54 protein-coding genes, 2 tRNA genes, 1 other RNA gene and 4 pseudogenes (1 of these 61 only partly in view) are annotated in these 56337 nt (G+C 72.3%); 31 read left to right on the forward strand and 30 right to left on the reverse strand.

Annotated features, from left to right (window positions below; genetic code table 11):
* The 7 genes from BM237_RS23870 to BM237_RS23900 form a co-directional block, all read right to left on the reverse strand.
* The coding region (locus BM237_RS23870; RefSeq protein WP_425443736.1) for a hypothetical protein at positions 1-317 on the reverse strand (317 nt) is incomplete at its 3' end.
* 93 nt (positions 318-410) lie between these two features.
* A complete protein-coding gene (locus BM237_RS23875; RefSeq protein ID WP_093851799.1) occupies positions 411-1274 on the reverse strand; it encodes an SURF1 family protein in 864 nt (287 codons plus the stop codon).
* An 80-nt stretch (positions 1275-1354) separates the two neighbouring features.
* A complete protein-coding gene (locus BM237_RS23880; protein WP_093851800.1) occupies positions 1355-2686 on the reverse strand; it encodes a hypothetical protein in 1332 nt (443 codons plus the stop codon).
* Complete coding sequence (locus BM237_RS23885; RefSeq protein ID WP_093851801.1) at positions 2683-3288, reverse strand: SigE family RNA polymerase sigma factor; 606 nt, start codon at positions 3286-3288, stop codon at positions 2683-2685. The genes BM237_RS23880 and BM237_RS23885 overlap by 4 nt, the downstream gene beginning before the upstream one ends.
* Positions 3289-3701: 413 nt before the next feature.
* Positions 3702-4796 (reverse strand): aspartate-semialdehyde dehydrogenase, encoded by a 1095-nt coding sequence (locus BM237_RS23890; RefSeq protein WP_093851802.1) that lies wholly within the window; start codon positions 4794-4796, stop codon positions 3702-3704.
* Positions 4793-6064: an aspartate kinase gene (locus tag BM237_RS23895; RefSeq protein WP_093851803.1), complete on the reverse strand. Its 1272-nt coding sequence runs from the start codon at positions 6062-6064 to the stop codon at positions 4793-4795. Before BM237_RS23895 ends, BM237_RS23890 begins: the two co-directional genes overlap by 4 nt.
* Before the next feature lie 205 nt (positions 6065-6269).
* Positions 6270-6866, reverse strand: a complete 597-nt coding sequence (locus tag BM237_RS23900; protein ID WP_245793988.1) for a Uma2 family endonuclease — start codon at positions 6864-6866, stop codon at positions 6270-6272.
* A gap of 218 nt (positions 6867-7084) precedes the next feature.
* Here BM237_RS23900 and BM237_RS23905 point away from each other — a divergent pair, with 218 nt between their 5' ends.
* Together BM237_RS23905 and BM237_RS23910 are read left to right on the forward strand one after the other, a co-directional pair.
* On the forward strand, positions 7085-7561 hold the full coding sequence (locus tag BM237_RS23905; RefSeq protein ID WP_093851868.1) for a hypothetical protein: 477 nt from the start codon (positions 7085-7087) through the stop codon (positions 7559-7561).
* A complete protein-coding gene (locus BM237_RS23910; RefSeq protein ID WP_093851805.1) occupies positions 7558-8727 on the forward strand; it encodes a zinc-dependent alcohol dehydrogenase in 1170 nt (389 codons plus the stop codon). Before BM237_RS23905 ends, BM237_RS23910 begins: the two co-directional genes overlap by 4 nt.
* A gap of 26 nt (positions 8728-8753) precedes the next feature.
* Here BM237_RS23910 and BM237_RS23915 read toward each other — a convergent pair whose 3' ends face one another.
* The 6 genes from BM237_RS23915 to BM237_RS23940 all read right to left on the reverse strand — a co-directional run bounded on the left by BM237_RS23915 (position 8754) and on the right by BM237_RS23940 (position 13240).
* Complete coding sequence (locus tag BM237_RS23915; RefSeq protein ID WP_245793990.1) at positions 8754-9044, reverse strand: hypothetical protein; 291 nt, start codon at positions 9042-9044, stop codon at positions 8754-8756.
* Between the two features lies 1 nt (position 9045).
* On the reverse strand, positions 9046-9960 hold the full coding sequence (locus BM237_RS23920; RefSeq protein ID WP_245793992.1) for a hypothetical protein: 915 nt from the start codon (positions 9958-9960) through the stop codon (positions 9046-9048).
* Positions 9961-10309: 349 nt separating this feature from the next.
* The gene (locus tag BM237_RS23925; protein WP_093851871.1) at positions 10310-11572 is read right to left on the reverse strand and encodes an RNA polymerase sigma factor; all 1263 of its coding nucleotides are present in this window, start codon (positions 11570-11572) and stop codon (positions 10310-10312) included.
* Between the two features lie 70 nt (positions 11573-11642).
* A complete protein-coding gene (locus tag BM237_RS23930) occupies positions 11643-12029 on the reverse strand; it encodes a YciI family protein (protein WP_093851806.1) in 387 nt (128 codons plus the stop codon).
* Positions 12030-12195: 166 nt separating this feature from the next.
* Positions 12196-12393 (reverse strand): DUF397 domain-containing protein, encoded by a 198-nt coding sequence (locus BM237_RS23935; protein WP_093851807.1) that lies wholly within the window; start codon positions 12391-12393, stop codon positions 12196-12198.
* Positions 12386-13240, reverse strand: a complete 855-nt coding sequence (locus BM237_RS23940) for a helix-turn-helix domain-containing protein (protein WP_093851808.1) — start codon at positions 13238-13240, stop codon at positions 12386-12388. The genes BM237_RS23935 and BM237_RS23940 overlap by 8 nt, the downstream gene beginning before the upstream one ends.
* A gap of 120 nt (positions 13241-13360) precedes the next feature.
* Between BM237_RS23940 and BM237_RS23945 the strand changes: the two genes are divergently transcribed.
* The 4 genes from BM237_RS23945 (at position 13361) to BM237_RS23960 (ending at position 17363) form a co-directional block, all read left to right on the forward strand.
* A complete protein-coding gene (locus BM237_RS23945; RefSeq protein WP_093851872.1) occupies positions 13361-13600 on the forward strand; it encodes a hypothetical protein in 240 nt (79 codons plus the stop codon).
* Positions 13597-13812 (forward strand): hypothetical protein, encoded by a 216-nt coding sequence (locus tag BM237_RS23950; RefSeq protein ID WP_093851809.1) that lies wholly within the window; start codon positions 13597-13599, stop codon positions 13810-13812. The genes BM237_RS23945 and BM237_RS23950 overlap by 4 nt, the downstream gene beginning before the upstream one ends.
* Before the next feature lie 2 nt (positions 13813-13814).
* Entirely contained in the window at positions 13815-14042 is a 228-nt protein-coding gene (locus tag BM237_RS23955; protein WP_093851810.1) for a DUF7848 domain-containing protein, read from the forward strand.
* A 225-nt stretch (positions 14043-14267) separates the two neighbouring features.
* Positions 14268-17363, forward strand: coding sequence for an FG-GAP repeat domain-containing protein (locus tag BM237_RS23960; RefSeq protein WP_093851811.1), 3096 nt, complete (start codon positions 14268-14270; stop codon positions 17361-17363).
* A 99-nt stretch (positions 17364-17462) separates the two neighbouring features.
* Here BM237_RS23960 and BM237_RS23965 read toward each other — a convergent pair whose 3' ends face one another.
* The 5 genes from BM237_RS23965 to ffs form a co-directional block, all read right to left on the reverse strand.
* Positions 17463-18188 (reverse strand): DUF5063 domain-containing protein, encoded by a 726-nt coding sequence (locus BM237_RS23965; RefSeq protein ID WP_093851812.1) that lies wholly within the window; start codon positions 18186-18188, stop codon positions 17463-17465.
* Complete coding sequence (recR, locus tag BM237_RS23970) at positions 18181-18780, reverse strand: recombination mediator RecR (RefSeq protein WP_093657343.1); 600 nt, start codon at positions 18778-18780, stop codon at positions 18181-18183. Before recR ends, BM237_RS23965 begins: the two co-directional genes overlap by 8 nt.
* Positions 18781-18905: 125 nt before the next feature.
* A complete protein-coding gene (locus tag BM237_RS23975; RefSeq protein WP_093851813.1) occupies positions 18906-19241 on the reverse strand; it encodes a YbaB/EbfC family nucleoid-associated protein in 336 nt (111 codons plus the stop codon).
* A gap of 173 nt (positions 19242-19414) precedes the next feature.
* On the reverse strand, positions 19415-21721 hold the full coding sequence (locus BM237_RS23980) for a DNA polymerase III subunit gamma and tau (protein ID WP_093851814.1): 2307 nt from the start codon (positions 21719-21721) through the stop codon (positions 19415-19417).
* A gap of 77 nt (positions 21722-21798) precedes the next feature.
* An RNA gene (ffs, locus tag BM237_RS23985) (signal recognition particle sRNA small type) lies at positions 21799-21895 on the reverse strand.
* Positions 21896-22001: 106 nt separating this feature from the next.
* Between ffs and BM237_RS23990 the strand changes: the two genes are divergently transcribed.
* The 3 genes from BM237_RS23990 to BM237_RS29030 all read left to right on the forward strand — a co-directional run bounded on the left by BM237_RS23990 (position 22002) and on the right by BM237_RS29030 (position 24207).
* Positions 22002-22089, forward strand: a tRNA-Ser gene (locus BM237_RS23990).
* A 233-nt stretch (positions 22090-22322) separates the two neighbouring features.
* Positions 22323-23795, forward strand: coding sequence for an AAA family ATPase (locus BM237_RS23995; RefSeq protein ID WP_093851815.1), 1473 nt, complete (start codon positions 22323-22325; stop codon positions 23793-23795).
* Between the two features lie 214 nt (positions 23796-24009).
* Complete coding sequence (locus BM237_RS29030) at positions 24010-24207, forward strand: hypothetical protein (RefSeq protein WP_139238162.1); 198 nt, start codon at positions 24010-24012, stop codon at positions 24205-24207.
* Between the two features lie 268 nt (positions 24208-24475).
* Here BM237_RS29030 and BM237_RS30110 read toward each other — a convergent pair.
* The 4 genes and pseudogenes from BM237_RS30110 to BM237_RS24015 all read right to left on the reverse strand — a co-directional run.
* Positions 24476-24666: pseudogene (locus BM237_RS30110) on the reverse strand (site-specific integrase); the annotation flags it as partial.
* A 59-nt stretch (positions 24667-24725) separates the two neighbouring features.
* A complete protein-coding gene (locus BM237_RS24005; RefSeq protein ID WP_093851816.1) occupies positions 24726-25070 on the reverse strand; it encodes a hypothetical protein in 345 nt (114 codons plus the stop codon).
* Positions 25067-26404 carry a lysozyme family protein gene (locus BM237_RS24010; RefSeq protein ID WP_093851817.1) on the reverse strand — a complete coding sequence of 446 codons (1338 nt, stop codon included), beginning with the start codon at positions 26402-26404 and terminating at the stop codon, positions 25067-25069. The genes BM237_RS24005 and BM237_RS24010 overlap by 4 nt, the downstream gene beginning before the upstream one ends.
* Positions 26405-26411: 7 nt before the next feature.
* A complete protein-coding gene (locus tag BM237_RS24015; RefSeq protein WP_093851818.1) occupies positions 26412-26858 on the reverse strand; it encodes a hypothetical protein in 447 nt (148 codons plus the stop codon).
* A gap of 296 nt (positions 26859-27154) precedes the next feature.
* Between BM237_RS24015 and BM237_RS30580 the strand changes: the two genes are divergently transcribed.
* The 3 genes from BM237_RS30580 to BM237_RS24030 all read left to right on the forward strand — a co-directional run bounded on the left by BM237_RS30580 (position 27155) and on the right by BM237_RS24030 (position 30047).
* Positions 27155-27526, forward strand: coding sequence for an NUDIX domain-containing protein (locus BM237_RS30580; RefSeq protein WP_093851819.1), 372 nt, complete (start codon positions 27155-27157; stop codon positions 27524-27526).
* A gap of 827 nt (positions 27527-28353) precedes the next feature.
* Positions 28354-29496 (forward strand): helix-turn-helix domain-containing protein, encoded by a 1143-nt coding sequence (locus BM237_RS24025; RefSeq protein WP_093851820.1) that lies wholly within the window; start codon positions 28354-28356, stop codon positions 29494-29496.
* The gene (locus BM237_RS24030; protein ID WP_093851821.1) at positions 29493-30047 is read left to right on the forward strand and encodes a PIN domain-containing protein; all 555 of its coding nucleotides are present in this window, start codon (positions 29493-29495) and stop codon (positions 30045-30047) included. The genes BM237_RS24025 and BM237_RS24030 overlap by 4 nt, the downstream gene beginning before the upstream one ends.
* Positions 30048-30629: 582 nt before the next feature.
* Here the strand turns inward: BM237_RS24030 and BM237_RS24035 are convergent.
* Both BM237_RS24035 and BM237_RS24040 read right to left on the reverse strand, forming a co-directional pair.
* On the reverse strand, positions 30630-31586 hold the full coding sequence (locus BM237_RS24035; protein WP_093851822.1) for an FAD-dependent oxidoreductase: 957 nt from the start codon (positions 31584-31586) through the stop codon (positions 30630-30632).
* 167 nt (positions 31587-31753) lie between these two features.
* Positions 31754-32527, reverse strand: a complete 774-nt coding sequence (locus tag BM237_RS24040; RefSeq protein WP_093851823.1) for an aminotransferase class IV family protein — start codon at positions 32525-32527, stop codon at positions 31754-31756.
* A gap of 494 nt (positions 32528-33021) precedes the next feature.
* On the opposite strand from BM237_RS24040, the gene BM237_RS24045 reads away from it, so the two are divergent.
* The 4 genes from BM237_RS24045 to BM237_RS24060 all read left to right on the forward strand — a co-directional run bounded on the left by BM237_RS24045 (position 33022) and on the right by BM237_RS24060 (position 36173).
* Entirely contained in the window at positions 33022-33225 is a 204-nt protein-coding gene (locus BM237_RS24045; RefSeq protein ID WP_093851824.1) for a cold-shock protein, read from the forward strand.
* A gap of 229 nt (positions 33226-33454) precedes the next feature.
* On the forward strand, positions 33455-34993 hold the full coding sequence (locus BM237_RS24050; RefSeq protein WP_093851825.1) for a DEAD/DEAH box helicase: 1539 nt from the start codon (positions 33455-33457) through the stop codon (positions 34991-34993).
* Positions 34994-35186: 193 nt separating this feature from the next.
* Entirely contained in the window at positions 35187-35417 is a 231-nt protein-coding gene (locus BM237_RS24055) for a CBS domain-containing protein (RefSeq protein ID WP_412718670.1), read from the forward strand.
* 405 nt (positions 35418-35822) lie between these two features.
* Positions 35823-36173 carry a helix-turn-helix domain-containing protein gene (locus tag BM237_RS24060; RefSeq protein ID WP_093851827.1) on the forward strand — a complete coding sequence of 117 codons (351 nt, stop codon included), beginning with the start codon at positions 35823-35825 and terminating at the stop codon, positions 36171-36173.
* Positions 36174-36340: 167 nt separating this feature from the next.
* On the opposite strand, the pseudogene BM237_RS24065 reads toward BM237_RS24060, so the two are convergent.
* From BM237_RS24065 to BM237_RS24075, 3 genes and pseudogenes are all read right to left on the reverse strand, one after another.
* Positions 36341-36845: pseudogene (locus BM237_RS24065) on the reverse strand (AraC family transcriptional regulator); the annotation flags it as partial.
* A 120-nt stretch (positions 36846-36965) separates the two neighbouring features.
* Positions 36966-38600 (reverse strand): cation:proton antiporter, encoded by a 1635-nt coding sequence (locus tag BM237_RS24070; protein ID WP_093851828.1) that lies wholly within the window; start codon positions 38598-38600, stop codon positions 36966-36968.
* A 41-nt stretch (positions 38601-38641) separates the two neighbouring features.
* Positions 38642-39502 carry a universal stress protein gene (locus tag BM237_RS24075; protein WP_217655926.1) on the reverse strand — a complete coding sequence of 287 codons (861 nt, stop codon included), beginning with the start codon at positions 39500-39502 and terminating at the stop codon, positions 38642-38644.
* A 273-nt stretch (positions 39503-39775) separates the two neighbouring features.
* Between BM237_RS24075 and BM237_RS24080 the strand changes: the two genes are divergently transcribed.
* Complete coding sequence (locus BM237_RS24080) at positions 39776-40945, forward strand: glutathione-independent formaldehyde dehydrogenase (protein WP_093851830.1); 1170 nt, start codon at positions 39776-39778, stop codon at positions 40943-40945.
* 277 nt (positions 40946-41222) lie between these two features.
* A complete protein-coding gene (locus BM237_RS24085; RefSeq protein WP_093851873.1) occupies positions 41223-43580 on the forward strand; it encodes a rhamnogalacturonan lyase in 2358 nt (785 codons plus the stop codon).
* A 52-nt stretch (positions 43581-43632) separates the two neighbouring features.
* Here BM237_RS24085 and BM237_RS24090 read toward each other — a convergent pair whose 3' ends face one another.
* Positions 43633-44493 carry a patatin-like phospholipase family protein gene (locus tag BM237_RS24090; protein ID WP_093851831.1) on the reverse strand — a complete coding sequence of 287 codons (861 nt, stop codon included), beginning with the start codon at positions 44491-44493 and terminating at the stop codon, positions 43633-43635.
* Positions 44494-44610: 117 nt separating this feature from the next.
* Here BM237_RS24090 and BM237_RS24095 point away from each other — a divergent pair, with 117 nt between their 5' ends.
* From BM237_RS24095 to BM237_RS24110, 4 genes are all read left to right on the forward strand, one after another.
* Positions 44611-45879, forward strand: coding sequence for an FAD-binding protein (locus BM237_RS24095; protein ID WP_093851832.1), 1269 nt, complete (start codon positions 44611-44613; stop codon positions 45877-45879).
* 400 nt (positions 45880-46279) lie between these two features.
* Complete coding sequence (locus BM237_RS24100; RefSeq protein ID WP_175541118.1) at positions 46280-47773, forward strand: M28 family metallopeptidase; 1494 nt, start codon at positions 46280-46282, stop codon at positions 47771-47773.
* 230 nt (positions 47774-48003) lie between these two features.
* A complete protein-coding gene (locus tag BM237_RS24105; RefSeq protein ID WP_031508611.1) occupies positions 48004-48300 on the forward strand; it encodes a type II toxin-antitoxin system VapB family antitoxin in 297 nt (98 codons plus the stop codon).
* Positions 48301-48436: 136 nt separating this feature from the next.
* Positions 48437-49216 (forward strand): LytR C-terminal domain-containing protein, encoded by a 780-nt coding sequence (locus BM237_RS24110; protein WP_093851833.1) that lies wholly within the window; start codon positions 48437-48439, stop codon positions 49214-49216.
* A gap of 43 nt (positions 49217-49259) precedes the next feature.
* Here the strand turns inward: BM237_RS24110 and upp are convergent, their stop codons facing one another.
* Positions 49260-49895 carry a uracil phosphoribosyltransferase gene (upp, locus tag BM237_RS24115; protein ID WP_093851834.1) on the reverse strand — a complete coding sequence of 212 codons (636 nt, stop codon included), beginning with the start codon at positions 49893-49895 and terminating at the stop codon, positions 49260-49262.
* Positions 49896-50044: 149 nt separating this feature from the next.
* Here upp and BM237_RS24120 point away from each other — a divergent pair, with 149 nt between their 5' ends.
* The 7 genes and pseudogenes from BM237_RS24120 to BM237_RS24145 all read left to right on the forward strand — a co-directional run bounded on the left by BM237_RS24120 (position 50045) and on the right by BM237_RS24145 (position 54372).
* The gene (locus BM237_RS24120) at positions 50045-50332 is read left to right on the forward strand and encodes a hypothetical protein (RefSeq protein ID WP_093851875.1); all 288 of its coding nucleotides are present in this window, start codon (positions 50045-50047) and stop codon (positions 50330-50332) included.
* Positions 50333-50461: 129 nt separating this feature from the next.
* Positions 50462-51013, forward strand: a complete 552-nt coding sequence (locus BM237_RS24125) for a tRNA adenosine deaminase-associated protein (protein WP_093851835.1) — start codon at positions 50462-50464, stop codon at positions 51011-51013.
* Between the two features lie 154 nt (positions 51014-51167).
* A pseudogene (tadA, locus tag BM237_RS24130) lies at positions 51168-51710 on the forward strand (tRNA adenosine(34) deaminase TadA); the annotation flags it as partial.
* 136 nt (positions 51711-51846) lie between these two features.
* A tRNA-Ser gene (locus BM237_RS24135) sits at positions 51847-51933 on the forward strand.
* A 213-nt stretch (positions 51934-52146) separates the two neighbouring features.
* Positions 52147-52308, forward strand: a complete 162-nt coding sequence (locus BM237_RS29425; RefSeq protein ID WP_175541113.1) for a hypothetical protein — start codon at positions 52147-52149, stop codon at positions 52306-52308.
* Positions 52309-52451: 143 nt separating this feature from the next.
* Positions 52452-53318, forward strand: a complete 867-nt coding sequence (locus BM237_RS24140; protein ID WP_093851837.1) for an RNA polymerase sigma factor SigF — start codon at positions 52452-52454, stop codon at positions 53316-53318.
* Between the two features lie 202 nt (positions 53319-53520).
* Positions 53521-54372 (forward strand): RNA polymerase sigma factor SigF, encoded by an 852-nt coding sequence (locus BM237_RS24145; RefSeq protein ID WP_093851838.1) that lies wholly within the window; start codon positions 53521-53523, stop codon positions 54370-54372.
* Between the two features lie 138 nt (positions 54373-54510).
* Here BM237_RS24145 and BM237_RS24150 read toward each other — a convergent pair whose 3' ends face one another.
* On the reverse strand, positions 54511-54717 hold the full coding sequence (locus BM237_RS24150) for a hypothetical protein (protein WP_093851839.1): 207 nt from the start codon (positions 54715-54717) through the stop codon (positions 54511-54513).
* A gap of 224 nt (positions 54718-54941) precedes the next feature.
* Here BM237_RS24150 and BM237_RS24155 point away from each other — a divergent pair, with 224 nt between their 5' ends.
* Together BM237_RS24155 and BM237_RS24160 are read left to right on the forward strand one after the other, a co-directional pair.
* Positions 54942-55442 carry a MarR family winged helix-turn-helix transcriptional regulator gene (locus tag BM237_RS24155; protein WP_093851840.1) on the forward strand — a complete coding sequence of 167 codons (501 nt, stop codon included), beginning with the start codon at positions 54942-54944 and terminating at the stop codon, positions 55440-55442.
* A 255-nt stretch (positions 55443-55697) separates the two neighbouring features.
* Positions 55698-56337 (forward strand): annotated as a pseudogene (locus BM237_RS24160) (MDR family MFS transporter); its annotated part runs 920 nt beyond the window's last position; the annotation flags it as partial.

Here is a 56337-nt window from a genome sequence, read left to right on the forward strand (position 1 = left end):
CAGGACACCACGTAGTTCTGCCTGCCCTCCGGCAGCAGGCCCATCAGCGCGCCCTGACCGATCTCCACCGGCTCGTACGGCCGCACCACCCGCACCACCGAGGACGCCCGCGGGCCGGTGGTCTCCGTGCCGGCCGGACGTTCAGGGGCGGCGGCGGGACGCGCCGCTCCCCGGTCCCCGCCCAGTCCCTGGCTCTGGCCCAGTCCCTGGCTCTGGCCCAGTCCCTGGCTCTGGCCCTGGAGGGCGAAGGCGGTGCCGCCCAGGCCCGCCAGTGCGACGGCGGTGACCCCGGCCGCGACGAACCGCTGCTTGCTCATGTTTCCTCCACGTCATGGGCGTACGCGTCCACGGAGGGCGTACGCCGTTCCTCGTCGTCATGACTCAGACGTGGAGGGAGGGCCGAATCTATGTCAGGGAGCGGATTTCTCCGCGGCCGGGGCGCCGGAGCCCGCCGCGGCGGGCTCCTCCCGCACCGGGGACGGTTCCGCGATGGGCTCGGACGGCTCGGCGGGCGCCTCGATGCCGAGGGCGAGATCGCGGGCGGTCTCCGCCTCGCGGCGGAACAGCCGGTACCACATGAAGACCACGAAGCCCGCGAAGACGAACCACTGCGCGGTGTAGCCCAGGTTCTGGAACGCCTTCAGGTCCAGTCCGGTGCCCGCCGCCGCGACCGGCGGCACCGCCTCCATCGGCTCCTGCGCGCGCTGGACGGTGATCCACACGTCGTACACCTCGTAGGGCACCAGGTTGACCAGCGTGGCCGCGCTGATGATGCCGACCTGGCCCTTCGGCAGGGCGCCGCCGACAGCGCCCGGCGAGCTCTGGCTCTCCGGCGCCTGGAGCACTCCGGTGACGCTCACCTCGCCGGCCGGCGGCGCGGGCACCCGCGCGGGGTCGGCCTCGCCCGGCAGCCAGCCGCGTACGACGGGCAGGGCCCGGCCGTCGCCGGTGCGCAGCGGAGTCAGCACGTAGAAGCCCTCGCGGTCGCCGAGGTGGCGGCCGGGCACCAGGAACTCGTGGCCCGCGTCGTAGCTGCCGGTGGTCCGGGCGGGCTGCCCGGCGGTCTCCTGGGTGAGGGGCAGCAGATCGTCCAGCGGCCTGGCGTCGGCATCGGCGATCCCCTCCGCCGAGCGCTCCTGCCGGGCCTGGTGGGAGTCCACACGGTCCTCGAACCGGCTGAGCTGCCAGCTCCCCATGAACAGGCAGACGGGGATCGACAGCAGCACGAAGAGGTTGATCACCCACCAGCGCGGGGTCAGCAGGAACCGGTACACGCCCTCAACGGTACGGGGGCGGGCCGGGGACGGCCCACCCGCCCCCGCCCCGCGCGCCGCCCCCTGCGCCCGCCGGGTGTTCAGCCCACCGGGACGGGGCCGGTGCGGTACACCGTCCCGGCGCAGGCCCCGGCGATCTCGATCTTGCCGATGCGCGGCTCGCCCGCCGCCGGCACATAGCGCAGGACGACCGAGGCCGCCGTGGCGCCCGGGCCGGAGCCCGAGCCGCCGGTGTCGTACGCGAGCTGAGGGCTGACGCCGCTGCCGCTGCTCTCGGTGGGCTCGTCGACGGTGTCGCCGCCCTCGCCGCCCTGGCCGCCGTCGGGGGGTGCCGTGCCGCCGGAGGTACCGCTGCCGCCGGAGGAGTCCGTGCCGCCGCTCGTGCCGCCTCCGCCGGTGCCGCCGCCTCCGTCGCCGCCGCTGCCTCCGCCGGAGTCCGTGCCGCCGGAGGAGTCGCCGGGGGCCGTCTGGTCGGGGCCGGGGCTCACCGGGCAGCCGGTGGTGCCGCCGCCCTCGCTGGGCACCCAGGCGAACCGCACCGTGTACGACTTGCCCGGTTCCAGGACGAACGAGCCGGGTTCGAGCTGCGGGTCGGGCAGCTTGGCGGCCCTGCCGCCGGAGGTGTGGGCGACGACGCTGAAGCCGGTCGGGTCGGCGGCGCCCACCGGGGTGGCGGTGACGGTGTCGGATCCGTCCACCAGGCAGGAGGCGTCCGAGATGTTCTTGATCTTGAAGGCCCCGTACACATGGCCGGCCGCGTCGGCGGGGCTCACGGTGGAGCCGCCGTCGCCGATCTGGGAGCGCAGACAGCTCGGGGAGGTGGGGCCGAGGGTGTCGTCGGTCTCGGGGGACGACGCGGTGCCGCCCCTGCCGGAGCCCTCGCGCGACCCCGCCGTGTCCTGCCGTCCGCCGCCCGCGGAGTACTGGTCGGCGTCCTGGTTCGCGGCGTCGCCGCTCCGGCCGTCCGTCCCGGCGCCCTCCTGCCGGTCCTGGGCGCTGGCGGCGTTGGTGGTGTCACCGTCCAGGACCCGGGTGATGACGCCGCTCTGCACCAGGGCGGGAGTGGCCACACCGATGACGAGGGCGGCGGCGGCCGCCCCGACCGTCAGCTGCCTGCGGCGGGCACGGCGGGCGGGTACGGCGTGGTGGAGGCGTTCGAGGGCGTCCGGGGCCGGCGCGACGTCCTCGACGGCGCCGTGCAGCATCAGCCGCAGCGACCGCTCGTCCAGGCCGGCCGGATCCGCCGGAGCGTCCGGACCCGCCGGAGCGCCCGGATCCGCCGGGGTGTCCCTCGGGCCCGCCGGGCCGCCCGCCTCCGGCTCCCGTCCCTCCCGCCCGCCGCCCCCGTCGTGTCCGGCTCCGGGTTCCCCCCGCGGGTCGCGCTGTTCCTCGTGCCGTCCGTCGCCGCTCATGCGGGCGCCTCCATCGCGACCCGCAGGGCGGCGATGCCCCGGGAGCCGTAGGCCTTCACCGAACCGAGCGAGATGCCGAGCGTCTCGGCGACCTGCGCCTCGGTCATGTCCGCGAAGTACCGCAGGACCAGCACCTCCCGCTGGCGGCGCTGGAGCTTGCGCAGCGCCTTCTTCAACTCGTCCTGCTCGATGCGCGCGTACGCGCCCTCCTCCGCGCTGGCCATGTCCGGCATCGGCTTGGAGAGCAGCTTCAGCCCCAGGATGCGGCGGCGCAGCGTGGAGCGGGAGAGGTTGACGACGGTCTGGCGCAGATACGCCAGGGTCTTCTCCGGCTCCCGTACCCGCCTGCGCGCCGAGTGCACGCGGATGAACGCCTCCTGCACCACGTCCTCGCAGGACGCGGTGTCGTCGAGCAGCAGGGCGGCGAGCCCGAGCAGGGAGCGGTAGTGGGCCTGGTAGGTCTCGGTGAGGTGGTCGACGGTGGTGCCCGCCGCTGTGGTGCCCGCTGCCATCGTGCCGTCAGCGTCCCTCGCCTGCGAGGGGAGCCGTGCGGGACGGGAAGCCGACCAGGGAGCGATCACGGGCATGCCCCCGCCGGACATGCCGCCGCCCGCGGGCGCCCGTACGGGCGCCGTTGCGATTCCGAGTGCCTCTGCCACGCCTGTTGGACACGCTTCCCCCCGTCAGGGTTGTACGCGCGGAGCGTCGTTCTTTCCGGCGAACCGGACGACCGCATGCGTACCACCTCTTCCTCTCCGCCGCCGAACAGGCGCCCTCGGCTTCCGGCAGTGGAACGGGAGACGCCCGCGCCCGGATCGCGGTTCCGGGCATGCGAAGGAAAATCCTCTTCCAGAAGACTGGTCTGGATCAAGCGGTTACCAGGTATGGCTTCATTACAAGTCCTTCACAACCGGCGCTGCCCTGTCCGGATCCGACCGGATCCGGACACCGGTGCGGGTCCGCGGCGGATTCGCCGCGGATCACTGCGCACCGACGGCGGTTTCCGGTCATCCGGTCATTCCGCGGCCCGCTCGGCCGCGACCAGCTCCCCGATCTGCGCCATGTTGAGCGCGGCGCCCTTGCGGAGGTTGTCGCCGCACACGAACAGCTCCAGCGCCCGCGGGTCGTCCGGCGAGCGCCGCACCCGCCCCACCCAGGCGGGATCGGTGCCGACCGCGTCGGCGGGGGTGGGGAACTCGCCCGTCGCCGGATCGTCGCAGACCACCACGCCCGGCGCGTTCGCCAGGATCTCGTGCGCCTCCCCCACCGAGACCTCGTTCTCGAAGCGTGCGTGCACCGACGCCGAGTGGGTGGTGACCACGGGTACGCGCACACAGGTGGCGGTGGCGCGCAGCCCCGGCAGGCCCAGGACCCTGCGGGTCTCCTCGCGGACCGCCAGCTCCTCGCTCGTCCAGCCGTCCTCGGCCGGCGCCCCGGAGAAGGGCACCACGTTCAGCGCGACCGGCGCCGCGTACGGGCCGGTGTCGCCCACCGCGCGCCGCACGTCGCCGGGGTGGACGCCCAGCTCGGTGCCGGCCACGGCCGCGAGCTGCTCGCGCAGGGTCTCCACGCCCCGCCGCCCGGACTCGGAGACGGCCTGGTAGGTGGAGACGACCAGCTCCTCCAGGCCCCACTCCGCGTGCAGGGCGCCCAGCGCCACGATCATCGTCAGGGTGGCGCAGCCGGGATTGGCGACGATGCCGCGGGGCCTGGTCCGCACCGCGTGGGCGTTGACCTCGGGGACGACCATCGGTACGTCCGGGTCCGCCCGGAACACGCCGGAGTTGTCCACCACCACCGCGCCCCGGGCCGCCGCCACCGGCGCCCAGTGGGCCGCGACACCGGCGGGCACGTCGAACATCGCGACGTCCACACCGTCGAAGACCTCCTCGCCCAGGGCGAGGACCTCGATCTCCTCACCGCGCACCGCCAGCTTGCGGCCGGCCGAGTGCTCCGAGGCGACCAGGCGGATCTCCCCCCAGACGTCCGCGCGCTCGGACAGCAGTCCCAGCAGCACGGTGCCGACGGCCCCGGTCGCGCCGACCACGGCCAGGGTTGGCCGGTCGGCGCGACCGATCGGGGCTCGGGGGAACCCCCCGGCGGGGGTCATCGCCCGGTGCCCCCGTAGACGACCGCCTCGTCGCTCTCGCTGTCCAGGCCGAACGCGGTGTGCACCGCGCGGACGGCCTCGTTGACGTCGTCCTTGCGGGTGACGACCGAGATGCGGATCTCGGAGGTCGAGATCAGCTCGATGTTGACCCCGGCGCCCGACAGCGCCTCGAAGAAGGTGGCGGTGACGCCCGGGTTGGTCTTCATGCCCGCGCCGACCAGGGAGATCTTGGCGATCTGGTCGTCGTAGCGCAGGGAGTCGAAACCGATGGAGGCCTTCGCCCGCTCCAGCGCCTCGATGGCCCGGCGGCCGTCGGTCTTGGGCAGGGTGAAGGAGATGTCGGTCAGACCGGTGGACGCGGCGGAGACGTTCTGCACCACCATGTCGATGTTCAGCTCGCCGTCCGCGATGGCGCGGAAGATCTTCGCGGCCTCGCCCGGCTTGTCCGGCACTCCGACGACCGTGATCTTCGCCTCGGAGGTGTCGTGTGCGACACCGGAGATGAGCGCCTGCTCCATCGGCTGGTCCCCTTGCGGCTGGTTGCTGACCCACGTGCCCCGCAGTCCGGAGAAGGAGGAGCGGACGTGGATCGGGATGTTGTAACGGCGTGCGTACTCCACGCACCGGTGCAGCAGCACCTTGGAGCCGGAGCTGGCCAGCTCCAGCATGTCCTCGAACGAGATCCAGTCGATCTTGCGGGCCTTCTTCACGACCCGCGGGTCGGCGGTGAAGACGCCGTCGACGTCGGTGTAGATCTCGCAGACCTCGGCGTCCAGCGCGGCGGCCAGCGCCACCGCGGTGGTGTCCGAGCCGCCCCGGCCCAGGGTGGTGATGTCCTTCTTGTCCTGGGACACGCCCTGGAAACCGGCGACGATGGCGATGTTGCCCTCGTCCAGCGCGGTCTTGATACGGCCCGGCGTGACGTCGATGATGCGGGCCTTGTTGTGGACGGAGTCGGTGATGACACCCGCCTGGCTCCCGGTGAACGACTGCGCCTCGTGGCCGAGGGATTTGATCGCCATCGCCAGCAGGGCCATGGAGATCCGCTCCCCGGCGGTCAGCAGCATGTCGAACTCGCGCCCCGATGTGACCGGGGACACCTCTCCAGCGAGATCGATCAGCTCGTCCGTCGTGTCACCCATCGCCGAAACCACGACGACCACCTGATGGCCGTTCTTCTTGGCTTCGACGATTCGCTTGGCAACGCGCTTGATGCCCTCGGCATCGGCAACGGAGGAGCCGCCGTACTTCTGCACGACAAGGCCCACGTGCGCTCCTCGTAATCTGTCTTCCGGGGCTCCCGTACAGGAGCCCAGCGGTCGCTTCAGTTTACCGAGCAGGCCTTTTCGACCCCGCCTCTACCACATCGTGAGATGTACCGCCCACAAGCAGCGCGGCGCGGCGCCACGTCGCACCGGCTCAGCGGGCACCCCTGCCCGCTCACGGCCTCTTCACACGGGAACGTTGCGCACCTCACACCCGCCGCGCGACCGCGGTCAGGTCGATATCGACCGGAAACGGGACATCCGTCTTCAGCCGCTCGTGGTGGATGCCGGTCACGGCGTAGGTACGGGTGGCGGGCTCCAGCTCGAAGACGTACGCGACGGGGCTCGCGGCACCGTCCTCGCCCTCCCCCGCCTCAACCCGCCAGAAGTGCGGGATCCCGGCCGCGGCGTACTTGCGCGGCTTGGTCTCACGGTCACGCGCCTCGGAGTCGTCCGACACCACCTCGACGGCCAGGACGACGTCCTCGGGGCGGAAACCGGTCTGCCGCAGCCTGGTCAACGCATCGGCCCGGACGACCACGACGTCCGGTTCCGGGCGGTCCCGCTTCCCGAGGGTGACGGTCATATCCCGGAAGACGTCCAGCTCGGGTGGGGCGGCCTGGAGAAGGTGGTTCTCCAGCAGGCGCATCGCGCGCGCGTGGAAAGCGGTCTGCGGACTCACGAAGACGAGGCTCCCGTCGATCAGCTCCGTGTGCGGGGGCAGATCGGGAATCCGGTCCAGGTCCTCGGCGGTGTACCCACCCGCCGGCGGTCGCGGCCACGCGTACTCGGGCTCGACACTCATCACTGCTCCCATGAGCCGTATCCTCGCCGACTTCGTCAGCCTACCCAGCGACTTCCCCGTTCCATCGCCCGTACGGGTGAACACCGGCCCGTCCGGCAGCCCTGTCCCGTCCCGCTCCCGCCCCGCGCATGGCCGCCGCCGTCCGGGGGTACCCCGGACAGCCCTGCAACGACGGTACGGACGGCGACGACGGCACACGGAGCGGGAGGCGGAAGGCCATGAACCACCTGGCACGCACGGCGCTGGTCCTCGCGGGCGCCGGGGCCGGCGCGGCGGCCCTGCGCGGGGCCGCGTCCGCACGGCGCAGGGCGCGGGAGAACGGCCGCCGCTGGCTGGTCGTGACCATCGACCGCGCACCGACCGACGTGATGCCCCACGGCGGCCCGCCCCACCCGCTGGACGAGTTCGGCGACGCGCTGGAGATCACCGTGCGGCCCGCCCCCGGCGACCGCGGCACCGAGCTGGCCGCCCGGCTGCGCGACCCCGCGCCGCCCGCCTCCGCCTCACCGCCGGCCCGGCTCGCGGGCAGGGACCCGCGCCAGGAGGTGCGGCGCGCGCTGCGCGAGGCCAAGTCACTGCTGGAGGCCGGCGAGGTGATGCTGCCGGACGCGCCGCCGACCGGACGCGGCGACACGGTCGGGGGCAGGGCCGTCGGACTGGCCTCCAGGCGAGCGGGCGGGGAGGGAGTGCTGTGAGGGCTCTGTGCTGGGAAGGCGTCAACAAGCTGTCGGTCGAGCAGGTCCCCGAGCCGGAGATCCGCAACGACCAGGACATGGTCGTGCGGCTGCTGCTGAGCACCACCTGCGGCTCGGACCTGCACATCATCGGCGGCTACATCCCCGCCATGCGGCCCGGCGACGTGATCGGGCACGAGTTCGTCGGCGAGGTGGTCGAGACCGGCCCGGAGGTGCGCCGCCACCGGGTCGGCGACCGGGTCGTGGTGTGCTCCTTCATCGGCTGCGGCCGCTGCTGGTACTGCCGCAACGACATGTGGTCGCTGTGCGACAACACCAACACCAACCCCGGCATCGGCCAGGCCCTCTTCGGCTACGAGACCGCCGGGATCTTCGGCTACTCGCACGCCATGGGCGGCATCCGCGGCAGCCACGCCGAGTACGTGCGCGTCCCCTTCGCCGATTACGGCGCCTTCTCCGTCCCCGAGGGCGTCGACGACCTCAGCGCGCTGTTCGCCTCCGACGCCGTGCCCACCGGCTGGATGGGCGCCGACCTCGGCGGGGTGCGGCCCGGCGACGTGGTGGCGGTGTGGGGTTGCGGCGCGGTCGGCCAGATGGCGGCTCGGGCCTCCGTCCTCAAGGGCGCCGAGCGCGTCATCTGCATCGACCGCCACCCCGAGCGGCTGGCGATGGCCGAGACGTACGCCGGCGCCGAGACCATCGACTACACCTCCACCGACGTCGCCGCCGAGTTGCGGACGCGCACCGGCGGCCGGGGACCGGACGTGTGCATCGAGGCCGTCGGCATGGAGGCCCACAGCACCGGCCCCGGTCACCTGTACGACCAGGCCAAGCACCAGCTCCGCCTCCAGACCGACCGCCCCACCGCCGTGCGCCAGGCCGTCCACGCCTGCCGCAAGGGCGGCACCGTCTTCGTGCTGGGCGTCTTCGCCGGAGCGGTCGACAAGTTCCCGCTGGGCATGATCGTCAACAAGGGGCTGACGCTGCGCGGCGCGCAGATGCACGGCCAGCGCTACATCCCGATGCTGCTGGAGCGCATCGCCGCCGGCGAGATCGACACCGCCCACCTGGCCACCCACACCATGTCCCTGGACCGGGCGGCCAAGGGCTACGACATGTTCAAGCACAAGAAGGACGGCTGCGTGCGCGCGGTCTTCCACCCTTAGCCCTCGGGCGGTCCCCGGCGGGCACGTCAGGCGCAGCCCCTGAGCTTCACCGTCCGCAGCGTGATACCGACCGGATCGGGGATCCCCACCACGGCCCCGTACGGCCGCGTCGTCCGGCCCCGGTACGGGCAGAGCGCCGGCTCGGGGCGTTCCGCCAGGAACGCCCCGACCAGGTGAACGAGGGTCGCGCCCCGGGCGCCGTCAGCCCCCGGCTTCACCACCGGCCGGCCGTGGACGAACTCCAGCCGGACCGTCTCGGGCGCGGCACGCTCGATCCGCTCGAACTCCTCCACGAGCATCCGGGCCTCCCGCCCCACGTCAGCACCTCGCCCTGGCGGCGGCGCGCAGGCGGTCGACGTACGCTCTGACCTCGGCGGGCTCGGGACCGGCCGGGGCGGCCGGTGGCAGGCCTCGGCAGTCGCGGCACAGGCCGCCGGGAAGGGCCTCGGGGCGGCCCGGGACGCCGCAGACCGTGCACTCCGCCATCCGCAGCACGGCCGGCCCCGGCGATCCGGAGGCGGGGCCGGGCACGGACGCCGGCTCGGGGGCGGGCTCGGGCGGGAGCTTGTCCGTCAGGCGCCTGCGGGCGAGGGCGGCCGGGTGGTGGACCTCCGGCGGCAGCCCGGCGGTCAGCGCGCCGGTGAGCTGCCGCTCGTCGGCCCCGCGCTCCAGCCACTGCCCGGCCAGCTCCTCCAGGGCCGCGCAGTCGGCGGCCGAGAGCGTCATGCGCGGCTCGGCGCGGCCGAGCCCGGCCAGCACGCCGTACGCCCGCGAGCGCGGCGGCTGTACGGGCTCGGGGGCGGACGCGGGTTCATGGGCGGGTACGGCTCCGGCGGCGGGTACGGACGCGGGTGCGGGTTCGTCCTCCGGGTGCTCCCCCGCCAGGAACGCCGCCCACCACGCGTCGCCGCGCGCCGTCCGCGAGAAGTACGTGCGTGTCACCCAGCGCGGGCTGCCGCCGCCGGTGATGTGCTCGCGCCCGCGCCGCAGGTGCCCGGCCTCCGACAGCCGCCGCAGCACCGTGCCCAGCGCGCACTGGCCGTAGTCCGGCAGCACCTTGGCCAGGGTCTTCACGGAGATGTCGGCGCCGTCGGGCAGCCGGTCGAGGTAGGCGGCGACGGACGCCTCGCGCCGGGGCAGGTGTGCGAAGTCGGCCGCCGTACGCGGCCGTTGGCCGGGCGCGGTCCGCTTTCCGTAGCCCGGTGACGCCATGGGGTGCTTGTGCGCGGGCATGCCGGCGCTAAGGTCTTGTGCAGCCACAGGATCGCCTCTTCGATCTGGGTGGTCAGACCCCCGACCGGTGTTGGCGCACCGCCGGGGGTCGAGTTCTTCGATCGGCACGCTACACCGGCGCAACCGATCGTCGCGACCCGGTCACCTCAGGTCATCTCCGCAGGTGCGGTTGTTGTACGCGCGCCGCAGGGGAGGGTGGGCGGGTTGTGCCAACCCGCCCATTCCTCACAAGCAGCTCTCGAATCCCGGAACTTGAGACCCGGGCCTCGCAACGGCCCCGAACGCCCCTGGTGAAATCCCCGCTCACCCGACGGACCTCCCGTGTGCGCACCCGTGTCCGGGGCCCGGGTCACGAGCGCCGGGCGCGTCCCAGCAGCAGTTCCCTCTCGCGCTCGTTGTGCGTCAGGGACGCGGCGCGTTCGAACTCCGCGCGCGCCTCCTCCGCGCGCCCCAATCGCTCCAGCAGATCGCCCCGGACGCTGGGCAGCAGGTGGTAGCCGCGCAGCGCGGGCTCATCGGTGAGGGCGTCCACCAGCCCCAGACCGGCCTCGGGCCCCTCGGCCATGGAGACGGCCACCGCCCGGTTCAGCTCCACCACCGGCGAGGGCGTCAGCGCCGCCAGCCGCCCGTACAGCGCGGCGATCACCGCCCAGTCGGTGTCCTCGTACCTGACCGCCCGCGCGTGGCAGGCGGCGATCGCGGCCTGGAGGCAGTACGGGCCGTACGGGCCCTCCCCCGCGCGCCGCAGGGCCTCCAGGCCGCGCAGGATCAGCATGCGGTTCCACCTGGCGCGGTTCTGGTCGGCGAGCAGCACCGGCTCGCCGCCGGGCCCGGTGCGCGCCGGGACGCGGGACGCCTGGAGCTCCAGCAGCGCCGCCAGCCCGTGCACCTCGGGCTCGCCCGGCATCAGCCCCTCCAGCACACGCGCCAGACGCAGGGCGTCCTCGCACAGCGCCGGGCGGCACAGGTCGTCGCCGGCCGTCGCCGAGTAGCCCTCGTTGAAGACCAGGTAGACGACCTCCAGCACGGACGACAGCCGCCCGGCCCGGTCCTCGCCGTACGGCACCTCGAAGGGCACCCCGGCCGCCGCCAGCTTCCGCTTGGCCCGCACGATCCGCTGGGCGACGGTGGCCTCGGAGGTCAGGAACGCGCGGGCGATCTCCTGCGTCGTCAACCCGCCCAGCAGCCGCAGTGTGAGGGCGGTCCGGGCCTCCGTGGAGAGGACGGGATGGCAGGCGGTGAAGACCAGCCGCAGCAGGTCGTCGTCGATGTCGTCCGGATCGGCGGGCTCGGGCGGCGGCGGGGTGTCCTCCAGCGTCCGCCCGACCTCGGCCAGCTTGCGCGCGTACGTCTCCCCGCGGCGCACGAGGTCGATCGCGCGCCGCTTGGCGACGGCCGTGAGCCAGGCGCCCGGCCGCTCCGGCACGCCTGACTCCGGCCACTGCTCCAACGCCGCCACCAGGGCGTCCTGCGCGATCTCCTCCGCCAGCCCGACGTCCCGCACGACGCGGGCCGCGGCGGCGGTGATCCGCGCGGACTCGATCCTGAACACCGTCTCGACCGTCTCGGCCGTCGTACCGCCGGTACTGCCAGTGCCGCCCGCACTGCCCACACCGCTCGCGCCGGTCGTGTCGACCGCGTCCGTTCCCGTCACGGCCACCCATCAGAGCAGCCGCGCGGCCTCAGGGGCAAGGAAGTTCGGACGGGTCGGACGGACCCTCCTGGATCTCGCGGACCTCGGCGGTGACGTTCCAGTTCTCCGGGTGGACCTCCAGGAACCGCCTGGCCCACTCCAGGGCCTCGGCCCTGTCCTTGACCTGGAGGAGCGCGTAGCCGCCGACGACCTCCTTGCTCTCGGTGAAGGGGCCGTCGGTCTGGCTGATCTTCCCGCCCGACCAGTGGAGCCGGGCGGCCTGGGAGGTCGGGGCGAGCCCGGCCGTGTCCAGCATGACCCCGGCCTTGGTGATCTCCTCGAACAGCGCGCCCATACGCTTCTCGAAGTCGGGGTCGGGGGCCTGGGTGGCGATGCTCTGCTCGTCGACCTGGATCAGCGACATGAAGCGGGGCATGGTGGCTCCTCTGCTCGGTTCGGGTGGCGGAGGCGGGCTCTCTTCCCGCCTCTCACCCATGCGTCGATCGGGAGACGACCGGATCGACAGCTCCCCGGATTTTTCTCAGGAATTTTTTCCGGCCCGATCCCGGGCCGGCCCCGACCCGGCCCCGGCCCGGCCCGCATCAGAGCCGGCCGCCCCTGACGGCCGCCACGAACGGCCCCCAGCCCTCGGCGGAGAACACGACCACCGGGCCGGACGGCCGCTTGGAGTCGCGCACGGGTATCAGGCCGGGGAGGTTGTCGGCGACCTCAACACAGTTGTTGTTGTCCGAGCCGCTGTAGCTGGACTTGCGCCAACTCGCCTTGCCCGAATCACACATGAGCCTCACGTTCGTACTCCTCCGCCATCGTCCGGATCAGGGCCAGGGACTCTCGCGGCGGCAGCGCGGCAGCCCGTACGTGATCGTAGGAGGCCTCGCACCGCGCGACCACCGCCGGATCGTCCAACAGCTGTCCGCTGTACGGGCCTTCGGTGTACGCCACCGGCGGCGCGTCGTCGAAGGTCATCAAGGTCATGCTGCCGTCCAGCAATGCGTGGGCGCCGGAGGAGTACGGCAGGACCTGCACCAGGACACGACGCCCCGCTCCCATGGTCTCCAGGTGCCGCAGTTGCTCCACCATGACGCCGGGACCGCCGACCGGACGCCGCAGCACGCTCTCGTCCAGGATCACCCACAACTTCGGGCTTGTTGAGCCCCTCAGCAGTCGCGTCCGTCCCATCCGGGTCTTCACGCGCTGCTCGATCTCCTCCTCCGGCTCGAACGGCAGCCCCGCCTCCACGACCGCGCGCGCGTAGCCCTCGGTCTGGAGAAGCCCCGGTACCAGCGTCGGGGAGAACTCGCAGATCGTGGTGGCGAGGGTCTGGAACTCCGCCGCTTCCATGAAGTAGTCGGCGAACGGCGAGCTGTTGACCAGCTCCTCGCACATCCGGGCGAAGTAGCCGTCCGTGTCCAGCTCCTCGTCGAAGCGGCGGGCCAGCTCCAGTTGCGGCTTGCGGACCGCCGACTCGAACTGCCCGATGTACGAGCCCGAGCAGAACACCCGCTCACCCAGCTCCTGTTGGGTGACGCCCGCTGCCTCACGGCGGCGTCTCAGCTCGGATCCGAAGAACTCCCAGCCGATCTTCGGCCGCCCGGGACGGCCCGGTCCGCTGCCGCCACTGGCCATGGCGTCACTCCCCCAACAAGGTTCACCGCATCGGTCTAACTCTGGCGAGCGTAGCTTTCGGCCGCCACTGTGGGTATCCATTCGGAAACTCTCGGCATGCACAGGAGGCCAGGCGTGGTCGTGACAGGACGACAGCCCGATCGTGAACGGCTCGGCGTCGCGGAGGAGGCGGTGGACGAGCTGCAAAAAGCGCTGCTCGGCGCGGGCGTCACGCTTCCCTCGCTGCGCGTGGACCTCGTCTCGTACGCGGGCGAGACGGCCGATCCGCCGCTGGTGGAACTGGGCCGCTGCACCCCCGCCACGGCGCGGCGGCTGGCCGCCGCGCTCATGCGGGCCGTCACGGAGGGTGAGAAGAGGTGAACCCCGTCGTCGGCTCGTACGCCGTGGACGGCCGCAGCGACCGGGTGGGGCGGGTGATGGGGACGGTGGGCGGGCTGGTGCAGCTCCGGCCGCCCGGCGGAGGGCTGGAGTGGGACTGCCCGGCCGACGCGCTGCGGCCGGCCGGGACGTGCGAGGAACTGCGCGCCCGGGTCACCGAGATCAACCGCGACCGCACCAGGAGGCTGCCGTGAGCATGCGCAGTGTGATCCGTTTCGCGAGCTGGACGCTGGAGCCCGACCGCGAGCCCGACGCCGAGCCCGTCACGTACGCGATGGAGTGCGCGGTGTGCGGGCGGCGGTCGGGGACGGGCGTGGACTTCCAGGACGTCCAGCGCTGGGCGCTCGTCCACGCGGGCCGCAACCCCTCCCACCACACCTACCGCGAGGTCATCCACCGCCCCTGGCGGGCGTGGATGCGCTGACGGCCGTCCGGCCGGTGGGGCGCTGCGGGCGGTAACGGCGCAGCGCCGACACTGCGCGCCCCACGACGCGCCCGTACAACCCTCGGGCCCCCTCGTTGGTCTCCGAACGACCAAACGCCTGGAATCCCTGCGTCAAATGCCATGCGAAACAGGGATGTTGGGCGGAAATCACCCCATCGACCGGGGCCGCACCACGCCCCCCGCAGGCAGCAGGAGTGTTCCCGCATGCACCAGCACGTCCGTCTCGCCCTGGCGACTGCCACCGCGCTCTCGCTGGCGACCGGTCTGCTCGCCCTCGACCCTGCCCCGGCGTCGGCCTCGGCGTCGGACCCCCCGCAGGAGACGGTGGTCCCGGCCACCGAGCGCACCACCGACGTCTCCGTGGTCCCCTACAGGGCGGAGACCCGGTGGGGCAGGGACGGCGCCGGGGCCGAGGGCTTCTTCCACACCATGGAGGGCCGCTCCGGCCTGCAGTGGACGCGCTACTCCGACGGCGAGACCGTCCCCGTCTCCGAGCGGCACGGGCTCACCTCGCCCTGGTCGACCGGCAGTGACGCACTCGCCCAGAGGGAAGGGAGAGTGATCACCCTGTGGGACGCCGCCCAGGGGACGTCGCGCACCCTGGAGATCCCCGAGGGGTACGGGGATTACGGCGTCTTCGGTTCGACGGTCGCCGTCCATCGCACCGTCACCGACGAGAACGGGGCGTCAATCAGGGAGGCGAGCCTGCTGACCCCGGCGGCCGACGGCGGCGTGGAGACCGTGGTCGTCGGCGGGCTGCCGCCGGGCTCCCAGGTTGGCATGCCCACAGCGGCCGACGAGACGCACATGGCCTTCCTCATCTATGTGGACGGACAGTATCGGACCGCCCTCGTCGACCGTGCGACCGGAAAGGCCGAGGGCTGGACCGTACCGACCGCGATCGGCTACGGCCACGCCGTCCTCACGACCGAGCACCTGGTGCTCTACAGCACCCTCGACGACACCCTCCTGGTCGTACCGCGCGACGACCTCTCCGCGACCCCGGCCGAGGTCGAGCTGGAGAGCGGCGCCGTCAGCCCGGCGCACCACCTGGCCGCGGTCGGGGACTGGCTGGTCTACCGCAGGTCCCACGCGACGGAGCCCGTCAGAGCCGTACCGGCGACCGGCGGCGAGGCGGTCACACTGTTCACGAAGGCGTACCCGAAGATCACCAAGGCCCCCTCCCACTCCGCCGTGGTCGTCGGCCGCACCGGCGAGGACGACTGGGGCATCCACCGTGTGACCGAGGGCGAGGACGGCAGGCCGGCCGTCACCGCGTTCAAACCGCTGCCGCGCCCGGACGTGACGATCCGGGGGATCTCACTGGCCCACGGACGGCTGGTCGTCACCGACGACAGCCGGGGCCGCAGGGAGTCCTGGCTGCGGGACGTCGCCACGACCGGCGCCCCCGAGTTCGGCGAGCGCACCCTGTTCAACAACAGCCCCGTCCAGTACGGGCCCTGCCCGGCGGAGGACCCCGGCTGCGCGCGGGTCCACGGTCTCGCGGACGGACGTATCGCCTGGCTGGACCGGGGGGCCGACGGGCAGGACACGATCCGGATCGACGGGCGGAAGACGGAGGGGGACCTCTCCTTCCCCGCCGAGGCGGGCGGTGAGATCACCGACGTCTCCGGCGGCCATCTGCTCCACACCGCGCCCGGACGGCAGGCCGTGTACCGGATCGGGCACTTCGACAATCCCGTGCTCACCCGCGATCCGGGCCCGGCCGCGCTGTGGGGCGACCTGCTGTGGACCCCGGGCGACGAACCGGGCGCCGTCACCGGCTACGACCTGGCCGCGAAGAAGACGGCCGCGACGGTGGACACCGGAGCCGACTGCGTACCGGAGGAGCTCCAGGCCGTGGGCCGGTGGCTGTACGTCGACTGCTCCGGTGACGCGCCGTCGGTGGTCCACGACCGCGAGGCGGGGACGACGGTGGCCGTGCCGGACGGTGAGACGTTGCTGGGCGACGGCTACCTGGTCACCCACGACCGCGCCTCCGGCGACCTGACGCTGACCACCGTGACCGGCGCGGCGGCCTCCGGCCGGGTCATCGGCCGGCTGCCCGACACCGGGCACTCACAGCGCCGGGTGCGCTGGACGGTGGACGAGTTCGGCGGCCACGCGGCCTGGGTGGACGACCAGGGGCGCGTCCACCTGGTGCCCTCCGGCGCGCCCACCGGCGCGCTGACCGCCGTCGGCGCACCGAGAAAGGCCCCCGAGGTGTGGGCGGCCACCGCCGAGGCCGCACCCACCCCGCTGACCTCGGTGCTGCTGTCCAAGCCGGCCGACCGCTGGACGCTGGCCGTGCGGGACACGGTGACCGGCCGGACGGTCGGCACCTCCACCGGCGGCTCGGCCCACGGCCGGCTGGAGGTGGGCTGGCGCGGGCTGCACCCGGGCGGCTCCCGGGACGTGTTCCTGCCCAACGGCCGGTACGACTGGACGCTGACGGTCACCCCGGCCGACGGCCACGGCCCCGCCCTGACCTACGGCGGCACGACCGTGCTGCGCGGCGCCGGCAAGATACGCCACGACCACGCCGGGCCCGGGCAGCCGGACGGGGTGGGCGATCTGGTGACCGTCAGCCGGGGCGGCTGGCTGACCTTCCAGCACGGCGACGGATCGGGCGGCTTCTCCGGCAAGAAGGGCTTCCACGGCTGGTCGAACCGGATCACCCCGGTCTCCTTCGGCGACCTCGACGGCGACCGCTGCAACGACCTGCTGATCCGGATGCCGGACGGGGAGCTGCGCGGCTACCGGCCCGAATGCGGGGAGGTGGTCGGATTCGACACCCCCCACACCAGCCTGGGCACGGGCTGGGACGCCTACGACATGCTGACCTCGCCCGGCGACCTGACCGGTGACGGGCGCGCCGACCTGCTGGCACGCCGGATCGCCACCGGCGACATCCACCTGTTCGCCGCCGAGGCCGACGGGACGCTGGCGGCGGGGAGGAAGATCCGCTCGGGGTGGACGTACACGAAGATCGTCGGCGTCGGCGACCTGAACGGCGACGGCCACGGCGATCTGCTGGCCCACCGCAAGGACGGCGCCCTCTTCCGCTACGACGGCACCGGCACCGGCCTGCTGAAGAGCCGCGTCCTGGTCTCCGCCAAGTGGGGACTGTCCTACGACACGGTGGCCGGCGTCGGCGACATCACCGGCGACGGCCACGCCGACATCGTCGTGCGGCGCACCGACGGCGTGCTCTTCCGCAACGACGGCAAGGGCGACGGCACCTTCACCAGGCGCACCGAGATCGGCACCGGCTGGGACGTCTACAAGGGCCTGTTCTGACCGCTGCCGACCGGCTCCCGTTCCGGCCCCGGGCCGGGCGCATCCCGCGCCCGGCCCGGGGCCGGTCTCCGTTCGGGGCCGTCGGCCGTCGGGCCCGGGTCAGTCGCGCGCCGGCTTGATGCCCAGCGGAGCGGCGATCTCCGCCGCCATCACCGCGCCGGCCTCCCTCTCCAGCTGGAGGTCGTCGGCGTCGGTGTCCGTGTCCAGGCCCTCCAGCTCGTCGAGGGGGGTGTCGAGGCGGACGTGGGCCACCAGCGACTGCAGGGCGCGCAGAGAGGCGGAGGCGGTGGGGCCCCAGTTGGACAGGTAGGAGAACTGCCACCACCACAGCGCCTCGCTGATCCGCCCGGCCCGGTAGTGGGCCATGCCGTGGCGCAGGTCGGTGATCACGTCGGCGATGTCGTCGGAGATGCGGCAGGCGACCGGGGCGCTGCGCGCGTACGGGTCGAAGACCTCCGAGTAGACGTCCACCGGGTCCAGCAGCCGGGCGAGCCGCATGCGCAGCTCGTCGACGTCCGGCTCGGGGCCGGTGTCCGGCTCGTACCGCTCCTCCGGGACGATGTCCTCGTGGGCGCCGAGGCGTCCGCCCGCGAGCATCAGCTGGGACACCTCCAGCAGCAGGTACGGGACGGCGCTGTCCGGATCGTCCCCCTTGGCCACCTCGGTGACCGCGACGAGGAAACTCTCGACCTGGTCCGCGATCTGCACCGCGAAGTCGTCCGGGCTGCGGTCCGGACCGTGGTCCGGGCCGTGGTCCGGGGCACGGTCCTCATCGCGGTCCTGGCCTCGGTCCTGGCCTCGGTTCTCGGGCTTGGCTTCAGACATCGAGCAGTCTTCTCCCCTCGAAGGCACGTCCCAGCGTGACCTCGTCGGCGTACTCCAGGTCTCCTCCGACGGGGAGGCCGCTGGCCAGCCTGGTCACGCGCAGGCCCATGGAGGACACCATGCGCGCGAGGTAGGTGGCCGTCGCCTCCCCTTCGAGGTTCGGGTCCGTGGCCAGGATCAGCTCGGTGACGGTGCCGTCGGCGAGCCTGGCCAGCAGTTCCCTGATCCGCAGATCATCCGGGCCCACGCCCTCGATCGGGCTGATCGCGCCACCGAGGACGTGGTAGCGCCCCCGGAACTCACGCGTCCGCTCGATGGCCACGACGTCCTTGGGCTCCTCGACGACGCAGATGACCGACGGGTCGCGGCGCGGGTCCTGGCAGACCCTGCACCGCTCGGCCTCCGCGACGTTGCCGCAGACCTCGCAGAACCGGACTTTCTCCTTCACCTCGGTCAGCGCGTGGGCGAGACGGCGGACGTCCGCCGGTTCGGCCTGCAGGATGTGGAAGGCGATCCGCTGCGCGCTCTTGGGACCGACGCCGGGCAGCCTGCCCAACTCGTCGATGAGGTCCTGAACCACGCCTTCGTACACGGCCGCCTACTCCACTCTTCCCGCTCTGCCCTTGTCGCTCCCGTACGGTCCCCGCGCCGACCGTACGCTCGTTTCCGCTTTTCGGTGCACCATGCACCCGGCACGCGGTCCGTGCCCGGCCGTCCTCAGAAAGGCAGGCCCGGCATGCCGCCCAGCCCCTGGGCGAGGGGGCCGAGCTTCTGCTGCTGGAGCTCCTGCGCGGCGGCGTTCGCGTCGCGGACGGCCGCCAGGACCAGGTCGGCGAGGGTCTCGGTGTCCTCCGGGTCCACCGCCTTGGGGTCGATCACCAGGCCCTTGAGCTCACCGGAGCCGGAGACCGTGGCCTTCACCAGGCCGCCTCCCGCCGATCCCTCGACATCGGTGTCGGCCAGCTCCTGCTGGGCGGCGGCGAGGTCCTGCTGCATCTTCTGGGCCTGCTGAAGCAACTGCTGCATGTTGGGCTGGCCACCACCGGGAATCACGGGATTCGCTCCTGGCTCGCTCGACGACGTGTGCGGGTGCGTACACGTGCTCGCCGCGCACGCGTCCGCCTTGTACTCCGTACCCCTGAGCGTACGCGTTTCCCCGCTCTCTTGGCCTCGTCGGGCCCAGGCCGTTCCCGCCCTCGGCCGACGCGCGGACACGTCGGCGGGCGTCACTCGTGGTACAGCTCCTCCAGCACCGTCGCGCCCAGCTCGCGCACGATCAGGTCGTGGCCGGACAGTGCGCTGTCGTCCAGATCCGGGTCGTCCTCGGCGGGCATGTCGTCCTCCGGCGCCACGGGGGGCGGAGGCGGCGGCTCGGCGTCGCCGCGCGGTGCGGGCCCCTGGGGCCGGGATTGCTGCGGCTGGAAGTGCTGGGACTGGGGCTGCTGGGACTGCTGGGACTGCTGGGACTGAGACTGCTGGGGCTGGGGCTGCTGCCGGGTCGGCTGCTGCTGCCCGTACGGCGCGGAGGAGGAGGACTGCGCGGCGGGGGCGGGGGACGCCGCGGCGGCGGCCGGGCGGAAGCCTCCCGAGCCTCCGGGGGAGTGCGGGGCCTGCCCCTGCGGCGGCGCGGAGCCGCCGGAGGGATCGACGACGGACTCGATCCGCCACTGCACGCCGAACGCGTCGGCCAGCGCGGCACGCAGCACGTCCTCACTGCCGCCATTGACGAAGCTGTCACGGGCTCCCTGGTTGGAGAAGCCGAGCCGGAGCGTCGTCCCGTCGAATCCGGCCACGTGCGCGTTCTGGCTGAGCAGGATCCAGGTGAACCGGCGGCGGCCCTTGACGGCCTCCAGGACGTCGGGCCACATCTGCCGCACCTGCGCGGCGCCCTGCCCGGCGTCGGCGCCGCCCTGGGGCGGCGCCGGGGCCTGGGCAGGGGCCGGGGAAGCCTGCGGCTGCGGCTGCGGCTGCGGCGCGGGTGCGACCGGGGACTGCGCCTGCGCGGGGGCGGACGCCGGAGTGGGCCAGGCGCCGGGGCGCCGACCGTCGTCCTGCGGCCGGTCGGGCTCCTGCGCCGGCTGCTGTGCCTGTTGCTGCCCGGGCCACGCCCCGGGGCGGGCCTGCGGCTCCGCCTGGCCGCCGCCGCCCGGTGCCGCCGCCGGCCAGGCGCCGGGCCGCCTGCCGACGTCCGGTGCGGGTCCGCTCTCCGGCTGGCCCGCGGGCGCGGAGGGCTGTGCGGGCTGGACGGATGGCATGGGCTGTGTGGGCGGCGGGCCCTGCGGCGCGGGGGGCACCGGGGGCGCCCCCACGGGGGCTCCCGGCGCCGAACCCGCACCCGCCGAACCCGCGCCCGCCGCCAGACCGCCCGCGAGGCTCGCGCCCCGCTCCAGACGGTCCAGGCGGGCCTGGAGGGAGCGCTCGTCGCCATACGCCGCGGGCAGCAGGACCCGGGCGCAGATCAGCTCCAGCTGCAGTCGTGGCGAGGTCGCGCCGCGCATGGCCGTCAGGCCCTCGTTGACGATGTCCGCCGCCCGGCTCAGCTCGGCCGGGCCGAAGACCGACGCCTGCGCCGTCATCTTCTCCACCACGTCGGCGGGGGCGTCGATCAGGCCCTTCTCCCCGGCGTCCGGCACGGCGGACAGGATCACCAGATCGCGCAGCCGCTCCAGCAGGTCGGCGACGAAGCGCCGCGGGTCGTGCCCGTCCTCGATCACCCGGTCGACCACCTCGAAGGCCGCCGCGCCGTCGCCCGCCGCGAAGGCGTCCACCACCGAGTCCAGCAGCACGCCGTCGGTGTAGCCCAGCAGCGCCGTGGCCATGGCGTACGTCACGCCGTCCGGGCCGGCGCCCGCCAGCAGCTGGTCCATCACCGACATCGAGTCACGCACGGACCCGGCCCCGGCGCGCACCACCAGGGGCAGCACCCCGTCCTCGACGGGGATGGCCTCGCGCTCGCACACCTCGGCGAGGTAGTCGCGCAGGGTGCCCGGCGGCACCAGGCGGAAGGGGTAGTGGTGGGTGCGCGACCGGATCGTGCCGATGACCTTCTCGGGCTCGGTCGTCGCGAAGATGAACTTCAGGTGCTCCGGGGGCTCCTCGACCACCTTCAGCAGGGCGTTGAAGCCCTGCGGGGTGACCATGTGCGCCTCGTCGATGATGTAGATCTTGTACCGGCTGGAGGCGGGACCGAAGAACGCCTTCTCGCGCAGATCGCGGGCGTCGTCCACACCGCCGTGCGACGCGGCGTCGATCTCGATGACGTCGATCGAGCCGGGCCCGTTGCGCGCCAGGTCCTGGCAGGACCGGCACTCCCCGCACGGGTTCGGCGTCGGACCCTCCTCGCAGTTCAGGCAGCGGGCGAGGATGCGGGCGCTGGTCGTCTTGCCGCAGCCGCGCGGGCCGCTGAAGAGGTACGCGTGGTTGACCCGGTTGTTGCGGAGGGCCTGCTGGAGGGGGTCGGTGACATGCTCCTGCCCGATGACCTCGGAGAAGGCCTCGGGGCGGTAGCGGCGGTACAGCGCGAGGGACGACACGCCTCCGACGATATAGGCCGCCGCCGACAACCGTGCCCCCCGCCGGAGCGGGGGGCACGGTTGTCGGCGGGAGGAAAATCAGGCGCCCCCCACGCACCCGCCAGAGCTCACCTACCCTTGCTGCCTTCCGGCCCTGGGGGAGTTCAGCGAGATGGCGCCACGTGAGGGGCTGCGCCAAGCCTACCGGATACCGGAGGGTGCTCGGGCCCGGGAGGGGGACGGGGAGGGCCCCGGGGATCGGGTTCGCAACCACTCCCCCGCGTCATGTAATGTTTCCGGCGGAGGATTCGCCTAGAGGCCTAGGGCGCACGCTTGGAAAGCGTGTTGGGGGCAACCCCTCACGAGTTCGAATCTCGTATCCTCCGCCACGGCCGACCAGCCGAAACGAAGGTCCCGACCGCTCAGCGGCCGGGACCTTCGTCGTTCCCTGGTCTCAGTTCCAGTCTCATCCATTCGCGATATTTGCGGCATCTCTTGCCCATATGCCATGACTTCCTCAGGAAGCGGCAAGCACCGGGGCCGACGGGCACGCATCACGAGGCACGCCAGAAGGTAGGGGTATATTTTATGGAAGCGTACTTCTATCTCCCTGGAGCAGCTCGTGGACAAGCCTGCCGAGATGTTCGACCGGGACCACGAGTGGTCGGCGCTGAGCCGGTTCATCACCGACCCGCAGCCCGGCGCGACCCTGGGCGTGGTCTCCGGGCGCCGCCGCCAGGGCAAGACGTTCCTGCTGGACGCCGCCTGTCGTGCTGCCGGAGGGTTCTACTTCGGTGCGACCGAGGCCGCCGATGCCGAGTCGCTACGGCGGATCAGCGCGGCGCTGACCGCCCACGTCCGTCCTGCCAGCCCGTTCCACTTCGCCGACTGGGCAGAGGCCGTCGACGCACTGCTCGCGCTCGGCGCCGAGCGGCCCGTCCCCGTGGTGATCGACGAGTTTCCGTACCTCGCCAAGGCCAACCCCGAGCTGCCATCGATCATCCAGGAGGCGCTGCGGCCGCTGCGTGACCAGCGCACCGGCTCCCGTACCCGGCTGCTGCTGTGCGGATCGGCGCTGTCCTTCATGGGCAGGCTGCTCTCGGGTAAGGCCCCACTGCGCGGACGGGCGGGGCTGGAACTGGTCGTCCGCCCCCTCGACCACCGCCTCGCCGCCGAGTTCTGGGACATCGCCGATCCCCACTTGGCCATGAAGGTGAACGCGGTCGTGGGCGGCACCCCGGCCTATCGGCGCGAATTCGCACGCGGCGACACGCCCGCCGGACCGGACGACTTCGACGACTGGGTCGTCCGAACCGTCCTCAACCCCGAAACCCCCCTCTTCCGCGAGGCCCGCTATCTACTGGCCGAAGAGCCCGACCTTCGCGACACCGCCCTGTACCTGTCCGTCCTGGCCGCCGTCGCCGACGGCAACGCCACACGCGGGGGCATGGCCGGTTACCTGGAACGCAAGGCCACCGACATCGCCCACCCCATCAACGTCCTCGAAGACGCGGGTCTGCTGCACCGGGACGCGGATGCCTTCCGCGACAACCGGCCCACCTACCGGATCGCCGAACCGCTGATCGGCTTTTACCACGCGATCATGCGACCGGTCTGGGACCAGCTCGAACGCCCCGGCAGCGCGGGACGGGTCTGGCAGGCCAGCCGTCGCCGCTTCGTCAGCAACGTCCTCGGGCCCCATTTCGAACAGGTCTGCCGCGACTGGGCGCTGCATCACGCCGACCCCGAGTTCTTGGGCGGTCTGCCCGCCCGCGTCGGACACGGTGTCGTTCACGACCCCAAGGCCCGTACCGGCAACGAGGTCGACGTGGCGGTCATCGGAATCGCGGATGGCGCCAAGCCCCCACTCCTGGCCATCGGAGAGGCCAAGTGGAACGACACCATGGGAGCTGCCCACATCGAACGTCTCCGGCACATCCGCGACCTCATCGCTCTGGCAGGCCGATACGACACCACGAACACACAGCTCATGTGCTTCAGCGGAGCCGGATTCAACGACAAGGCGCATGCCGCAGCGGCAACCAACCCGGACATCTGGCTGATCGACCTGGAGACCCTCTACAACCAGGCCTGACGTACGCCCACGCGTCCGTGACTGCCGGGGTAGAAGCGTCTGTTGCCGAAAGCCGGTGGTCACCGTACTCGACAGCCCCGACAGCGCTGCGCCCGAATCCCCGCCGACGACCGGACCCACGCCTGCTCCGGCACTGTCCGCACCCCGCCACGGGGCCCGGCCGACTCCCGAGCCCACCACTCCATCAGCGCCGGATTCGAGCCGCTTGGTCAGCGTGGATGCCATTCCGCCCCGGCGTACCGCCCAGGTGCTGGGCACCGACAATCATCAGGAAACCGTCATCGCCACCCTGTCCGAGACCGTGGCAGGACCGCAGCAGGCTGCTGAGCTTGCCCGGCTACGAGAGCAGGCCGGACGCATCGCCGTCATCGCGGAGCAAGCTCTCCAAGGCCAGGATTCATCACTCACCTGACCGGCCCGATCCTCTCGCAGCGACCACCGGCAGCCGGGGACGGGCTGGTCTCAGTCATGGTCCCATTCACCTCCGTCCAGCCCCGTACAGACGGAGCCGATACGAATGCTCCGCCGCAGGTCAGGACACATACGACCGCCGCCGGACGCCCGGGCGAACAGTTGGAAAGCGTGTTGGGGCAACCCCTCACGAGTTCGAATCTCGTATCCTCCGCCACGGCCGGCCAGCCGAAACGAAGGGCCCCGCTGGTGACCAGCGGGGCCCTTCGTCATGCTGTCCGATCCTCGTTGTCCTGGTTTTTGTCCACAGGGGGTGTCTGCGGGCGTCCCCAAATGGCTTCGGCGATCTTCCGGGCCATGTCCTTGAGCATGGCGTCCGGCACGTGGAGGTACCGCGCGCGGAGGTGCCCGGTTCCCACCCCACGATTTGGTCGATGACGCGAGCCGGGACGCCGAGCAGTGAACCGCCCCAGGCCACAGTCACCAACTGAGATCTCTATCGAACCCGGGGCGGTTCATTCAGGGCGCGAGGACGGTCAGCCGCAGCAGCGCGGCCAGGCCCAGGAGCACGGGCAGCGCGTACCACCACCGGCGCAGGCGCCCGGCCCTCACGAACCCCCGGGTCAGCAGCGCGGAGACGCCGGTGACCGGCAGCGCCAGTCCCGCGGCGATGCCGGAGTGTGCGGCGGCGTCCGGCTCCCACGGGTTGGCGGTCCCGGCCATGTACGCCAGGAAGACGAGGTAGCCCGCCACCGTGTGAGCCAGGAGCAGGAGGACAGCGCCCACCACGGTGCCGGCGGGGCCGGTGGTGTTCGGCCTCCGTCCGCCCTGCGCCGGGGCGGGAGAGGAGGCTGTATCGCTCATTTCAGTGCCTCCTTCGCCTGGTCCAGCTTCTGCTCGAAACCCCGGCCGTACGCCTGGGCGTCAGGGCTTTCGTAGTAGGGACCGCCGTTGTAGCGGGCGGCGAGTTCCTGCATCTGCTCGCGGGTCATCTGCTCCGGGGGTACGTCGGCGAAGCCGCTCTCGGCCTTGAGCTGGGCCAGGTACTCCGAGGCTGTGAAGATGTTCTGCGCGGGGTCCTTGATCGCCTCGACGACGGTGCTGCGCTGCGTGTCGGTGAGGTTGCCGGGATCGTAGCCCAGTACCTCCGCGGCCCGGCGGACCTGGATGGCCATCGGCCCCATCGAGGTCCTGTCGGGATCCTCGCCGCCGGGAAGGATCCTGCGCCCCTCGTAGGCCGCGCCGTCCAGCCAGCCGGGGTCGCCCGCCACTTCCTGCCAGGCGATCCCGGCGACCATCTCGGGCGGCAGCCCGGAGTCCTCGGCGGCGGCCTTGATGAGTTGCCTGTTGGCCGAGATGTACGTGCGCCGGTCCTCGTCGGAGGTCGACGGCAGCCAGTAGTTGTTCCCCTGGCCCTCGGGCAGGCCGTCGATCCTGGTCCGGATCCGGTACAGGGTCTCGGAGACCACCACGTTCTCACCTGTGGTGGGGATGGCGTCCACCTTCGTGCCGGAGCCGGGGAGCTGGACGTTGGGGTCGTCGGCGGCCTGCCGCACCTCGGGGCGCAGGGCGTCCAGGCCGTTGAGGAACTTCAGCGGGTCCGGGATGGTGCCGCGGAAGTCGGGCAGGGACCGGTAGGCCGCCCTGATGTCGGCCACGCACTTCTCGCGCGCCTCCGACTCCACCCGCAGGGCGTTGCCGTAGTGGTCCTTGGTCTTGTTGTAGTAGTCCTCGGCCTCTTCGCGGATAGCGTCGACGTCGACGGTCAGCTCCGCCAGGAAGTCCAGGAAGCCGGTGCCGGCCCGCAGGTCCTCCCACTGCCGCAGCGGCTCGGCCGCGCGGGCCGTCGGTGTGACGGCGGTGGCCTCCCGTGCCATGACATCCGCGAGTTTGTCCTCGGTGTGCTTGCCGCTCGCGTAGTGGTCCTTGGCGGTGGTGACCGCGTCGGCGTAGGCGGACAGGGCCTTCCACACCTCGCGGAAGCTCGCCGAGAGAGCCTCGGAGATCTGCCGGGCCTCGTCCAGCCGCCTGGTGTACCGGTCGTGGGCCTCGCTGACCCAGTCGATCTTCCCGGCCTTGCGGAAGGAGTCGTCGGTGGACTCGATCAGGTTGTGCAGGCGCCGGAACTCCTCGGCGCTGCGGTCGATGAGTGCCGGGTTGGCGTCCTGGAGGAACTCCACGGATCCGCGGTAGGTCATGGCCGGGTCACCGGTCCTCGGCGGCCACGAACCGGCCCGAGGCCAGGATGGTGTCCATCTGCTGCTGGACGTCCGCGTCGTACGCCGTGTAGTCGTCGCCGGCGGACTTCAGCCTGCTGGACAGCGCGGCCAGGAGCGTGACCATGTCGCCGTAGAGTTCCTGGGAGTAGCGGGCGAAGGTGGTGACCTTCGAGGCCACCTCGGGGTGAGCGCGCGGCACCCGGCACATCGTCGCGTTCTCGCCGTCCATCCTCCCCGCGTGGAGGAGCCCCGCGATCTCGACCAGCAGGTGCGAGCTTCCGTCGATGGACTGCGCGCTCACCGAGAACCCGTCCCCGGGCGCCCCCGAGGGCCCGGGGCCTTCGTTCGGCACTCCGTTCAGCCGCGTCCGCGCGGTGTCGCGCCTGGCGGCGGCTGCGGCTACGAGTTCGGCCCATTCCTCGTCGAAAGACATCACTGGCTCCCCCTCAACGCACCAGATCATCGGCCGGTCGTTGTGCCTGCGACCGTCGGTCCTGCCACGGGAGCGGCTGCGGCGGCCGTACGGCGATATGTTCCCGGCCACTCCACCCCCCGCCCACTGTGCCGTCCGGCGGGGCTCCCGCACGGCCGTAAGCTTGCGCGAAGGGCGCCGCTCCCGCGCGTCAGGGGGACTCCGCCCGCCCCTCGGTGTCTGGCAGCAGGATCGGACCCGAGCCCCAGGGCACGCGGGGACGGCGCGGTGGAGCGAGAAGGAAGACCGGAAAGCTCATGCCCGAGACCGTCACCCCGTCATCCGCACCTCCGCCAGGGCCGTCCCGCCACGTCCTACTCGTGCGCGCCGTCTGGGAAGGCCAGAACTGCTATTTCCTGCCCGGCGGCGGACAGCGCCCAGGCGGGAACCTCGCCGACGCCGCCCATCGCGAGGTGTACGAGGAGACCGGCCTGATCATCACCTCCGACCGGCGGCCCCCACCGCCCTCGGCCGCCAGGAAGCCGACACCGTTCAGACCGGTCTGGAGTGGGTGCCGCTGGAGAAGGTCCCCTCGGCCAACCTCCTGCCGCATGCGCTTCGCGCCCCGATCACCGCTCCGGCCGGTTCCGACGAGATCCCCACCGGGCTACCTCGGCGGTGTCGCCTGACCCGCCCGGACCGGCCGTCGACGGGCGCGTTCCGCCCACCGCACGCGAGATCACCACCGGACAGGCCAACCGGGTCTGGCTCGTCGACGCCCCGACATCATGCGTGCTCAAGTACTACGGCGACTCCGCCCGCGCCGCGAACGAGGTTATGGCTCTCCGTCTCCTCGTCGCCCACGGCGTTCCGACACCGCGGCTGCTCGGGGCCACACGGGTGGTGATCCACCGTGGACGGCACAGAGTTTCGTCACCGCCGAGCCGGTCCCCGCCGGACAGCTCCTCGCCGAACTCGCCGCGCCTTGAAAACCATCCACCGCGTATCAGGTGGCCACGCAGGCCGGGTGGCGGGCGCACCCCGTTACCCGACCTGCCCCGCCTGCCTTCACAGCCGCCTCAACCCTTACGAAAACGCCGCTCCATACCTGGTCTGCGAAGCTCAGGACCTGCACGAAGAGATCAACACCACCGCGTTGGACATCCAGCCCCGGCTTCTGCACCACGGCATCCAGCCCGGCCACCTGGTCCGTCGGCCGTCTGATCCTTCTCGACTGGGAACTGGCCGCATTCGGCGGCCCCTTCTCCGGCCTGGCCCGGCTGGCGGTCCGTCTCCGACTGGAAGACCCGTTGCCGGTTATCGACCTCGCGCAGGTCCATGGGACATCCACCGAACGCCGCCTGCGTCTGTACTGGACAATCCACCGACCCGCCGACACGGCTCTGGTTTCGCCGAGGTGAGAGCCGAGTCAACGCCACCCCGGGAACGTCACAGGGTAGGGCTTGACAACGGGGGCGTCTCGACACGCATCAGCCTACGTGCGAGAATCGCACGCATGGCAGACATCGATGCACGCGTGCTTGGTGAACGCATCAGGGATGCCCGAAAGCGCGCAGACATGAGCCAGGAAGAGCTTGGCCGGGTCGTGAACCTCGAGCGCACGATGGTGAACAAGCTCGAGGCAGGCGTTCGCCGGGTCACAGCGCTCGAACTGTCGGACATCGCTGCTGCGCTTGGCGTTCGCATGTCGACCTTCTTCGAGGACCCCACTCCTGCACTTGTCTCTCACAGGTCGAGCCAGGGTCTGGACACGGTCGACTCACGCATCGACACGCTACTCGCCAATCTGGCCGGTGAGGTCGAGTTCCTGGACAAGCTGGGAGTTGAGGAGCTAGGTCTTACGGCTGCCGACGCAGTCACCGAAGCCAGCATCACGCCGCCGTCGAACAACGTCGAGGCCGAAGAGCTGGCTGCGACGGTGCGCGCACTCATGCGACTGTCAAAGGACGAACCTGTCCATCAGCTGTCTGACAAGGTTACCGCCATCGGGCTCCTGGCATTCTCGCGGGACATCGGAAAGGACACGGCCGACGCAGGGACAATTCTGTTGAGACGTGGCGGCGTGACTCTTGTCAACAGTCACATGAAAGTCGGTCGTCGAAGGCTCGCGCTCGCGCACGAAGTCGGCCATTACCTGATCGAAGACGAATATACGGTCGACTGGAGAGTGGCTGGACATTCGGACATCGTCGTCCCGATGGAGTCGCGCCTCGATCGTTTTGCCCGGGCGCTTCTATTGCCGAAGGATGCGGTCGGTCGCGCATGGCGGGAGAAGGCCGGCCTGCACGGGGAGCGCCGTGCCGCGATTCTGTTGGCCAGTGAATTTCGGGTCGATATGGCCACCCTGGCTACGCGGCTGAAAGAACTGTGCCTGGCCGACAGTGACACAGTCACTGCGGTGCGCGGGTTTCGCACGACCCAGGCCGACATGGTCGAGATGAATCTCTACGTCCCGCTCGAGGAACTCGCCGGCACCACGGTGCCTCGTCCGTTTGCTCGTGCTGTCCTGCAACTCGTACGGGACGAACGGATCAGCCGTGATCGCGCTCTTGAGCTACTTCAAGGAACTTTTGACGATGCGGATCTGCCGCGCATTCGCACGCGGCGACCTGACGAAATCTGGAACTTCGTATCGTGACGGTTCCCGACGATGCCTTGGTTTTCGATACCGGGCCGCTGCGGCATTTTGCCACACAAGGCTGGCTGGCTGTCCTTCGGTTTCTCGCCGGGGAACGGAAGGTTTATATCCCCGACAGCGTAGCGCGGGAACTAAACGAGGCTCGCGACTCCGTGCCGGCCGTAGGGCAGGCGCTCGATGCTGATTGGGTAAATGTCTACCGTTCGACATCCTCCCACTATACGGAAGCGTTTGCCGGCTACCATGACCGGCTCGTCGTGGACGGAAAAAACGTCGGTGAATGCGGAGTTCTCGCCATGGGTAAAATCTACGGCTGTGAACTTGTCCTGGACGACGCTGTCCCGCGCCAGATCGCAGAAGAAGAACGGATCAAGGTCACGGCAACTGTTCCAATGCTGTGCGAAGCGGTCCGTGCGAAGCAACTCACAATGGTGATGGTCGAGCAGCTTGCCGACGATCTACTCGAAGGGGAATACTTCCTGCCTTTCGCTCGGGGAGGCTTCCGTCGGCATGTTCTTGAACACGGTCTTCTGGACTACGAAGAACTGTGAATGACTGAGGAGCCGTCCGGCCGCACTACGCTCGGCCGAGAGCCCCACCTGGGGCCGAGCGGTCCGCCCAGCCGCTTGATGGACACGTAGAGCGTCTCGGCACACAGATTCCCCGGCAGGGCGCCCTCCACAGCCTGTGCCTTCAGGCGAGAGCGGAGCCTGAAGGCCAACGGCCCCCGGAAGAAGAACCAGTCCGGCACCCGGTCCGGGGCTGCCTGCTCCTGATTTCGCCACACCTCCACACCGGCCAGGCAGCCCCGGTCTCAGTTCTGGTCTCATTCGGACCCGTCCGCCCCCGTCCGGACCGACCCAATCTGACCACTCCGCCGCAGGTCAGAACGGGCCCGGGCTTCCGCGAACGATGGAACGAACATTTGGAAAGCGTGTTGGGGCAACCCCTCACGAGTTCGAATCTCGTATCCTCCGCCAGTGCCTCACCGGGCACGATGTCGAGGGGCCCCACCGTCCGCGGTGGGGCCCCTCGACGTGTTCCGTCCCGGTTTCCGTCTCAGTCGCCCTCCCGGGGCTCCAGGAAGGCGTCACCGCCGCCGCCGTGATCGCTTCGCTGCGGTGCGGTGTGGCTCAGCTCTCGGTGAGCGGTTCCCTGGTCGCGTAGTAGGCGTGCAGTGCGGCCTCGCTTCCGGAGCCCAGGGCGGTCATGATCCGCTGGAAGCGGGCGGAGCGCAGATCGCCGGCCACGACGACACGGGGATGCTGCCCGGCGGGCGGGCAGTACCCGTCCGCACCGCGGACCAGATCGCCGGGCGGAGCGGCCGGCGCGTTGCCGATGCCGAGGTAGACGGCGTCCGCCACGACCGCCCGCCGCTCACCACCCCGGCCCACCACCTCCGCCGACACCGCGGCGCCCTCTCCGGGCTCCAGCGTCAGGTGCCCGACGGGCAGGAGCGTGACCCGGGGGTCCTCGCGGATCTCCTCGACCTTGTAATCGTCGGCCGCCGGATACGCCACCAGCAGGCGCGTACCGGTGGCCGGGTGGGCACGCAGGAAAGTGCCGATCGGGCGGTCACCGCCCAGGACGAGGAGGGTGCGGCCCTCGGCATCGGCCTCACCGGCCTGCCACAGCGGAGGCAGGGTCAGGCCGCCAGGGGCGGTGATCCAGGCGGCGTCGCGGGGCTGGAGGGGCCCGGTGCCGGTGGCGACGACGGCGTACGGGGCGGTCAGGCGGGCGCCGGTGTCGAGCGTGGCGGTCACCCGGTCCGCGTCGGCACGCAACTCGGTGACGTACCGGCCCAGCTCCAGGCGGCACAGCCGCGTGTCCTTCAACTCCGCGGTGATGGCCTCGGCCAGCCCGGGACCGCTGGCGTGGCCGCCCAGGACGTTGTTCAGGGCCGGGATCCGGTAGAGGTTGCGGCACAGCCGGTCCGGCTCGACCAGCACCGAGCGCATGCCGACACCGGCGGCCATCCGGGCGGCGGCGCAACCGGCCGGACCACCACCCACGACGATCAGATCCGTGTCACGGGTGGCGGACGAACCGGCACGGAACGGGGACGGAGACGGGGGTGAGGTGTCGGCCATGGGGCTATTCCAGCACCGGAGCCCCGGCATACGCGGCCAGTCGCCCCATCACCTGCTCACCGGTGACAAGTTGACCGGCCCCCACCAGGCGACGGGTGCCACCTCGGCCTCTCCCCCTTGTGAGCTGCCGGTTTCCCACCGTCCCGGGGCCATCGCCGGCGACACCGTTACAGGGGGTCCCCGGGGATCCCGGTGTACTGCTCGCGCAGCTCCTCGATCAGCGGGTGCGTTTCCGGGAGTAGGAGGTCGTCCAGGCGGCCGACGGCCCGGACACCGACGGCGGCGTTGGTGGCGAAGGCCGCGTCGAACCCGGTGACGTCGGCGAGTCCCACGGGGGCCGAGACCGAGGCACGGACCTGCTGGAGCAGCCGCATGGTGATGCCGGCCAGACACTCCGCGTCCGGCCACACCACCTGCCCGCCCCGGACGAAACCGATGTTCCAGGTGCCGCCCTCGAAGATCATGGACCGGCCGTCCACGAACAGCGCGTCGTCGAAGCCCGCGCGCTGTGCCGCGCGCCGGTGCCGCAGCGAGCCGAACAGCCCGACGCTCTTCACCCCGGGCATGTCCCGGGTGTACACGGCCGACCGGACCCGCAGCGGCGGAAGCGGCAGACTGCCCGCGCCGCGGGTGGTCACCAGCACGTGCGGGTGCGCGTCCGCCCCGATACGGCCCAGGTCCAGCGCCGGATCGAAGACGGTCACCCTGACGACACAGGCCCCGGCCCCGGGAACGGCCCTGCGGACGAACTCCAGGACGCGCTCGGGGTCGAGGTCGGTGTCGAACACCGCCCGGCAGTCGCGCACCAGCCGGTCCAGGTGCAGGGACAGGCCGCGTACCCGGCCCTGCTCGACGCGCATCGACGTGAAGTGGCCGTAGTTGGTCAGCGCCAGGGTCTGAAGGGCATCGGGGCCGACCGGCTCGCCGTTGAGTTCCGCCATGCCCCCCAGCCTGGCACCCGCAGCCGACGAGCACAGGCGAGACGGACATCCGGCTGACCGGGTACGGGCTTCCAGGCCTCGGTACAGGCTCCTCGCACTCCTCGCGCTCCCCGCGGGGATGTGACCTTCGTCGCGGCAGAGGAGGCCGGGCGCGTTCGCCGCTGCGCCCGCTGCCGCCGCCGGCAGCGGCGGCGGATCCGCCTGCGGCTGAGGTCACAGAGGTGCGGGCGGAAGCACGCGGAAGAAAGACCGCGTCCGCGAACAGCAATATCTGTGCCCGCGACATGAGAAATAGACGCGGCGCGCGGCGAGTATTCCCCGGCCGCGGACCGGAGGGAAATTATCGACCGTGCAGGGCCGATCGCACCGTGCTACTGTCGATCTCAGTTGCAGGTGTGGTTGCCAGAAGGTTCATTTCCGACGAGGTAATCATCACGGCGACACGGGATTCACACAGGGTGAATCCCTGAAACCGCCTCCGAAGGAGAAATGAAATGGCTACTGGCACCGTGAAGTGGTTCAACGCGGAAAAGGGCTTCGGCTTCATCGAGCAGGACGGCGGCGGCGCCGACGTCTTCGCCCACTACTCGAACATCTCCGCCCAGGGCTTCCGCGAGCTGCTGGAAGGCCAGAAGGTGTCGTTCGACATCGCGCAGGGCCAGAAGGGCCCGACGGCCGAGAACATCGTTTCCGCCTGACACCGGCGACGCGTACTTCGCAGCCGGGGCCCGCACCTGAGGGTGCGGGCCCCGGCTCGCCGCGTTTCAGGGCACGCGGCGGGAAAGGATCCACCGCCCACCGGCCGGTGACCCTTTCCCCCGCCGGCCCGTATCGGCCCACATCGTCTTCGGCTCGTCTCGAGATTCTCTGCGCCACTCGTCTGCTGCGGGAATTCCTTGCCACGCGCCGCACCAAGGAAGGTTCCCCATGAAGAGTGCCCGCACATCCCGCACATCCCGCACATCCCGCACGTACGACCGCTTCGGAGGGGGCTCCGGCGGCAGCCGCTCCGGTGGCCCGCGCCGTTCCGGGGGCTACGGAAACCGGCAGGCCGGACGGGCCGTGCAGGGCGAGTTCGCTCCGCCGAGGACGGTCACGCCCGCGCTGCCCGCCGTCGGGGCGTTCGCCGATCTCGCCATGCCCGCGCGGCTGCTGGCCACGCTCGGCCGCGAAGGCGTGACCGTGCCGTTCCCGATCCAGGCGGCCACCCTGCCGAACTCCCTGGCCGGCCGTGACGTGCTCGGCCGCGGCCGCACCGGCTCGGGCAAGACCCTCGCCTTCGGCCTCGCCGTGCTGGCCCGCACGGCGGGGCAGCGCGCCGAGCCCCGGCAGCCGCTCGCCCTCGTCCTGGTCCCCACCCGCGAGCTCGCCCAGCAGGTCACCGACGCGCTCACTCCGTACGCCCGCTCCGTGAGCCTGCGGCTGGCCACCGTCGTCGGCGGGATGTCCATCGGCAGGCAGGCCGCCGCGCTCAGGAACGGCGCCGAGGTGGTCGTCGCCACGCCCGGACGGCTCAAGGACCTCATCGACCGGGGCGACTGCCGGCTGGACGGTGTCGACACCACGGTCCTCGACGAGGCCGACCAGATGACCGACATGGGCTTCATGCCCCAGGTCACCGCCCTGCTCGACCAGGTGCGCCCCGGCGGGCAGCGGATGCTGTTCTCCGCCACCCTCGACCGCAACGTCGACCTGCTGGTCCGCCGCTATCTGACGGACCCGGTGGTCCACTCCGTCGACCCGTCGGCGGGCGCCGTCACCACCATGGAGCACCACGTACTCCATGTGCACGGCGCGGACAAGCACCGGACGACCACCGAGATCGCGGCGCGGGACGGCCGGGTGATCATGTTCCTCGACACCAAGCACGCGGTGGACCGGCTGACCAAGCACCTGCTGAGCAGCGGTGTCCGCGCCGCGGCCCTGCACGGCGGCAAGTCCCAGCCGCAGCGCACGCGGACCCTGGCCCAGTTCAGGAGCGGGCATGTGGCGGTCCTGGTGGCGACCAACGTCGCCGCCCGCGGCATCCACGTCGACAACCTCGATCTGGTCGTCAACGTGGACCCGCCCGCCGACCACAAGGACTACCTGCACCGCGGTGGTCGCACCGCCCGCGCCGGCGAGTCCGGCAGCGTCGTCACCCTGGTGACCCCCGACCAGCGTCACGGCATGAGCCGGCTGATGGCTTCGGCGGGCATCACCCCCCGGATCACCCGGGTGCGTTCGGGCGAGGCTGAGCTGAGCCGTATCACGGGCGCCCAGGCCCCTTCCGGTGTTCCGGTCGTCGTCACCGCGCCGGAAGCGGAGCGTTCCCGCGGCGCGTCCTCCTCGTCCCGGGGCCGCCGGGGCCGGCGGGGCCGCCCGGGGCAGGGCAGGCCCGTCGGCGAGGCGGCCCACCGCGGGGCGCAGCGGCGGCCGGCCCCGGCCCGGCTGTCCGGAGCCGCTGCGACCACGAGTCCGCTGTGATCACGGGCCCGCCGACCACAGGCCCGTTGACCACAGGCCCACCCCTTTCCGGCAGGAGACACCTTTGACACCGGTTCAGACGCAACACCACGCGGTCGTTCCCTCCCCCGGGGGTCCCGGGGCCCCCGGTAACGTGGCCGCCGGGACCGTGGCCGCCGGCAGGAGCGCGTCCGGGCCCTGGGTCCGTGACGACATGACGATCGAGGTGGCTCTGTCCCTCATGGCCGGCGCCCGCGTCGATCATCTCGTCCTCTGCGACGGGGACGACCAGAGCACGGGCCTGATCACCCTGGCCCGGCTCACCGTTCTCCGCGACAGCCCCGCCTACACGGACCGGATCCGCCTGCGGGACGTCCTCGCCGGACCGTCCGCCTCGCCCGCCGGTCCGCCTCGCCCGGTCGGCGCGCCCTCCCGCGCTCTGTGAGACACCGCGGGCCGTGCCGTCGCCCGGCACCCGTTCGGGCCGGACGGGCGCGGGGCGCCGGCCGGCACCGGTAACCGATCGGGCGAGCAGGCCGGGACCGCACGGGCGGGTGTCCCCGCTCCGGACCGCGCCGGCGCTGTTCGAAGGCGCTCTCTCCCCAGAAGTGTGACGCGCGGGCGGGAAACCGCCGCCAAGGACCCGGTGAGGGCTCTGCCGAATCGCTTCGGCAGAGCCCTCACCGCTGTGTCACCGCCCGCGGTCCCCGCGCCCCTCCCTCCGTCGAGCCGGGCGGCGCGGACGGAGGGCCGACACGGCACGAGGGTCGGCGGATGGTGTTGAATTTCCTTCGGGGCCCTGGTGCCGTACGGTGCCAGGGCCTCTCGACGCGTTGCACAACGAGGTGACATGGCAGCAGATACTCCGCTCAGCGACCGTCTGGACGACGACGACTACCCCGCGTACACCATGGGCCGGGCCGCCGAGATGCTCGGCACCACCCCCGGCTTCCTCCGAGCCATCGGTGAGGCCCGGCTGATCACCCCCCTGCGCTCGGAGGGCGGGCATCGCCGGTACTCCCGCTACCAGCTGCGGATCGCCGCCCGCGCCCGCGAGCTCGTCGACCGGGGGACCCCGATCGAGGCCGCCTGCCGCATCGTCATCCTCGAGGACCAGCTCGAGGAGGCCCAGCGCATCAACGCCGAGTACCGCCGCGCCGCGAACGACGCGTCCGAAGGTTCCGGTCCCGGTTCGGACTGACCGCGTGCCCGTGAAGGGGGGCGGCGCCCGGGAACGCGTGACGGGCGGGGACGGGAACCACCGGGCGGGGGGCGGCCGTCCGGCCGCCCCCGTTATGTTTTCCGCGGCTCCGCAACGGAGCCGCTGGCCTCCGGGCCCGGCATGACCGTGTCCCCCTGTCGAAGGCAGCACAGGTCGATGCCCGAGGCGGCCCCGGCCGACGTCAGCACCCCGCCCTCGTCGACGAACAGGACGTTCTCGTCGACGCGGACCGACGGATGCCTCGCCGCGAGCGCCCGCGTGTAGTGCCAGTGCGTCGTGGCGCGCCTGCCGTCGAGCAGGCCCGTGGCGGCGAGCGCGAAGGCTCCCGTCGAGTTGGCGGCCAGCCGCGTGCCCCGGGCGTGGGCGGCCGTGAGCGCGTCGACGACGGCCGGCGGCGGGTCGTCGCGGTCGGGGAAACCGGTAGCCGGGGATGAAGACGGTCTCGGCCCACTCGAGCGCCTCGAGGCCGTGGACGACGTGGTAGGACAGGCCGTCGCCGCCGGTCACCGGGCCGGGCGCCGCCCCGCACACCCGCACCTCGTACGGCATGCTCGACCGGGCCGTGAACACCTGCGCGGGGATGCCGACGTCGAGCGGCTTGGCGCCTTCCAGGACCAGCACGGCGACGCGGTGCAGACGGGAGGACGGCACGGGGACAGGGTACGAGGGGCGCGGGCGGGACGTCCGTTCGCGCCCTCACCCCACCGGACGGTACGCCGGTACGGGTCCGGCCGGGCCCGTGGACGCCCGGGGGAGCCCCCGCGGCCCGCGTCAGTCGCGCAGCAGCCCGTCCAGGGCCGCCGCCGCGTCGGACGCCGCGGCGGCGAACGGCTCGATGACCAGGTCGACCCCCTCGGCGCGCAGGTGCTCGGCGTCGCGCCGGTTGTGGGCGGTGACGGCCGTGACGCCCCGGTACCCGTGGTGGCGCAGCCCGTGGAGCAGCGCCCGGTTGGTGTCCGCCACCGGGATGGCGGACACCACGCAGCGGGCCCGGGCCAGCGGCAGGGACTCCAGGAAGTGGGCGTCCTCGGCGCTGCCGAAGACCGCGGTCACTCCCGCCCGGTCGTTGCGCGCCACCCGGTGCGGGTCGTAGTCCACCGCCAGGACCCGGTGCCCGGCCCGGCTGAGCCGGTCGGCCAGCAGGCCGCCGAAGCGGCCGAGCCCGTAGAGGACGATGTCGGCGTCGTGGTGGGCGTCGGCGAGGTCGGCGTGGCGGGCGCCGGTCCGCTCGAACCTGCTCAGCCACCGCTCCAGGCGCCCGTAGATCTGGTGGGAGTAGAGGATCAGATAGGTGGAGCCGCCGATGGTGACCAGGCCGACGACGGTGATCAGGCTGACGGTGGCGCCGGTGATGTGCCCGAGGCTGTAGCCGAGGGCGGCGAGGATCAGGGAGAACTCCGAGATCTGGGCGACCGTCAGCCCCGCCAGGAAGCCCACCCGGACCGGGTAGCGCATGGCCACCATGATCACGACGACGATCAGCGGGTTGCCGACGAGCACGAAGGCCGAGAGCACCAGCGCCTCGGCGATCTGCGTGCCCGCGTCCGTGAACTCGAGCCGTGCGCCCAGCTCCAGGAAGAAGAAGAGCAGCAGGAAGTCGCGCAGGCTGACCAGCCGGGCGCCCATGGCGTCCCGGTAGGGGGTGCCGGCCAGGGAGACCCCGGCCAGGAACGCCCCGACCTCGGAGCTGAAGCCGAGCCACTCGCTCAGTGCGGCCACCGACACCGCGTAGGCCACGCCGAAGAGCAGCAGCAGTTCCTGGGAGCGGGCGACGCGGTGCAGCAGGCCGGGCAGGACGTAGCGCGTCAGCGCGGCGACGCCGGCCAGCAGGCCCAGGCCCTTGGCGAAGACCAGGGCGATCTCCGCACCCATGCCGCCGCCGTCTCCGGCTCGCTGCCCGAACGCGGTCAGCGCGATCATGACCAGCACCACGACGATGTCCTGCACGATCAGGAACCCCACCGCGATGCGGCCGTGCAGCTGCTCCAGCTCGCGCTTGTCGGACAGCAGCTTCACGATGATGATCGTGGACGAGAAGGTGAGCGCGACCGCGACGTAGAGCGCCGTCACCGTGTCCATGCCCAGCGCGAGCGCGATCAGGAAACCGATCACCGAGGTGAACAGGACCTGGCCGAGCCCGGTGGCCAGCGCGATGGGCCCCGTGGTGCGGACCAGGTGCAGGTCGAGCCGGAGTCCCACCAGGAACAGCAGTACCGCGATACCCAGCCGGGCCAGCAGCTCGACGGTGCCCTCGGCCTCCACCCAGCCGGCGCCGGCGGGGCCGACCAGGATGCCGACGCCGATGAAGGCGACGATCAGCGGCTGCTTCAGCAGTGTCGCCAGCAGGCCCACGGCGGCGGAGATCGCGAGGACCGCGGCGACGAGGGGGAAGTCGTACGGCTCCATGACCCGGTCCGATCACTGGTTCGTTCGCTGCGGGAATGCGTTCATCGCCCCGGCCCCGGCCCCGGGACGACCAGCACGTCGCACGGCGCCTCGGACACCACGTGCTGGGCGACACTGCCCAGCACGGCGTAGCCGGCCGCCGAGCGCGTACCCGTACCGACCACGGCCAGATCGGCCCCCTCGCTTCCCGCGAGACGGGGTACGGCGTCCTGCGGGCGGCCCGGAGCGACCAGGACGCGCGCCGGACGCGGTGCCAGGTCCGCCGCGATCCGCTCGGCGGCCGGGCGGGCCTGCTCGGTGCGGGTACGCCGCAACCGCTCCAGCTCCTCCTCCGGCACGCCCCGCATGCGCAGCAGATGCTCGCCGGGAACGGTGACGCAGCGGACCAGTAGGCGCTCCGCGCCGGGGGTCAGCCCCGTCCCGGTACGGGCCGCGGCGAGGGAGGCGGTGGACTCGTCGACGGCGAGCAGGACCTTCCGGTACGCGCCTTCCGGCGGCCGTCTGACGACCAGTGCCGGCACCTCGCCGGTGCGCACCAGGCTCCCGGCGATGCCGCCCAGCCCGGTGCCGCCGGGCCGGTGCCGGCCGCGGGCCCCCAGCACCAGCAGATCGGCGCCCTCTCCGCCGGCCTCGTCCGGTACGACGGCGGTGACCCTGCCGGTGCGCACCGTCCCCCGGGCCGCCGGGACCGCGCGGGCGTGCCGGCGCAGGTGGGAGCGGAGCCGCAGCCGGGCGAACTCCACCAGGTCCGGGGTCACGTCCGGCGGTGCGACGTACAGCACGAGCAGCCGCGCGCCGTACCGCGCGGCGAGCCGGGCCGCACGGCCGACGGGTTCGCCGGCCGGTTCGGAGAGGTCGGTGACCGCCAGCACGCACCGGGGCGGCACTGAGTACACGGGCATCACCCCCGGTCGACCGGCTCCCATGCCAGATTAGTTCCTTTTGTCGCCACGACGCCCCTCGAACGCACCTCCGGCGCACCCCGGCGCACCCCGGCGCGCTCTCCCTCCCGACGTGCACTCCGGCAGGTTTCACCGGCCTCCCCACGGACACCCGCCCGGTCGAACCGGTGAGAATGCGAAATATGAGCGGAATCAACCATGTGTGACGCGCGCCGCGACGGCGCTCCCGCGGACCGTGCGCGCCGCGCCACGCCGCGCCACAAGGAGGCAGCGATGAAAGCCGTCGTCTACAAGGAACCGTTCAGCGTCGACGTCGAGGAGGTCGCCGACCCCCGGATCCAGGACCCCACGGATGTGCTCGTCAAGGTCACCACATCCGCCATCTGCGGCTCCGACCTGCACATGTACGAGGGCCGCACCGGCGCGGAGCCGGGCATCGTGTTCGGCCACGAGAACATGGGGGTCGTGGAGGAGACCGGCTCCGGCGTCGCCTCGGTGAAGAAGGGCGACCGGGTCGTCATGCCGTTCAACGTGGCATGCGGCTTCTGCAAGAACTGCCTGGCGGGGCGGACGGGCTTCTGCCTGACCGTCAACCCGGGCTTCGCGGGCGGAGCCTACGGCTATGTGTCGATGGGCCCCTACACCGGCGGCCAGGCGCAGTACCTGCGCGTGCCGTTCGCGGACTTCAACTGTCTGCAACTGCCCAAGGGCACCGAGCACGAGGACGACTTCGCCCTGCTCGCCGACATCTTCCCCACCGGCTACCACGCCACCGAACTGGCGCAGGTCTCCCCCGGGGAGACCGTGTGCGTGTTCGGCGCCGGACCGGTCGGCCTGATGGCGGCCTACTCCGCGGTGCTGCGCGGCGCCTCCCGCGTCTTCGTCGTCGACAAGCAGCCGGACCGGCTCCGCCTCGCGGGCCGGATCGGCGCGATCCCGGTCGACTACAGCAAGGGCGACGCCGCCGAGCAGATCAAGGAGCAGACCAACGGGGAGGGGACCGACAAGGGCATCGACGCCGTCGGCTACCAGGCCACGGTCGCCGAGGGCGAGGAGCAGCCGGCGATAGTGCTCAACACCCTGGTCGAGGCAGTGCGCCCCACCGGGATGCTCGGAGTGGTCGGGCTCTACGTGCCGGCCGACCCCGGCGGCCCCAGCGAGAGCGCCAAGAAGGGCGAACTACTCTTCCGGATCGGCAAGTTCTTCGAGAAGGGCCTGCGGATGGGGACCGGCCAGGCGAACGTCAAGTCGTACAACCGCCAACTGCGCGACATGATCATCGCCGGCCGCGCCACCCCCAGCTTCGTGGTCTCCCACCGGGTCCCGCTGGAGGAGGCGCCCGAGGCCTACCAGCACTTCGACAAGCGCGACGAGGGCTGGACCAAGGTGCTCCTCAAGCCCGAGATGGGCAACGGGCACAAGAAGCAGAAGGTGTCGGCGTAGCCGCGCGGGGCGGCGCGACGCGGGTGCGGTGGGGCGGTCCGGGTACGGGCCGCCCCACCGCCGCGTCCCCGTGCCTCCGTGCCGCCCGCCGGTTCCGGAAAACCGCAGGCGGACGACGAGTCCTGACGCGGGGTCTTGACGGCCCACCCCCCTGCCCATACCGTCTCGCCCGCTCCTTGAAACGAATCAATTGAAACGTATCAAGGTGTACCGGCAACGTATCGACACGCCCTTCCCGCCCCTGACGGGTCCGGCCGAGGGCGGGAAGGACCGCGCGATGAGACGACCCCATGGGCGAACCCGGCAACGCACCGCCTCCGGGCCGCGGCGGCGGACATCCGTCCTGCTGGCCGCCGTACTGCTCGCCACCGGCGCCCCGGCCGCCCAGGCCGGCACCCCCTCCGGCGAGGCACCCGGCGGCGGCCGCGGCAAGGGACGGGCGGTCCAGCTCGAGAAGCTCGACCGCGGCCTCGTCGCCGTCGCCACCGGCGAGGGCGTCTTCCTCAGCTGGCGGCTGCTCGGCACCGAGACCACCGGCTCCACCGCCACCGGCATGGCCGGCCCGGACTTCCGCGTCTACCGGGACGGCGAGCCCGTGGCGACCGTCACCGACAGCACCAACCACCTCGACCGCGGCGCCCCGCCCGACTCCGAGTACCGCGTCGTCCCCGTCGTCGACGGCCGCGAGGTCCGCGACAGGGGCCGCGGCCAGGCGGTCACACCGTGGTCGCGGTCCTACACCGAACTGCCGCTGCGCAAGCCCGCCGACGGCGTCACCCCCGCCGGGGAGAGGTACACCTACTCCGCCAACGACATGAGCGTCGGCGACGTGGACGGCGACGGAAGCTACGAGTACGTCGTCAAGTGGGACCCGTCCAACTCCAAGGACGTCTCCCAGAAGGGCTACACCGGCAACGTCCTGATCGACACCTACCGCCTCGACGGCACCCTCCTGCACCGCCTCGACCTGGGTGTCAACATCCGCGCGGGCGCCCACTACACCCAGTTCCCCGTCTACGACTTCGACGGCGACGGGCGCGCGGAGATGATGGTCAAGACCGCGCCCGGCACCAAGAGCATCCGCTACGACCGGCACGGGCGCGTGGTCTCCGAGCGGTACATCACCATGCCGCGCGAGGACGTCCGCGCCGGCCACTCCCACCGCGACGACCACCGGATGAGCGCCGCGGACTACCGCGAGCGCCTCGTGGGGACGTTCCTCGGCTGGCACGAGCACCCCGAGGTGACCGCCGGGCGGTGGCCCGCCACCCTGGAGGCGGCCTTCGGCATCGAGCCGCGCCACGACTACCCGCTCTCCCGCACCGCCGCCGAGGACCTGGCCGACCACTTCATCGACGTCTACGCCCCCTCCCGCAGCTCCCGCAACGACCTGCGCGCCTTCGAGGGCTTCGTCCTCACCGGCCCCGAGTACCTGACGGTGTTCGACGGAGCCACCGGCCGCGAGCTCCAGACCGTCCGCTACGAGCCCGGACGGCACGACGACGGCCTGATGTGGGGCGACTACGCCATGAGCCGCATCGAGCCGGGCAACCGCGTCGACCGCTTCCTGGCGGGCGTGGCCTACCTCGACGGCAGGCGCCCCTCGGCCGTCTTCGCCCGCGGCTACTACACGCGCGCCACCGTGGCCGCCTACCGCTGGAACGGAAAGCGCCTGAAGCGCCAGTGGCTCGCCGACAGCGGCTGGACACCGATGTCCAACCCCTTCGACGACTCCCCGCACGGCGTCGACGGCACCGACCCCGAGTACGGCTCCCTCACCACCCAGGGCTTCCACTCCCTGAGCGCGGCGGACGTGGACGGCGACGGCCGCCAGGAGATCGTCTACGGCGCGGCCACCCTCGACGACGACGGCTCCCTCCTCTACAGCTCCTTCGCCGAGGGGCCGCCGCAGAGCGCCGTGCCGGGGCGGAGCGTGCGACTCGGTCACGGCGACGCCATGCACGTCGCCGACGTCGACCCGGACCGTCCCGGCCTGGAGATCCACACCGTCCACGAGGGCGGGCGCTGGGCCCCCTACGGCCACGCGCTGCGCGACGCCGCCACCGGCGAGGTGCTGTACGGCGCCTACACCGGCGTGGACACCGGCCGCGGCATGGTGGGCGACATCGACCCGGACCGTCCGGGCCTGGAGACCTGGGGCTCGCACGGCGTCGGCCTGTGGAGCGCGGACGGTGAGCGGCTCGGCGGCGCCACACCCGGCACCAACATGAGCATCCGCTGGGCCGCCGACATGACCACACAGATCGTGGAAGGCTCGGGCGATGACACCCCGGTGATCAGGGACTGGCGGCGCGGCACGCTGCTGACCGCCGGGGGAACCCGCACCAACAACGGCACCAAGGGCAACCCCTCGCTGGTGGCCGACGTCCTCGGCGACTGGCGCGAGGAGCTGCTGGTGCGCACCGCCGACAGCTCGGCGGTACGGCTCTACACCGGCACCGAGGTGACCGACCGCAAGCTGTACACGCTGATGCACGACCCTCAGTACCGGGTCGAGGTGGCGCGGCAGCAGACGACGTACAACCAGCCCGCGTACCCGTCCTTCCACCTGGGCTCGGGCACCGACTGGTCGCGGGTGCCCGTGCCCGGCGCGCGCGTGCCCGGCCGCCGGTAGGGACCTGCCGCCGGCAGGTCCCGGCACCGGCCGGTCGCCGGCAGCCGTCCGCTCAGCCGTGCCAGAGATCGCCCACGTCCCGCACGTGGGCGGCGGCCTGCGCACGTCCCGCGCGTGCGCAGGCCGCCCGGCGGGAGGCGTCCAGGGGGTTGCGGCCGAGCTCCCGGCGGGCGGCGGCGTCCGGGACGATCAGCGCGACATCCGCCCCCTCCGCCCGCAGCCGGGCGGCGAGCCGCTCGGCCCGGGGGCCCGGCCCGAACGCCCTGGACAGCGGGGCGAGCACCACCACCCGCCGGTGGCCGCGCGCCAGATCGGCGTTGGTCGTCGACCGCACGCCGCCGTCGATCCACCACCGCCCGCACAGGGCCACCGGTGGCCACAGACCCGGCATCGCACAGCTCGCGGCGACCGCCCGGAGCAGGTCGGCGCCGCTGCCGGAGTGGAAGGCGCCCAGCTCACCGGTGTGCGCGTCCACGGCGGTCACGCGCAGCGCGTCCGGCCACTCCCGCACCGGCAGCAGGGCGGCCATGGCCTCCAGCACCTCCTCCCCGGAGGAGGTACGCGCCCCCAGCGCCATCCGCCCCAGCCGCCGCGCCACCGCCTCCGGGGTGCGCCGGCCCAGCTGCGCGCGCAGGAAGCCCAGGGCCGCGCCGGGAGTGATTCGCGCCTCGGGACCGGCCGCCTCCGGTCCGGCCGCCTCCCGAGCGGCCGCCTCCGACTGCCGCCGGTGGAGCTCCTCCGGATGCTCCCCGGCCGTCAGCCGGGCGCCGACCACCGCCCCCGCCGAGGTGCCGATCACCGTGTCGGCACCGGAGAGGTCCACCCCGGCCTCGGCCAGCCCGGCCAGCACCCCCACCTGCCACGCCCCGCCCGCGTGCCCACCGCTGCCCAGTACGAGCGTTCTGTCCGCCACGGCGCCGGCCTCCTCCCTCGTCGGCCGTGTCCGTCTACCCACCGCCGCCTGCCGGAAGCAGCCGCACAAGTGGCATACGCTCGCACGGTCGATCGATCCCACGAGGCTGGAGACACCATGGCCGCGACGCCGACCAAGCCCACCAAGCCCACCAACTGGGCCGGGAACGTCGAGTTCGCCGCCCGGGCCCTGCACCGCCCGGCGACGACGGACCGACTGCGCGAGATCGTCGCGGCGTCCGACCGCGTACGGGTGCTGGGCTCGGGCCACTCCTTCAACCGGATCGCCGACACGGACGGCGACCTGATCACCCTCGACGACCTGCCCCGCGCCATCGAGGCGGATCCGGCCTCCGGCACCGTCCGCGTCACCGGCGCGGTCCGGTTCGGCGAGCTGTGCCCGGTGCTGCGGCGGCACGGGCTCGCCCTGCCGAACCTGCCGTCCACCCCGCACTTCACCCTCGCCGGGGCGTACGCCACCGGCACCCACGGCTCGGGGCACACCGGCGGCACGCTGGCCGCCGCCGTACGGTCGGTGGAGCTGGTCACGGCGGACGGCTCGCAGGTCACCGTCTCGCGCGGCGACGACGGCTTCGAGGGGGCCGTGGTCTCGCTCGGCGCCCTGGGCGCGGTCACCGCCCTGACCCTTGACGCGTGCCCGGCGTTCGAGGTGGAGCAGTACGTCCACGAGGGGCTGCCCTGGGAGGTGCTGACACAGCACCCGGAAGAGGTGTTCGGCGCCGCGTACAGCGTCAGCGTCTTCACCGACTGGACCGGCCCGGCGCGGGTGTGGGCCAAGCGCCGCACCGGTGATCCGCTGCCCGGCCTCGCCCGGACCGGCGCCCGCCCCGCCGACGGCCCCCGTCACCCGATCGAGGGGATGCCGACTTCGAACGCCACCGAGCAGCAGGGCGTGCCCGGGCCGTGGGACGAGCGGCTGCCGCACTTCCGCTCCGGGTTCATGCCCAGCGCCGGGGACGAGCTCCAGTCGGAGTACTTCGTGCCGGCCGGCCGCGCGGGCGAGGCCGTCGCGGCGCTGCGGGAGCTCGGGCCGCTGCTCGCCCCCGTGCTGCAGGTCTCCGAGATACGCACCGTGGCCGCCGATCCGCACTGGCTCAGCCCCGCCCACGGCCGCGACAGCGTCGCCCTCCACTTCACCTGGACGTCCGACGCGGCCGCCGTCGCCCCCGTGCTGCTCCGCGTCGAGGAGGCGCTCGCGCCCTTCGACGCGCGCCCCCACTGGGGGAAGCTGTCGTCCACGGGGGTGGATGCGCTGAGCGCCTCGTACCCGCGCTGGGAGGACTTCCGGGCGCTGCTGGACCGCTTCGACCCGGCGGGCGTGTTCCGCAACGAGCTGATCGACCGCTGGTTCCCCCGCGGCAGGTAGCCGGCGACCGGTCAGCCGACGGCCGGTCAGCGGACGGGCGGCGGGGAAAGGCGCCCGGGAAAGGCGCCGGGGAAGGGCGCCGGGGAAGGGCGCCGGGGAAGGGCGGCGGCCGGAAGGCAGATGTTCCCCGTTCCCGGGATCGGACGGGTTTGGCCCCGGCGTGCGGGCGGATCACTTCCCCCAAAACGGGCCAGTTGTGCCGGGATCATTCCCTCAGCGCCCTCCAGTCGCTACCTTCCCTTCCACCACGTCCGTAACCCGGACAGGCAATCCCCCACGTCGAACAGCCCGTCCCAGCTGTCCGCACCGGAAGGATCCTCCCGTGCACGCACCTCTCTCCAGAGGCAGGAAGCGCAGAATCATCGCGGCCACCGCCGCCGCGTCCCTCGCCACCCCCTTGATGCTCGCCGCGACCGCCACCTCCGCCGTGGCCAAGCCCGACCCCGGCAAGCAGGGCGAGCGGCTGGCGAGGCAGCTGGTCAAGAAGGCCGACGCGGACGGCGCCATGAGGCACCTGCGGGCGTTCCAGGCGATCGCCGACGCCAAGGACGACAACCGCGCCGCCGGCTCCGCCGGCTACGACTGGTCCGCGAAGTACGCCGGCACCCTGCTCAAGCTCGCCGGGTACGAGGTCACCTACCAGAACTTCGACTTCGTCTACCGCGAGACGCTCGCGGAGAAGCTGTCCGTCCTGAGCCCCACTCAGCGCGATGTCCCCATCAAGCTGATGACGTACACCGCGAGCACCCCCGAGGGCGGCGTCGAGGCAGCTCTCGCGGCCGTGCCCGTGGACACCGACGGCACCACCGGCTGCGAGGCCGACGACTTCGCCGCCGGCGACTTCACCGGCAAGATCGCCCTGATCCAGCGCGGCGGCTGCACCTTCGCCGCCAAGCAGGCGAACGCCGCCGACGCCGGCGCGGTCGGCGCGATCATCTACAACAACACCGACGGGGACCTCAACGGCACCCTCGGCGAGGCCTCCGCCGGCCGCATCCCCACCGGCGGCATCACCCAGGAGGCGGGCGAGGCACTGGCGGCCGACGTCGCCCAGGGCACCGTCACCGTCAACATGGAGATCCGCGAGTTCCACGAGACCCGCTCCACGCCCAACGTCATCGCCGAGACCCGCGGCGGCGACGAGGACAACGTGGTGATGTTCGGCGCCCACCTGGACTCCGTCGCCGACGGCCCGGGCATCAACGACAACGCCTCCGGCTCCGCCGGCATCCTGGAGACCGCCCTCGAGTTCGCCAAGACCAACCGCAAGGGCAAGCACGCCAACAAGGTGCGCTTCGCTCTGTGGTCCGCCGAGGAGGTGGGTCTGCAGGGCTCCGAGCACTACGTGACCAGCCTGCCGGAGGCCGAGCGCGAGAAGATCGCCCTCTACCTCAACTTCGACATGATCGCCTCGCCGAACTACGGCCTGTTCGTCTACGACGGCGACGACTCCGACGGCGTCGGCGCCGGCCCGGGCCCCGAGGGCTCGGCGCAGCTCGAGCACGCGATCAACACCTTCATGCGCTCGCAGGGCCAGGAGCCGCGCGGCACCGACTTCACCGGCCGCTCCGACTACGGTCCGTTCATCGAGGCCGGCATCCCCTCCGGCGGCACCTTCACCGGCGCCGAGGGCATCAAGAGCGAGGAGGAGGCCGCCCTGTGGGGCGGTGAGGCCGGTATCGCGTACGACAAGTGCTACCACCAGGCGTGCGACGACATGGGCAACGTCAGCAAGAAGGCGCTCGGCGTCAACGTCGACGTGATCGCCAACGCCGTCGGCACCTACGCCTGGGACACCTCCTCGCTGACCGAGGACGTGCCCTTCGAGCCCACCAAGGGCACCGCGGGCAGCGGTGGCGGTCTGCACGACCACGACCACGGCCTGACCTCCTGAGGCACTGACCTCCTGAGGCACTGACGGCCCGACGTCCCACGGACGTACGGCCGTGACGGCACCCCACCGCGGGCGCCGGGGCACACGCCCCGGCGCCCGCGGCGCTTCGCGCGCCGCGGACCCGGCGGCGCGCCGGCCCGTGACCACTCGCCCCCCCCCGAGGCCGGGACACGCCCCGACCCTTCGCCGGAAGGCTGTGTCCCCCGCCGCCGGGCCGGTAGGCTTTCCGTGTGATCTTCAAGCGAATCGGAAACGGGCGGCCGTACCCCGACCACGGCCGGGAGAGCACCCGCCAGTGGGCGGATGTAGCCCCACGCCCGGTGCGTCTTGACCAGCTCGTCACCACGAAGGGACAGCTCGACCTGGAGACCCTGCTCGCCGAGGACTCCACCTTCTACGGCGATCTGTTCGCGCACGTCGTGAAGTGGAACGGGGACCTCTATCTGGAGGACGGCCTCCACCGCGCCGTGCGCGCGGCCCTTCAGCAGCGGCAGGTGCTGCACGCCCGGGTGCTCGAACTCGACTGACGCCCGCGGGCACCCGCCGCACCCGCTGACGTCCCGGGCCCGCCGTGCGGGACGCGTTGGCCCTTTCGGGGCCGACCACGGTACGCGCATTGATCGTTTAGTAGGCATTACGCCGTCTCCGCACTACGCTGCGCCCATGAGCATGCTCACTCCCCCCGGCATGGGCGGCAAGTACCGCATCACGGGTGACAGCTACCCGCGGATGCGGCGCCCGCGCAGGCGCCGCAGGATCGTCGCCGCCTCGGTCGCGGCGACCGCCGCCCTCGGTGTGCTCTCCTGGGGGACCGTGCAGCTCCTCGATGCCTTCACCGGCGGCGGCACCACGGTGCGCGCGGCCGGCGACGGCGGCGAATGCGAGCCGGCCGGCGACGGCGGGAAGGACGGGGGCGGCGCGAAGAACGGCGGGAACGCCGCCGCGGCGCGTTCCGCCGAGAACTCCGGCGCCTCGCCCGCCGCCCTGCCGAAGCCGTCCGCCATCACCGTCAACGTCTACAACGCCACCACCCGCGGCGGCCTGGCCAGGAAGACGGCGGACGCGCTGGAGAAGCGCGGCTTCACCATCGGCGAGGTGGCCAACGCCCCGGCCTCCCTCGACAAGAAGGTGAAGAAGGCCGGGCTGCTGATGGGCCCGCCCGCCGCCTACCGGAACGGCGCGTTCGACGTCCTGCTCACCCAGCTTCCCGGGGCGGAGGTCAGGGCGGTCGAGCGCAAGGCGTCCGAGGACGGCGGGAAGACCGGGAAGACCGGGAAGACCGACGGCGGGGACGGGAGGAAGGCCCCCGGAGAGAACGCCGCGGAGAGGGAGATCGATCTGGTGATCGGCAAGGCGTTCAAGGCCCTGGCCGAGGAGAAGGACGTGCGCAAGGCCATGGCGGCCCTCGCCTCCCCCTCCCCCTCGCCCTCGGGCTGCCGGTAGACGCCCCGGTGGGCGCCCCGGCGGACGGGTGCGGCGGGCGGGGTCAGCCGGCCGTCCCGTACATGCGGTCGCCCGCGTCGCCCAGGCCCGGGACGATGTAGCCGTCCTCGTTGAGCCGCTCGTCGACCGAGGCGGTCACCACCGTCACCGGCGTGCCCGCCAGCTCGCGCTCCATCAGCTCCACGCCCTCGGGCGCCGCCAGCAGGCAGAGCGCCGTGACGTCGTCGGCGCCGCGCCGGATCAGCTCCCGGATCGCCGCGACCAGCGTGCCGCCGGTCGCCAGCATCGGGTCCAGGACGTACACCTGGCGGCCGGAGAGGTCGTCGGGCATCCGGGTGGCGTACGTGGACGCCTGGAGGGTGCGCTCGTCGCGGATCATGCCCAGGAAGCCCACCTCGGCGGTCGGCAGCAGCCGCACCATCCCGTCGAGCATCCCCAGCCCGGCCCGCAGGATCGGCACCACCAGGGGGCGCGGGTGGGACAGCCGCACGCCCGTGGTGGCCGTCACCGGGGTCCTGATGTCGACCGTCTCGGTGCGCACGTCCCGGGTGGCCTCGTAGGCGAGCAGGGTCACCAGTTCGTCGGCGAGGCGCCGGAAGGTCGGGGAGTCGGTGCGCTCGTCGCGCAGCGTGGTGAGTTTGTGCGCCACCAGCGGGTGGTCGACGACGTGAATCCGCATGCCGTCGACAGTAGCCGAGCCGCTTTCCCGGCTCGCACTGGCGTACAGGCGCCTTTTCGGGGGACAGTGAACAGGTACGACCGGAGGTGGGCCGTATGACCGGACCGAGGCAGCAGCACGACGACACCCCCGACGACCGCCGGGGGCCCATACGCGAGGACCAGCGAGGCCAGAGCCAGGACCAGCGGAGCCAGGACCAGCGGGGTCAGGGCCGGCGGGACCGCCGGGGGCCCGGGGAGCGCCGCACGGGCACCCGGGCCGCCGGTGGCTCCGCGGCCCAGGCGACCCCGGACAGCGACGCGGAGCGCCGCCGCCGCCGGGCGGTCTTCCTGCGCGAGCTGAACGAGGCCAAGGCCCTGCGCGAACGGGTGCAACCGCGCCGCGCCCGCGCCGCACGCATGCGCCAGGCCATGCGAATGAGGACATTTCGCTGGTAATCCGGCGCAACACCCACGCGACGCACGGTCGAAGACCTCTCGCTCGGCGCCGGTTTCTGCCACGATTCCGATTGGGCGGGGCGCGGTCCCGTCAGCACTCGGGCACCTGAAACCAGTGGGAGAGTCACGGTGTACTTCGCCGCACTGCTCGCGCGCACCGAAGACGGCTGGGAAGCGAGCGACACGGAACTCGACGAGGTCGAGACCCTGGCCGATCTCGCCGACCTGGCCCGGGAGGCCGCCGAGGACGATGAGCCGGTCCTGGTCTGCATCGAACAGGAGGGCGTCTGGTTCGGCGTCGTCCGCGTGGAGGGCGAGGAGGATCCCCGCATCTTCGTCTCGGACGCGGCCGCGGCCGCGCGCAGCTCCTACGGGGAGATCCTGCTCACCGACGAACTCCTCGGCCGCGAACCGGGCGGCGAGGAGGACCTCGACCTCCTCGTGGACCTCGACGGCACGGAGGACGGCGAGCCGCCGAGCGACACGGAGGACGACGAGGACGAACCGGGCGCGTCCGCACAGGCCGCCGGCGCCGCTCCGGCGGGGCCGGTCGGCGACGTCGGGCTGCTGGCCGACTTCGGCATGGACGGCACGGCGCTGCTCTCGCTGACCTCCGAGGACGCGCTGACCGAGATCGCCGACGCGCTCGGCTGCACGGACATGCTGGAGGCCGTCAGGTAACCGGCGACCGCACCCCCTCCACCCTCGTACGGCCCACACGTCCTGCCGGCCCCGCGTGGCCCACGCACCTCATGCGTCCCAGGTGTCACGCGGGGTCCCGCCGCCGTGCCCGCCCGCCGTACGCGGAGCCGGGGCGGGCGGGGACACTGGGCGCATGAGCGTTCCGCCGGACCCGCAGGCCCCTCGCCCGGATTCCCCGAAGCCCCCCGGCTCCCCGGGCCCCGGGCCCTCCCCGGACGAGACCGCCGACCCGCTGCGCGACCCGTGGCGGGCGGCGATGCGCCGTGCCCTGGCCGAGGCCGTACGGGCTCCCGGGACCGGCGACGTACCCGTCGGCGCGGTCGTCCTGGGCCCGGACGGCACGGCCCTGGGGCTCGGCCACAACGAGCGCGAGGCGACCGGCGACCCCACGGCGCACGCGGAGGTCGTGGCGATCCGCGAGGCCGCCCGGGCGGTCGGCGAGTGGCGGCTGTCGGGCTGCACCCTGGTGGTGACGCTGGAGCCGTGCACGATGTGCGCGGGCGCGATCGTGCTGTCCCGGCTGGAGAGGGTCGTCTACGGAGCGGTGGACGAGAAGGCGGGCGCGGCGGGCTCCCTGTGGGACGTCGTACGCGACCGCCGACTCAACCACCGGCCCGAGGTGGTCTCCGGGGTGCTGGCGCGGGAGTGCGGGGCCCTGCTCACCGACTTCTTCCGCGCCTCCTCCCGTACGCCCTCCCGCGCCCCTTCCCGAACGGCTCCCGGCCCGCCGCGGGGGGCCGCGGAGGACCGGAGGGGGACTTCCCCCGGAACCGATTTCGGCGCACGCCCGACCATGGGCTAGGCTCTCTCCCGGTAGCGTGTCCGAGCGGCCGAAGGAGCTCGCCTCGAAAGCGAGTGTGGGGGCAACTCCACCGTGGGTTCAAATCCCACCGCTACCGCGGCAGTCGAAGGGCCTCCTCTCCGAGGAGGCCCTTCGCCGTGCTCCGCCGCCCTCGGTTCCGGGCCGGCTCCGGGCCGGCTCCGGGCCTCGCGACCCCTGGGAGCGCCGGTCGCCGCCGGTTAGACTCTCGCAACCGCCCGGGCGGTCCCGTGTTCGGGGACACCCGGGATGTTCGGGGGTGTTCGGGGATGTTCGGGGAGAGGCAAGCGCCGTGAACGTGAAGAAGGTCGTGCTCTACGTACTCCTCGTCTTCATCCTGTACTCGATCATCGCCTCCCCCGACCGCTCCACCGAACTCGTCGGCATCGGTTTCGAGGCCATATCCAGCGCCGCGAAGAGCGTCGGGGCCTTCATGTCCGAACTGGTGAACTGAACGGGTCGCCCGTACGAGCCCGTCCGCACGAGCACCGCCCCGCCGTCCCGCGACCGCCCCCCGGACGGCCGTCCGCCGTGCGCGCACCGCAACAACACGAAGTTATGCGGTGCTTGCCCATGGTGCATATACCTTGTGATGCTATGACCGCTTTTGCCGGATGCAACAACCGCGAAGGGGTTGGACGAACGGTGGCGGCCACGCAGACCCTTCCCCGGACCCCCACGGGGGCAGCCCCCAGCCGTCGGAGCGCGGAGACCCGCGCCCTGACCCAGGTGCTCTTCGAGCGGCTCTCCGGCCTGGAGGCGGGCTCCTCCGAGCACGAACGGGTGCGCGGGGCCCTCATCGAGGCCAACCTCCCCCTCGTCCGCTACGTCGCCGCCCGCTTCCGCAGCCGCAACGAGCCGATGGAGGACGTCGTCCAGGTCGGCACCATCGGCCTGATCAACGCGATCGACCGCTTCGACCCCGGCCGGGGGGTGCAGTTCCCCACCTTCGCGATGCCGACGATCATCGGCGAGATCCGGCGCTACTTCCGCGACAACGTCCGCACCGTGCACGTGCCGCGCCGGCTGCACGAGATGTGGGTGCAGGTCAGCGGCGCGACGGAGGACCTGACCGTGCTGCACGGCCGCTCCCCCACCACCGCCGAGATCGCCGAGCGGCTGCGGATCGCCGAGGAGGACGTCCTGGCCTGCCTGGAGGCCGGGCGCGCCTACCGCGCCACCTCCCTGGAGGCCGCCCAGGAGCGCGAGGACGGCATGCCCGGGCTGATCGACCGGCTCGGCTACGAGGACCCGGCACTGGACGGCGTGGAGCACCGCGATCTGGTGCGGCACCTGCTCGTCCAGCTCCCCGAGCGGGAGCAGCGGATCCTGCTGCTGCGGTACTACCGGAACCTGACGCAGTCGCAGATCAGCGCGGAGCTGGGGGTGTCGCAGATGCACGTGTCCCGGCTGCTGTCGCGGAGCTTCGCCCGGCTCCGTGCCGCAAACTCCATCGACGCGTAACCCTCGCGGGGGACACTCGTACGGACGTATCCCCATCCCGAGCTGTGCGGTTTTATCGACAAGGGGCTACGTCGTGTTGCTGACTTGTGACATTCTGCGAGAAGTGCGTTTGCCGCGACGGCACCGCCGGTATTGACCGGGAGGTGCCTCCCTCACACCCGAGGGTGCCGCCGCGATCCGTCCGCGACCTCAAGGGGGTGGCATGTCCGTAGAACTGGGCAGCTCGAAGGTGCTCGCCGAGCCCGACACCAAGGCCGACGAAGCGCCGTACGTTCCCTCAGACTGCGACGCCATCGACACCCGGACCCTCTCCCGCTCCCTGTTCCAGCGGCTCGCCGCGCTCGACGCCGACAGCCCTGAACGCGTCTACGTCCGAGACACCCTCATCGAGCTGAACCTCCCGCTCGTGCGGTACGCGGCGGCCCGCTTCCGCAGCCGCAACGAGCCGATGGAGGACATCGTCCAGGTCGGCACCATCGGCCTCATCAAGGCCATCGACCGCTTCGACTGCGAACGGGGCGTGGAGTTCCCGACGTTCGCGATGCCGACGGTCGTCGGCGAGATCAAGCGCTTCTTCCGGGACACCTCCTGGTCGGTGCGCGTCCCCCGGCGCCTGCAGGAGCTGCGTCTGGCGCTCACCAAGGCCGGCGACGAGCTGTCGCAGAAGCTCGACCGCTCCCCGACTGTGGCCGAACTGGCCACCGCCCTCGGGGTGTCCGAGGAGGACGTGGTGGACGGGCTGGCCGTGGGCAACGCCTACACGGCCAGTTCCCTGGACTCCCCCGCCCCGGAGGAGGAGGGCGGCGAGGGCTCCCTCGCGGACCGGCTGGGGTACGAGGACAGCGCGCTGGAGGGCGTGGAGTACCGCGAGTCGCTCAAGCCGCTGCTCGCCAAACTCCCGCCGCGCGAGCGGCAGATCATCATGCTGCGCTTCTTCGCGAACATGACGCAGTCGCAGATCGGCGAGCGGGTCGGCATCTCCCAGATGCACGTCTCCCGGCTGCTGACCCGTACGCTCGCCCAGCTCAGAGAAGGCCTGATCTCGGAGGAGTGACGGCCCGCGCGGCGAACGGCGCGAGGAACGGCGCGAGGAACGCGGACAGCCGCCGCGACGGTGTGACACCGTCGCGGCGGCTGTCCGCGTTCACGGAGCGGCACGGGCGGATGCGGGGCCGTCCCCGCCCGGAACCGCTCAGGAGAGAGCGAACCAGACGACCGCCGCGATGACCGCGACGGCCGCGACGATCCCCACGATCAGACCGACCCTGGGGCCGGAGGACTGCGTCGCGGCGGGCGGACGCGGCCCCTCCTCGTCGACGAAGGCGCGGAACATCTGGGTGCTGCCGGCCGGGTCCTGGCCGCCTGCCGGACCCTGGGGTGCATGAGGGTTGTGAGCCATGCCTCCGGACCCTAGCGAACGGGCCCCTCACCGGTCACCCCCGGTCACGCCCCCGGTCCGCCCGTGCGGTGGCCGCCGCGGGACTTGGCGCGTGACTTGGCGCGGGGCACACCTGTTCTTGGGGAACTGTTTGCCCCCTCACGCCCGAATTCATTTGCTTGAGGCAATCAACGAATTTATGCTTGCACTGAGCAACGATCTCTGCGGCCATGAGGAGGACCCGGGTGACAGCACACACCCCCTACGAGGACCTGGCCCGGGAACTCGGCTCCGTCGGCGCCGTCCGGCGCGAGCTGGCCCGCAATCTGCCGCACGACTGCCCGCCCGCGTCGGCGGTCGTGCTGGCCCTGCTGGGACGGCACGGTGAGATGCGGATGACGCGGCTCGCCGATCTGTTGGGCATCGACATGTCCGTCACCAGCCGCCATGTCGCCCACGCCGTCGAGCGCGGCTGGGTCGACCGCCGGCCCGACCCCCTCGACGGCCGCGTCCGGCTGCTGCGGCTGACCGGTGACGGCGAGGAGATGCTGACCGAGATGCACCGCCGCACCAGCGAGACGCTCGCGCACCTCCTCGGCGACTGGCCGGAGGAGGACGTGGCCCGCCTCACCGAGCTGCTGACGAGACTGCGTGCGAGCTTCGGTGACTGCGGCTGCGGCTGCCGTGCCGCTCCCCGCGGCGCCCGCACCCTCCCACCGCATCCCACGGCCGCCGCGCACGGCTGATCATCCGCGCACCCCCGTACACCCGCACTCCCCGAGCACAGCGCGTACCGCCGGGCCCGCACTGCCGAGCCCCGTACCGCCGTGCCCGGGCACACAGCCGCCGAACCCCGGACCGCAGACCCACGGCGTGCCGTGATACGCCACCCCGACGCCGGAAGAGACACGGAAAGCAAGGAGCGCATGGCAACGTCCACACCCGCGGAGGCGCTGAAGGGCGACACCGCCCGCACCTCCCCAGGCGCCGCACAGGTGCCCATGACGCACCGCCAGATCATGGAGGCGCTGTCCGGGCTGCTGCTCGGCATGTTCGTCTCCGTCCTGTCCTCGACGGTCGTCTCCAACGCCCTTCCCCGGATCATCTCGGACCTGGGCGGCGGCCAGAGCGCGTACACCTGGGTGGTCACGGCGGCGCTGCTGACCATGACCGCCTCCACCCCGCTGTGGGGCAAGCTCGCCGACCTCTACAGCAAGAAGCTGCTGGTGCAGTCGGCGCTGGTGCTCTTCGTCCTGGCCTCCGCCGGAGCCGGTCTGGCCCAGGACACCGGCACCCTGATCGCCTTCCGGGCGGTGCAGGGCCTGGGCGCGGGCGGTCTGGCCGCGCTGTCCCAGATCATCATCGCCGCGATGATCCCCCCGCGTGAGCGCGGCCGCTACAGCGGCTACCTGGGCGCCACCTTCGCCGTCGCCACCGTCGGCGGACCGCTGCTCGGCGGCGTGATCACCGACACCTCCTGGCTCGGCTGGCGCTGGTGCTTCTACGTCGGCGTGCCCTTCGCCGTCCTCGCCCTGATCGTGCTCCAGAAGACGCTGCACCTGCCCGTGGTGAAGCGGGAGAACGTGAAGGTGGACTGGCTGGGCGCCTCCCAGATCACCGCCGCCGTCTCCCTGCTGCTGA

Source organism: Streptomyces mangrovi (genome assembly GCF_900114215.1).
Lineage (GTDB): Bacteria > Actinomycetota > Actinomycetes > Streptomycetales > Streptomycetaceae > Streptomyces > Streptomyces barkulensis.

Excerpts from the sequence above, each read along its gene's own strand:
- BM237_RS23935 (WP_093851807.1), bottom strand. The coding sequence starts at position 12,393 with ATGTGTGATTCGGGCAAGGCGAGTTGGCGCAAGTCCAGCTACAGCGGC.
- BM237_RS23880 (WP_093851800.1), bottom strand. The coding sequence starts at position 2,686 with ATGAGCGGCGACGGACGGCACGAGGAACAGCGCGACCCGCGGGGGGAA.
- BM237_RS24045 (WP_093851824.1), top strand. The coding sequence starts at position 33,022 with ATGGCTACTGGCACCGTGAAGTGGTTCAACGCGGAAAAGGGCTTCGGC.
- BM237_RS24100 (WP_175541118.1), top strand. The coding sequence starts at position 46,280 with ATGCTCGCCGCGACCGCCACCTCCGCCGTGGCCAAGCCCGACCCCGGC.
- BM237_RS23885 (WP_093851801.1), bottom strand. The coding sequence starts at position 3,288 with ATGTCCGGCGGGGGCATGCCCGTGATCGCTCCCTGGTCGGCTTCCCGT.
- BM237_RS24015 (WP_093851818.1), bottom strand. The coding sequence starts at position 26,858 with ATGTCTTTCGACGAGGAATGGGCCGAACTCGTAGCCGCAGCCGCCGCC.
- BM237_RS24110 (WP_093851833.1), top strand. The coding sequence starts at position 48,437 with ATGAGCATGCTCACTCCCCCCGGCATGGGCGGCAAGTACCGCATCACG.
- BM237_RS23900 (WP_245793988.1), bottom strand. The coding sequence starts at position 6,866 with ATGAGTGTCGAGCCCGAGTACGCGTGGCCGCGACCGCCGGCGGGTGGG.
- BM237_RS24145 (WP_093851838.1), top strand. The coding sequence starts at position 53,521 with ATGTCCGTAGAACTGGGCAGCTCGAAGGTGCTCGCCGAGCCCGACACC.
- BM237_RS24140 (WP_093851837.1), top strand. The coding sequence starts at position 52,452 with ATGACCGCTTTTGCCGGATGCAACAACCGCGAAGGGGTTGGACGAACG.
- upp (WP_093851834.1), bottom strand. The coding sequence starts at position 49,895 with ATGCGGATTCACGTCGTCGACCACCCGCTGGTGGCGCACAAACTCACC.
- BM237_RS24055 (WP_412718670.1), top strand. The coding sequence starts at position 35,187 with ATGACGATCGAGGTGGCTCTGTCCCTCATGGCCGGCGCCCGCGTCGAT.
- BM237_RS23890 (WP_093851802.1), bottom strand. The coding sequence starts at position 4,796 with ATGACCCCCGCCGGGGGGTTCCCCCGAGCCCCGATCGGTCGCGCCGAC.
- BM237_RS23940 (WP_093851808.1), bottom strand. The coding sequence starts at position 13,240 with ATGGCCAGTGGCGGCAGCGGACCGGGCCGTCCCGGGCGGCCGAAGATC.
- BM237_RS24005 (WP_093851816.1), bottom strand. The coding sequence starts at position 25,070 with ATGAGCGATACAGCCTCCTCTCCCGCCCCGGCGCAGGGCGGACGGAGG.
- BM237_RS24035 (WP_093851822.1), bottom strand. The coding sequence starts at position 31,586 with ATGGCCGACACCTCACCCCCGTCTCCGTCCCCGTTCCGTGCCGGTTCG.
- BM237_RS24070 (WP_093851828.1), bottom strand. The coding sequence starts at position 38,600 with ATGGAGCCGTACGACTTCCCCCTCGTCGCCGCGGTCCTCGCGATCTCC.
- BM237_RS24085 (WP_093851873.1), top strand. The coding sequence starts at position 41,223 with ATGAGACGACCCCATGGGCGAACCCGGCAACGCACCGCCTCCGGGCCG.
- BM237_RS24010 (WP_093851817.1), bottom strand. The coding sequence starts at position 26,404 with ATGACCTACCGCGGATCCGTGGAGTTCCTCCAGGACGCCAACCCGGCA.
- BM237_RS23920 (WP_245793992.1), bottom strand. The coding sequence starts at position 9,960 with ATGCCCGCGCACAAGCACCCCATGGCGTCACCGGGCTACGGAAAGCGG.
- BM237_RS24095 (WP_093851832.1), top strand. The coding sequence starts at position 44,611 with ATGGCCGCGACGCCGACCAAGCCCACCAAGCCCACCAACTGGGCCGGG.
- BM237_RS23905 (WP_093851868.1), top strand. The coding sequence starts at position 7,085 with ATGAACCACCTGGCACGCACGGCGCTGGTCCTCGCGGGCGCCGGGGCC.
- BM237_RS24080 (WP_093851830.1), top strand. The coding sequence starts at position 39,776 with ATGAAAGCCGTCGTCTACAAGGAACCGTTCAGCGTCGACGTCGAGGAG.
- BM237_RS23930 (WP_093851806.1), bottom strand. The coding sequence starts at position 12,029 with ATGCCCCGCTTCATGTCGCTGATCCAGGTCGACGAGCAGAGCATCGCC.
- BM237_RS23960 (WP_093851811.1), top strand. The coding sequence starts at position 14,268 with ATGCACCAGCACGTCCGTCTCGCCCTGGCGACTGCCACCGCGCTCTCG.
- BM237_RS24025 (WP_093851820.1), top strand. The coding sequence starts at position 28,354 with ATGGCAGACATCGATGCACGCGTGCTTGGTGAACGCATCAGGGATGCC.
- BM237_RS30580 (WP_093851819.1), top strand. The coding sequence starts at position 27,155 with ATGCCCGAGACCGTCACCCCGTCATCCGCACCTCCGCCAGGGCCGTCC.
- BM237_RS23965 (WP_093851812.1), bottom strand. The coding sequence starts at position 18,188 with ATGTCTGAAGCCAAGCCCGAGAACCGAGGCCAGGACCGAGGCCAGGAC.
- BM237_RS24060 (WP_093851827.1), top strand. The coding sequence starts at position 35,823 with ATGGCAGCAGATACTCCGCTCAGCGACCGTCTGGACGACGACGACTAC.
- BM237_RS24150 (WP_093851839.1), bottom strand. The coding sequence starts at position 54,717 with ATGGCTCACAACCCTCATGCACCCCAGGGTCCGGCAGGCGGCCAGGAC.
- BM237_RS23955 (WP_093851810.1), top strand. The coding sequence starts at position 13,815 with ATGCGCAGTGTGATCCGTTTCGCGAGCTGGACGCTGGAGCCCGACCGC.
- BM237_RS24075 (WP_217655926.1), bottom strand. The coding sequence starts at position 39,502 with ATGCCCGTGTACTCAGTGCCGCCCCGGTGCGTGCTGGCGGTCACCGAC.
- BM237_RS24040 (WP_093851823.1), bottom strand. The coding sequence starts at position 32,527 with ATGGCGGAACTCAACGGCGAGCCGGTCGGCCCCGATGCCCTTCAGACC.
- BM237_RS24050 (WP_093851825.1), top strand. The coding sequence starts at position 33,455 with ATGAAGAGTGCCCGCACATCCCGCACATCCCGCACATCCCGCACGTAC.